General features: G+C 69.1%; 56 protein-coding genes, 1 tRNA gene and 2 pseudogenes (1 of these 59 cut by a window edge). 38 read left to right on the top strand and 21 right to left on the bottom strand.

Annotated elements, in window-relative coordinates; genetic code table 11:
* Both GA0115254_RS13550 and GA0115254_RS45985 read left to right on the top strand, forming a co-directional pair.
* On the top strand, positions 1-846 hold the 3' portion of the coding sequence (locus tag GA0115254_RS13550) for a sensor histidine kinase (RefSeq protein ID WP_370740869.1). Its footprint begins 582 nt before the window's first position; only the last 846 of its 1,428 coding nucleotides appear in the window; the start codon falls outside the window, past its left edge; the stop codon is at positions 844-846.
* 34 nt (positions 847-880) lie between these two features.
* A complete protein-coding gene (locus GA0115254_RS45985; RefSeq protein WP_093895517.1) occupies positions 881-1,567 on the top strand; it encodes a response regulator in 687 nt (228 codons plus the stop codon).
* Between the two features lie 42 nt (positions 1,568-1,609).
* On the opposite strand, the pseudogene GA0115254_RS45980 reads toward GA0115254_RS45985, so the two are convergent.
* Together GA0115254_RS45980 and GA0115254_RS13535 are read right to left on the bottom strand one after the other, a co-directional pair.
* Positions 1,610-2,251 (bottom strand): annotated as a pseudogene (locus GA0115254_RS45980) (phosphatase PAP2 family protein); the annotation flags it as partial.
* Between the two features lie 331 nt (positions 2,252-2,582).
* Positions 2,583-3,029 carry an Lrp/AsnC family transcriptional regulator gene (locus GA0115254_RS13535; RefSeq protein ID WP_218105539.1) on the bottom strand — a complete coding sequence of 149 codons (447 nt, stop codon included), beginning with the start codon at positions 3,027-3,029 and terminating at the stop codon, positions 2,583-2,585.
* A gap of 182 nt (positions 3,030-3,211) precedes the next feature.
* On the opposite strand from GA0115254_RS13535, the gene GA0115254_RS13530 reads away from it, so the two are divergent.
* From GA0115254_RS13530 to GA0115254_RS13480, 11 genes are all read left to right on the top strand, one after another.
* Entirely contained in the window at positions 3,212-3,859 is a 648-nt protein-coding gene (locus GA0115254_RS13530; RefSeq protein ID WP_256102556.1) for an AzlC family ABC transporter permease, read from the top strand.
* Entirely contained in the window at positions 3,852-4,181 is a 330-nt protein-coding gene (locus tag GA0115254_RS13525) for a branched-chain amino acid transporter permease (RefSeq protein ID WP_093895514.1), read from the top strand. The genes GA0115254_RS13530 and GA0115254_RS13525 overlap by 8 nt, the downstream gene beginning before the upstream one ends.
* 586 nt (positions 4,182-4,767) lie before the next feature.
* Positions 4,768-5,610, top strand: coding sequence for a YihY/virulence factor BrkB family protein (locus GA0115254_RS13520; protein ID WP_256102550.1), 843 nt, complete (start codon positions 4,768-4,770; stop codon positions 5,608-5,610).
* 470 nt (positions 5,611-6,080) lie between these two features.
* On the top strand, positions 6,081-6,644 hold the full coding sequence (locus GA0115254_RS13515; RefSeq protein WP_256102549.1) for a flavoprotein: 564 nt from the start codon (positions 6,081-6,083) through the stop codon (positions 6,642-6,644).
* A 410-nt stretch (positions 6,645-7,054) separates the two neighbouring features.
* Positions 7,055-7,252: a hypothetical protein gene (locus tag GA0115254_RS45230; protein ID WP_218105538.1), complete on the top strand. Its 198-nt coding sequence runs from the start codon at positions 7,055-7,057 to the stop codon at positions 7,250-7,252.
* Positions 7,253-7,673: 421 nt separating this feature from the next.
* The gene (locus tag GA0115254_RS13505; RefSeq protein ID WP_093895511.1) at positions 7,674-7,970 is read left to right on the top strand and encodes a GYD domain-containing protein; all 297 of its coding nucleotides are present in this window, start codon (positions 7,674-7,676) and stop codon (positions 7,968-7,970) included.
* Positions 7,971-8,470: 500 nt separating this feature from the next.
* Positions 8,471-9,217, top strand: coding sequence for a class I SAM-dependent methyltransferase (locus GA0115254_RS13500; RefSeq protein ID WP_093895510.1), 747 nt, complete (start codon positions 8,471-8,473; stop codon positions 9,215-9,217).
* 463 nt (positions 9,218-9,680) lie between these two features.
* A complete protein-coding gene (locus tag GA0115254_RS13495; RefSeq protein WP_093895509.1) occupies positions 9,681-10,793 on the top strand; it encodes a serine hydrolase domain-containing protein in 1,113 nt (370 codons plus the stop codon).
* Positions 10,794-11,011: 218 nt separating this feature from the next.
* Entirely contained in the window at positions 11,012-11,164 is a 153-nt protein-coding gene (locus tag GA0115254_RS45975; RefSeq protein WP_176740103.1) for a hypothetical protein, read from the top strand.
* An 886-nt stretch (positions 11,165-12,050) separates the two neighbouring features.
* Entirely contained in the window at positions 12,051-12,680 is a 630-nt protein-coding gene (locus GA0115254_RS13485) for a DUF4360 domain-containing protein (protein WP_370740870.1), read from the top strand.
* Between the two features lie 316 nt (positions 12,681-12,996).
* Positions 12,997-13,716, top strand: a complete 720-nt coding sequence (locus GA0115254_RS13480) for a tyrosine-type recombinase/integrase (protein ID WP_370740868.1) — start codon at positions 12,997-12,999, stop codon at positions 13,714-13,716.
* A 100-nt stretch (positions 13,717-13,816) separates the two neighbouring features.
* On the opposite strand, the gene GA0115254_RS13475 is transcribed toward GA0115254_RS13480, so the two are convergent.
* A tRNA-Val gene (locus GA0115254_RS13475) sits at positions 13,817-13,891 on the bottom strand.
* 236 nt (positions 13,892-14,127) lie between these two features.
* On the opposite strand from GA0115254_RS13475, the gene GA0115254_RS13470 reads away from it, so the two are divergent.
* The 4 genes from GA0115254_RS13470 to GA0115254_RS13455 all read left to right on the top strand — a co-directional run bounded on the left by GA0115254_RS13470 (position 14,128) and on the right by GA0115254_RS13455 (position 17,368).
* Positions 14,128-14,892, top strand: coding sequence for a DUF4097 family beta strand repeat-containing protein (locus GA0115254_RS13470; protein WP_256102547.1), 765 nt, complete (start codon positions 14,128-14,130; stop codon positions 14,890-14,892).
* 71 nt (positions 14,893-14,963) lie between these two features.
* Positions 14,964-16,349: a hypothetical protein gene (locus GA0115254_RS13465; protein ID WP_093895506.1), complete on the top strand. Its 1,386-nt coding sequence runs from the start codon at positions 14,964-14,966 to the stop codon at positions 16,347-16,349.
* A gap of 127 nt (positions 16,350-16,476) precedes the next feature.
* Positions 16,477-17,067: a DUF4383 domain-containing protein gene (locus GA0115254_RS13460; RefSeq protein ID WP_093895505.1), complete on the top strand. Its 591-nt coding sequence runs from the start codon at positions 16,477-16,479 to the stop codon at positions 17,065-17,067.
* Between the two features lie 76 nt (positions 17,068-17,143).
* Positions 17,144-17,368, top strand: a complete 225-nt coding sequence (locus GA0115254_RS13455; RefSeq protein ID WP_093895504.1) for an FmdB family zinc ribbon protein — start codon at positions 17,144-17,146, stop codon at positions 17,366-17,368.
* A gap of 32 nt (positions 17,369-17,400) precedes the next feature.
* On the opposite strand, the gene GA0115254_RS13450 is transcribed toward GA0115254_RS13455, so the two are convergent.
* From GA0115254_RS13450 to GA0115254_RS13435, 4 genes are all read right to left on the bottom strand, one after another.
* A complete protein-coding gene (locus tag GA0115254_RS13450) occupies positions 17,401-18,060 on the bottom strand; it encodes an O-methyltransferase (protein ID WP_093895503.1) in 660 nt (219 codons plus the stop codon).
* Between the two features lie 59 nt (positions 18,061-18,119).
* Positions 18,120-18,986, bottom strand: a complete 867-nt coding sequence (locus GA0115254_RS13445) for an HAD family hydrolase (protein ID WP_093895502.1) — start codon at positions 18,984-18,986, stop codon at positions 18,120-18,122.
* The gene (locus tag GA0115254_RS13440) at positions 18,983-21,541 is read right to left on the bottom strand and encodes a phosphoribosyltransferase (protein WP_093895501.1); all 2,559 of its coding nucleotides are present in this window, start codon (positions 21,539-21,541) and stop codon (positions 18,983-18,985) included. Before GA0115254_RS13440 ends, GA0115254_RS13445 begins: the two co-directional genes overlap by 4 nt.
* A 64-nt stretch (positions 21,542-21,605) precedes the next feature.
* Positions 21,606-22,769 carry an HpcH/HpaI aldolase/citrate lyase family protein gene (locus GA0115254_RS13435; protein ID WP_093895500.1) on the bottom strand — a complete coding sequence of 388 codons (1,164 nt, stop codon included), beginning with the start codon at positions 22,767-22,769 and terminating at the stop codon, positions 21,606-21,608.
* A gap of 220 nt (positions 22,770-22,989) precedes the next feature.
* Between GA0115254_RS13435 and GA0115254_RS13430 the strand changes: the two genes are divergently transcribed.
* Positions 22,990-23,862, top strand: coding sequence for a TerD family protein (locus GA0115254_RS13430; protein ID WP_093895499.1), 873 nt, complete (start codon positions 22,990-22,992; stop codon positions 23,860-23,862).
* Positions 23,863-23,946: 84 nt separating this feature from the next.
* On the opposite strand, the gene GA0115254_RS13425 is transcribed toward GA0115254_RS13430, so the two are convergent.
* The 6 genes from GA0115254_RS13425 to GA0115254_RS13400 all read right to left on the bottom strand — a co-directional run bounded on the left by GA0115254_RS13425 (position 23,947) and on the right by GA0115254_RS13400 (position 28,637).
* Complete coding sequence (locus GA0115254_RS13425) at positions 23,947-24,681, bottom strand: TerD family protein (RefSeq protein WP_093895498.1); 735 nt, start codon at positions 24,679-24,681, stop codon at positions 23,947-23,949.
* A 141-nt stretch (positions 24,682-24,822) separates the two neighbouring features.
* Positions 24,823-25,965 (bottom strand): DUF475 domain-containing protein, encoded by a 1,143-nt coding sequence (locus tag GA0115254_RS13420; protein ID WP_093895497.1) that lies wholly within the window; start codon positions 25,963-25,965, stop codon positions 24,823-24,825.
* A gap of 72 nt (positions 25,966-26,037) precedes the next feature.
* Positions 26,038-26,613, bottom strand: a complete 576-nt coding sequence (locus GA0115254_RS13415) for a TerD family protein (RefSeq protein WP_093895496.1) — start codon at positions 26,611-26,613, stop codon at positions 26,038-26,040.
* Positions 26,614-26,810: 197 nt separating this feature from the next.
* A complete protein-coding gene (locus tag GA0115254_RS13410) occupies positions 26,811-27,386 on the bottom strand; it encodes a TerD family protein (protein ID WP_072483704.1) in 576 nt (191 codons plus the stop codon).
* A 147-nt stretch (positions 27,387-27,533) separates the two neighbouring features.
* Positions 27,534-27,992, bottom strand: a complete 459-nt coding sequence (locus GA0115254_RS13405; RefSeq protein WP_093895495.1) for a peroxiredoxin — start codon at positions 27,990-27,992, stop codon at positions 27,534-27,536.
* Positions 27,993-28,199: 207 nt separating this feature from the next.
* Positions 28,200-28,637, bottom strand: coding sequence for a DUF3052 domain-containing protein (locus GA0115254_RS13400; protein ID WP_093895494.1), 438 nt, complete (start codon positions 28,635-28,637; stop codon positions 28,200-28,202).
* A gap of 470 nt (positions 28,638-29,107) precedes the next feature.
* Between GA0115254_RS13400 and aceE the strand changes: the two genes are divergently transcribed.
* Positions 29,108-31,849: a pyruvate dehydrogenase (acetyl-transferring), homodimeric type gene (gene aceE, locus GA0115254_RS13395; RefSeq protein ID WP_093895493.1), complete on the top strand. Its 2,742-nt coding sequence runs from the start codon at positions 29,108-29,110 to the stop codon at positions 31,847-31,849.
* A gap of 65 nt (positions 31,850-31,914) precedes the next feature.
* On the opposite strand, the gene GA0115254_RS13390 is transcribed toward aceE, so the two are convergent.
* A complete protein-coding gene (locus tag GA0115254_RS13390) occupies positions 31,915-32,277 on the bottom strand; it encodes a peptidase inhibitor family I36 protein (RefSeq protein ID WP_093895492.1) in 363 nt (120 codons plus the stop codon).
* Positions 32,278-32,452: 175 nt separating this feature from the next.
* On the bottom strand, positions 32,453-34,063 hold the full coding sequence (locus tag GA0115254_RS13385; RefSeq protein WP_093895491.1) for an MFS transporter: 1,611 nt from the start codon (positions 34,061-34,063) through the stop codon (positions 32,453-32,455).
* A 117-nt stretch (positions 34,064-34,180) separates the two neighbouring features.
* Here GA0115254_RS13385 and GA0115254_RS13380 point away from each other — a divergent pair, with 117 nt between their 5' ends.
* The 7 genes from GA0115254_RS13380 (at position 34,181) to GA0115254_RS13350 (ending at position 41,903) form a co-directional block, all read left to right on the top strand.
* Positions 34,181-34,852 (top strand): TetR family transcriptional regulator, encoded by a 672-nt coding sequence (locus GA0115254_RS13380; RefSeq protein WP_093895490.1) that lies wholly within the window; start codon positions 34,181-34,183, stop codon positions 34,850-34,852.
* A 232-nt stretch (positions 34,853-35,084) separates the two neighbouring features.
* Positions 35,085-36,296, top strand: a complete 1,212-nt coding sequence (locus GA0115254_RS13375) for an alpha/beta hydrolase (protein ID WP_093895489.1) — start codon at positions 35,085-35,087, stop codon at positions 36,294-36,296.
* Positions 36,297-36,380: 84 nt separating this feature from the next.
* Positions 36,381-37,343: a DUF4429 domain-containing protein gene (locus GA0115254_RS13370; protein WP_093895488.1), complete on the top strand. Its 963-nt coding sequence runs from the start codon at positions 36,381-36,383 to the stop codon at positions 37,341-37,343.
* Positions 37,344-37,466: 123 nt separating this feature from the next.
* A complete protein-coding gene (locus tag GA0115254_RS13365; protein ID WP_093895487.1) occupies positions 37,467-38,798 on the top strand; it encodes a sensor histidine kinase in 1,332 nt (443 codons plus the stop codon).
* Positions 38,795-39,478, top strand: coding sequence for a response regulator (locus tag GA0115254_RS13360; protein ID WP_093895486.1), 684 nt, complete (start codon positions 38,795-38,797; stop codon positions 39,476-39,478). The genes GA0115254_RS13365 and GA0115254_RS13360 overlap by 4 nt, the downstream gene beginning before the upstream one ends.
* Before the next feature lie 173 nt (positions 39,479-39,651).
* A complete protein-coding gene (locus tag GA0115254_RS13355) occupies positions 39,652-40,698 on the top strand; it encodes an alpha/beta hydrolase (RefSeq protein WP_093895485.1) in 1,047 nt (348 codons plus the stop codon).
* A complete protein-coding gene (locus tag GA0115254_RS13350) occupies positions 40,695-41,903 on the top strand; it encodes an acyltransferase family protein (RefSeq protein ID WP_093895484.1) in 1,209 nt (402 codons plus the stop codon). Before GA0115254_RS13355 ends, GA0115254_RS13350 begins: the two co-directional genes overlap by 4 nt.
* 110 nt (positions 41,904-42,013) lie before the next feature.
* Here GA0115254_RS13350 and GA0115254_RS13345 read toward each other — a convergent pair whose 3' ends face one another.
* Both GA0115254_RS13345 and GA0115254_RS13340 read right to left on the bottom strand, forming a co-directional pair.
* Positions 42,014-43,030 (bottom strand): aldo/keto reductase, encoded by a 1,017-nt coding sequence (locus tag GA0115254_RS13345; protein ID WP_093895483.1) that lies wholly within the window; start codon positions 43,028-43,030, stop codon positions 42,014-42,016.
* Complete coding sequence (locus tag GA0115254_RS13340; protein WP_093895482.1) at positions 43,030-43,491, bottom strand: MerR family transcriptional regulator; 462 nt, start codon at positions 43,489-43,491, stop codon at positions 43,030-43,032. Before GA0115254_RS13340 ends, GA0115254_RS13345 begins: the two co-directional genes overlap by 1 nt.
* Positions 43,492-43,608: 117 nt before the next feature.
* Here GA0115254_RS13340 and GA0115254_RS13335 point away from each other — a divergent pair, with 117 nt between their 5' ends.
* A complete protein-coding gene (locus tag GA0115254_RS13335; protein ID WP_093895481.1) occupies positions 43,609-44,430 on the top strand; it encodes a serine hydrolase domain-containing protein in 822 nt (273 codons plus the stop codon).
* A gap of 6 nt (positions 44,431-44,436) precedes the next feature.
* On the opposite strand, the pseudogene GA0115254_RS13330 reads toward GA0115254_RS13335, so the two are convergent.
* Positions 44,437-44,875, bottom strand: a pseudogene (locus GA0115254_RS13330) (ATP-binding protein).
* Positions 44,876-44,962: 87 nt separating this feature from the next.
* Here GA0115254_RS13330 and GA0115254_RS13325 point away from each other — a divergent pair.
* The 5 genes from GA0115254_RS13325 to lgt all read left to right on the top strand — a co-directional run bounded on the left by GA0115254_RS13325 (position 44,963) and on the right by lgt (position 48,598).
* Complete coding sequence (locus GA0115254_RS13325; RefSeq protein WP_093895542.1) at positions 44,963-45,787, top strand: helix-turn-helix domain-containing protein; 825 nt, start codon at positions 44,963-44,965, stop codon at positions 45,785-45,787.
* The gene (locus tag GA0115254_RS13320; protein WP_093895480.1) at positions 45,771-46,037 is read left to right on the top strand and encodes a DUF397 domain-containing protein; all 267 of its coding nucleotides are present in this window, start codon (positions 45,771-45,773) and stop codon (positions 46,035-46,037) included. Before GA0115254_RS13325 ends, GA0115254_RS13320 begins: the two co-directional genes overlap by 17 nt.
* A gap of 430 nt (positions 46,038-46,467) precedes the next feature.
* Positions 46,468-47,004: a TetR/AcrR family transcriptional regulator gene (locus tag GA0115254_RS13315; protein ID WP_093895479.1), complete on the top strand. Its 537-nt coding sequence runs from the start codon at positions 46,468-46,470 to the stop codon at positions 47,002-47,004.
* 8 nt (positions 47,005-47,012) lie between these two features.
* Positions 47,013-47,690, top strand: coding sequence for a hypothetical protein (locus GA0115254_RS13310; protein WP_093895478.1), 678 nt, complete (start codon positions 47,013-47,015; stop codon positions 47,688-47,690).
* Between the two features lie 2 nt (positions 47,691-47,692).
* A complete protein-coding gene (gene lgt / locus GA0115254_RS13305) occupies positions 47,693-48,598 on the top strand; it encodes a prolipoprotein diacylglyceryl transferase (protein WP_093895477.1) in 906 nt (301 codons plus the stop codon).
* A gap of 153 nt (positions 48,599-48,751) precedes the next feature.
* On the opposite strand, the gene GA0115254_RS13300 is transcribed toward lgt, so the two are convergent.
* The gene (locus GA0115254_RS13300) at positions 48,752-49,261 is read right to left on the bottom strand and encodes a signal peptidase II (RefSeq protein ID WP_093895476.1); all 510 of its coding nucleotides are present in this window, start codon (positions 49,259-49,261) and stop codon (positions 48,752-48,754) included.
* Positions 49,262-49,549: 288 nt separating this feature from the next.
* Between GA0115254_RS13300 and GA0115254_RS13295 the strand changes: the two genes are divergently transcribed.
* Positions 49,550-50,140 carry a GNAT family N-acetyltransferase gene (locus GA0115254_RS13295; protein ID WP_093895475.1) on the top strand — a complete coding sequence of 197 codons (591 nt, stop codon included), beginning with the start codon at positions 49,550-49,552 and terminating at the stop codon, positions 50,138-50,140.
* Positions 50,141-50,299: 159 nt separating this feature from the next.
* Here the strand turns inward: GA0115254_RS13295 and GA0115254_RS13290 are convergent, their stop codons facing one another.
* Positions 50,300-50,944 (bottom strand): dihydrofolate reductase family protein, encoded by a 645-nt coding sequence (locus GA0115254_RS13290; protein ID WP_093895474.1) that lies wholly within the window; start codon positions 50,942-50,944, stop codon positions 50,300-50,302.
* 107 nt (positions 50,945-51,051) lie between these two features.
* Positions 51,052-51,708 carry a pirin family protein gene (locus tag GA0115254_RS13285; RefSeq protein WP_093895473.1) on the bottom strand — a complete coding sequence of 219 codons (657 nt, stop codon included), beginning with the start codon at positions 51,706-51,708 and terminating at the stop codon, positions 51,052-51,054.
* Positions 51,709-51,833: 125 nt separating this feature from the next.
* Between GA0115254_RS13285 and GA0115254_RS13280 the strand changes: the two genes are divergently transcribed.
* The 5 genes from GA0115254_RS13280 to fabF all read left to right on the top strand — a co-directional run bounded on the left by GA0115254_RS13280 (position 51,834) and on the right by fabF (position 56,704).
* The gene (locus GA0115254_RS13280; protein ID WP_093895541.1) at positions 51,834-53,033 is read left to right on the top strand and encodes a PucR family transcriptional regulator; all 1,200 of its coding nucleotides are present in this window, start codon (positions 51,834-51,836) and stop codon (positions 53,031-53,033) included.
* Positions 53,034-53,122: 89 nt separating this feature from the next.
* Positions 53,123-54,037 carry an ACP S-malonyltransferase gene (locus GA0115254_RS13275; protein WP_093895472.1) on the top strand — a complete coding sequence of 305 codons (915 nt, stop codon included), beginning with the start codon at positions 53,123-53,125 and terminating at the stop codon, positions 54,035-54,037.
* Positions 54,038-54,050: 13 nt separating this feature from the next.
* Positions 54,051-55,052, top strand: coding sequence for a ketoacyl-ACP synthase III (locus tag GA0115254_RS13270; protein ID WP_093895471.1), 1,002 nt, complete (start codon positions 54,051-54,053; stop codon positions 55,050-55,052).
* A gap of 63 nt (positions 55,053-55,115) precedes the next feature.
* Positions 55,116-55,364, top strand: a complete 249-nt coding sequence (locus GA0115254_RS13265) for an acyl carrier protein (RefSeq protein WP_030925892.1) — start codon at positions 55,116-55,118, stop codon at positions 55,362-55,364.
* A gap of 77 nt (positions 55,365-55,441) precedes the next feature.
* On the top strand, positions 55,442-56,704 hold the full coding sequence (gene fabF, locus GA0115254_RS13260) for a beta-ketoacyl-ACP synthase II (protein ID WP_093895470.1): 1,263 nt from the start codon (positions 55,442-55,444) through the stop codon (positions 56,702-56,704).
* The last annotated feature ends 108 nt before the right edge of the window (positions 56,705-56,812 follow it).

Genomic DNA, 56,812 nt, shown 5'->3' with positions numbered 1-56,812 from the left:
GGCATCCTGCGCGAGGAGGCGGACGACGAGCCGCCGCGGCCGCCCGGCACCGGCATTCCCCGGCTGGTCGAGGAGGCCGCAGCCGCCGGCCTCGCGATCGGCCTGCGGATCGACGGGGACGCCGACGGGGTACCGCCACCGGCCGCGCGAGCCGCCCACCGCGTCGTCCAGGAGTCCCTGACCAATGCGGCCAAGCACGCGCCGCACGCATGGGTGAGCGTGGAGGTGACGCACACGGCCGAGGAGACGACGGTCCGGGTAAAGAACGGGCCCTCGCCCGCGCGGAGCGGTCCGGAGGGCGTGCCGGGCACAAGGCGAGGCCTGATCGGCCTCGACGAACGGGTGCGGCTGGCGGGCGGCACGTTCGAACACGGTCCGTACGCGGGCGGCTTCGAGGTCACCGCGCGGATACCGCACACCCCGCCGGCCCGCCGACCTGCCGCGGCACCCCGGCCGTCGGCCCCGGCACTGCCCCCGGAACACCGGCACGCTCGCAGCCGTGCCCGCCGTGCTCTGGCCACCGCGGTCGTGCTGCCCCTGGTGGCGTGGGCGGTGCTGGGTGCCGCCCTCATGGGCTGGGACATCCGCTCGGCCCGGCAGTCCGTGCTGGACCCGGGCGACTACGCCCGGCTGCGGGTGGGACAGGATCGGGACACGGTGAAACGGCTGCTGCCCGAGCGCCAGACCACCCAGCGGCCGGTGGTGGCCGGGGAACCGAAGGGAGAAGGCACCACGTGCGAGTACTACGCGATGACGGCGGACCGCTTCGACGACCGGTCCGGGGACACCTACCGGCTCTGTTTCCGGAACGGCAGGCTGATGTCCAAGGAGGCCCTGACCCCATGAGTGCACCATGCAGGGAAGGAACGGTGCGCGGCCGATGATCCGGGTGCTGATCGCCGACGACGAGCCGATGATCCGCAGGGGCGTGGGCTCCGTGCTGTCCACCGATCCGGAAATCGACGTCGTCGCCGAGGCCGCCGACGGGCACGACGCCGTGGAGCTGGTCCGCCGCCATCGCCCGGCCGTCGCCGTGCTCGACATCCGGATGCCCGGGATGAACGGCATCGAGGCGGCGGCCGAGATCCGGCGCACCGTGCCGGAGACGGGGATCGTGATGCTCACGACCTTCGGCGAGGACGACTACATCCTCCAGGCGCTCGGAGGCGGCGCCGCGGGCTTCCTGATCAAGTCGGGCGAGCCCGAGGAGCTCATCGCGGGAGTCCGCGCGGTGGCCGACGGCGCCGCCTATCTGTCACCGAAGGTCGCGGCGCGGGTCGTCGCCCATCTCTCGGCGACGGGCGCGGGCGCTCTGGCCGGCCGCCGCACCGCCGCCCGGGAACAGGTCCGTGCGCTGACCGGCCGGGAACGCGACGTGCTGGCCTTCCTCGGCAGCGGGCTGTCCAACGGACAGATCGCCCGGCGGCTCCATGTGGTGGAAGGGACGGTCAAGGCCCATGTGAGCTCCGTCCTGGCCAGGTTGGGTGTGAACAACCGCGCCGCCGCGGCGGTCGTCGCCCACGAGGCCGGGATCGTCACGCCTGCCGAGCCGCCTCCCGAGCGCTGACGCCGCGGTCCGGGCCAGCGGCAGGAAGGCGAGCAGCGCAGCCGCCGTCACCGAACCCCCGAGGACCGCACCGGCCAGCACGTCGTGCGGGTAGTGCACCCCCACCAGGACCCGCAGCAGCGCCGCCGCGCCGGCCAGCGGCAGGGTGACGGCGGCGAGGCGCGGCCGCAGCACGGCCAGGCCCACCGCGAGGCCGGCGGCCAGGGTGGCGTGGTTGCTCGGGAAGGACCAGTCGCCAGGAGCCGGACACTCGGCGACGGCCTCCGCGCCGCTGTGCAGGGCCCGGCAGGGGCGCGCCTCGTCCACCACCTGCTTCACGGCCTCGCTGACCGCGTAGGCCAGTACGGTCCCGACGCCGGTGAGCACGGTACCGGCGGACAGCCGGGTGTCCCCACGCCGTACGGCACTCCACCAGGTCCACACCAACAGCAGCCCGAGAGCCACCAGGGTGCCCTCGGTCGCCACCTCCAGCAGCGGCCCCGTCCATGAGGGACCGTCAGCCACCGCCCCGGTCACCGACCGGTACGCGGACGCGGACGCGCCGCCCGTCACCTCCACGGCTCCGGCCCTGCCCGATCCGCCCGGGGCAAGCCCCACGACGACGGCCGCGCCCGCCCCCAGCACGACACAGGCGGCCAACGGCCGTCCGTTCCGGGTCCTGTTTCTTCCGGTTTCTCGCTTCATGGGAAGTGAACCTAGAAGCCGGGAAGGCGGGAAACCCGGGCCGAAGGGCAAGGGCCTCCCTCTGACGATCGTCAGGGGTGCCCGTGCCTGCGGGGCGGGTTCAGCGGCCCTGATGCATTCGATCGAGGTCGCGGGTGTGGATGCGACCGGAGGACGGAAAGCCGTCGCTCCGGGGGAGCACGAACGTCGGCACGGAGGCCGCCAGCTGGGCGGAGGCCGTCCATGGCAGCGCCGCGCCCGCCCTCGGTCTCCCGCCGGACCACCGACGCTCCGAGAAGATTTCAGGAAGGTTCGCGAAAAGGGGACTGCGGCGGCACCCTTCGCGTGCCGGTCAGGACTCGGTCTTGATCTTCTTCATGGTCAGGTGCGATTCCGTGCGCAGGACTCCGGGCAGTCCGGTGAGCTTGCCGGTCAGGAAGGCTTCATAAGCGGCGTGGTCGGCGACAGCGACACGGAGGAAGTAGTCGGGGCGCCCGAAGAACCGCCGGAGCTCGACGACTTCCTCGTAGGAGGACACGGTGTCCTCGAACTCCTGGACCGTCCTGCGGTCGGTGGCGTACACCTCGACGTCGACCAGGACCTCCAGTTCCCGGCCTACGGCCGCGGGGTCGATGACTGCCCGGTAGCCGGAGATGACGCCGGACTCCTCCAGTCGCTTGACTCGACGCAGGCACGGCGGCGGGGTCAGACCGACGCGCTTGGCCAGCTCGACGTTGGTCAGCCGCCCGTCCTGCCGGAGGTGAAACAGAATTTCACGATCGATCGCATCGAGGTCCATTTCATTGCTCACAGAGCCATCCTAGAGCCACAAACAGCAACCATATAAGGCCCGATTTGACCTAAAATTTCTCTATGGGAATACCTCCTGCCACTGTCGGCGGCCCTGCTCGGCCCGCCCCTCCTGCCCCCTCACCGCAGACAGCCTCCGAGGCCCGGGCCGCATTCAAGGACTCCGCCTCCGTGGGCCTGGGGCTCGTCCCGCTCGGCCTCGCCTTCGGCGCACTCATCACCCAGTCCGGCCTCGACTGGTGGTGGGCAAGCCTGTTCACCACATTCGTCTACGCCGGATCGTTCGAGTTCTTGCTCATCGGCCTGGTCACTGCCGTCGCCCCGCTCGCGACGGTCGCTCTGACCGCCCTCCTGGTGAACATCCGGCACGTCTTCTACGCGCTGTCATTCCCGCTTCCCGGCGTGCACGGCCGCCTGGCCAAGGCATACAGCACCTTCGCCCTCACCGACGAGGCGTACGCGCTGACCAGCGGCGTGGAAGCCCGGTCCTGGTCCGGTCGCCGGATCCTGTGGCTCCAGGTGTTCATGCACCTGTACTGGGCGGGCAGCGCCACCATCGGCGCCCTGCTCGGCTCGCTCATCCCTGACAGCGTCACCGGTCTGGACTTCGCCCTGACGGCCCTGTTCACCGTCCTCGCACTCGACGCCGTCCGGGACCGGCGCAACGACCTGCCCACCCCCGTCCTCGCTCTCCTGAGCGCCCTGGCCGCCCGGCTCGTGTTCCCCGGCCAGATGCTTCTGGCCGCCTTCACCCTGTTCACCGCCGGGCTCCTGGTCCGCCGCCACCTCACCGCCCCCGAAGGGCCCGCCCGTGCCTGACACCGCCTACCTCATCGCCGCGGTCGCCGTCTCCGCCGCCGTCACCTGGGCCCTGCGCGCCCTGCCCTTCGCCGCCCTCACACCACTGCGTGCGAGCAAGACCGTCCAGTACCTCAGCACCCGCATGCCCGTGGGCGTCATGGTGATCCTGCTCGTCTACTGCCTGCGCGACCTGCCCGTGACCGAGGCTCGGGCCCTTGCTCCCCTGGCGGCCCTGGCTGTCACCGTCGGCCTGCACCTGTGGCGCCGCAACGCCCTGCTCAGCATCCTCTGCGGCACCACCACCTACGTCGTCCTCGCCAGCACGCTCCTCGCGCACTGACGCCCGACCCCCGGCACCTCGCCCCGCCAACTACCCCCGGCCATAGGCCCATTGCCGGGACATCGCCGTTGTCAGCGACTGCCCCCGGCACCATCGCGCTCAACGCGATCACGTACAACGGCGATTCCCCGCTTCTTCCGGCAGGGCGCCGGCCCAGGTCGGCCCCCTCGATGAACCACCGGCATGACGGTCACTGAGGTCTGCCCACCTGGCAACACGGGCTGCTCGATGGCCGGCTGCGCCAAGAAGGCTCCTTGGTGCCCCACCCGCAGCAGTACATCCTCCACAGGATCGATGGCTTGATCCACGTCAAGGCTCGTTCACAGCCCTTCAGCCCCGATCTCCCGTAGTACAGCGGGCTACATGATGATGTGAGGCATCGGGATGTCGTGCGGCCGGCGTGCCGCTTCTCGTGTCGTCCTTCATCGGTCGGGCGACCGGCCGTTAGGCTCGCTTCGCCACAAAAGTCCCGATCTTCACGGAGGGCAGGACGACGAGAATCAATCGAGAGCGCCTCGTCAGAACGCTGACGTTCTGGCTGCGGCCGGCCTTCGCGTTGCGAGTCATCAACCGGTTTCAGAAGATCGTGGGTTTCGACCGCTCGATGGCCCTGGCGTCCAGCGCCCTGACGGCATTGGTCCCGCTCTCCATCCTCCTCGGCGCTGTCTTGAGCAACTTCGTGCACTACGACGCCGCAGAGCGGATCATCAGGCGCTACAACCTCACCGGAGCAGGGGCCACAGCAGTCAGCTCGCTGTTCTCTCCTGCCGAAGCGGCCAGCGCGAGTGTGGGCATCTTCGGGGTCGTGTTTCTGACGATCTCGGTGCTGAGTTTCGCGCGAGCCGCACAGCGACTCTTCGAACAGGCGTGGGAGCTCAAGCCCCTCAGTGTGCGCAACACGCGCAACGGCTTGTGGTGGATTCTCACTCTCGGCGGCTACGTAGTGGTCACCACATTGCTCTCCGCGCTCCGTGGCGGGGGCGCGCTGGATCTGGCCGCCTCGCTGTGTGGGGTACTGGTGACCGCCGCATTCCTCGTCTGGAGCGGCCGGATCCTGTCGGCGAAGCGGATCAGCCGGCCGGACCTGCTTCCCTTCGGCGTCACCGGCGCCGTCCTGACGGCGGCCTACTCAGTGGGCGCAACCATCTACATGCCGCATCTCTTCAATTCCTCCGCAGCACGCTACGGAGTGGTCGGTGCTGTCTTCGCGATGCTCTCTGCGCTCTTCGCCGCCATGCTCGCCCTGGTTGCATCGGCGGCACTGGGACGAGAAGTACGAGACGAGCTCAGCCGGATCCGTCAGGGACACCGCCCTTCCGACCACGAGGTCCGCCTGCAGTGGGACAGGGTGGTCGAGCAGACTCGGTCGCGGTGGCGCACGGCACGGGAACAGGTCTCTCATCATCGGATCAAGGGCTCGAACCACTGACGGGCACGGCCGGCCACCGCCCGACGCGGTCGAATGCGACGAGGAAGCGGATCCGGAAGAGTTGCGGCTCCTGGCGACAGACCTCGCCGGTCGCCGACAACCGCCTCGGTACCCAGCTCGAAATTCACAGAAACCAGATCCTGCTGCGCGGTCCTCGCAGAAGGAACGCCTGCGGGGGCGAAGAAGCTGCCGGCCCTGATCCTGTCGGCCGGTCGTCCTGATGTCTCGGTGCAGGTCGGCAACGGGGGCGACGGGAGGGGGCTCAACTGTGACCCCCTCGGCCCGAACCATCGGCACAACGGTCACCGCGGTCTGTCGGCCCGGCCACACGGGCTGTAGGGATCAGCCACGGTGGCTGGTGGTCGGTGTGGTTGCTGCACTTCTTTGCTGTACTGCTCGTCTGCTGTACTGCTCGCCTTGGGGACGGACCGATACGGGGCGGTGGAACGGTGAGCGTAGGCAGTCGCGGAGTGCTGGCAGTCGTAGGTACGGCAGCCGATGGAATCGAGACGCTGCGCGCTGGACTGGTGGAGCCGGCCATCGCCCTCGGCTGGCAGGTAGCCGTGACCCTGACGCCGAATGCCGCCCGATGGTTGAGGGCCAACGGCGAGCTGGACCGGCTGGAGACACTGACCGGCCTGCCGGTGCGGGACACACCTCGTCTGCCGACTGAGCCCCGCCCCCACCCGGTCGCCGACTGCTACGTCGTCGCCCCCGCGAGTGCGAACTACATCGCCAAGCTCGCGACGGGCATCGCCGACAACCAAGCCCTGACGCAGGTGAGCGAGGCGCTCGGCACGATCGGCGTCCCCGTCGTGGTGTTCCCCCGGGTCAACGCAGCTCATGCAAGACATCCGGCATGGCAGGGGCACATCGAGTCACTGAGGAAGGCCGACGTGGATCTCGTCTACGGCCCTGACGTCTGGCCATTGCATGAACCCCGCGAGGGCCCAGAAGTTCGAGAGCTGCCATGGTCCACGATCATGGAGTCCGTCCAGGAGGCGGCAACCGATGTTTCTCGCCGGTCGAACTGAGCCCCATCAATGATGACCCGTGGCTGAAGCCCTGGTCACCGGGCCACTCACGTATGCTCTTCGCTCCCCAACCACCCCACACGCTTCACGTTCCGACGAACCAACAGTTCAGAAGCCGAAGAAGCGACACGCCGGGTTCCCGACCTGCGGTCACGTCATCGATCAACACCGTGACCTGCTGCTGAGCTGTCGGCAGTTGACAGAGTTGGTCATCGTTGAGCGCCCTACCACGGCCCCGAGACGGCCCCGGGATGGCGCCCCTGGGATGCGATGACAGAAGAGTCAAGGGACCCTGGCCGCCGGGCTCGGCGGACTCATAGTCTCCGGGCCATGGAATGGACAGCGTTGGTCGCCACGGCGGTGGGTGCGGTGATCGGGGTGGGCAGCACGCTCGTCACAGACCGAGTACGTTGGCGACGGGACAACAACGAGGCCGCTCGCTACCACGCCGGGGCGACCCATCAATCAGCATCGATGTCGCCACCACAGGCCTCCACGACCACATCCGGCTCGCCCTCTTCGACGACGGCGAGATGGAGGCGCTGCTGTCGCCCAAGGCTGCACGCACACTACGCGACAGACTCGACGAGGCTTTGCGCAGCCGCTGACCGCACCCCGTTGCCAGTCCCGAACCGAACCGTGGGCTACGTCCCCATTCGCACTTCATGGCTGCGGCGCTGCTGGACCGAGGCCCCTCCTGACGCGAGTGATTGCGAGAACGGGTAACGCCGAGCTGATCCGAAGAGTCGCCGAGTGGCGTTCAGAAACGCCCTCGATGCGTTCGTGAGGGAGAACAGCGGCCCTGGATCGCTACGGCTGTATGACTGCATCTACTCCGCAGAGAACCGCGGCGACCATTGATGTCCGCTGTCGTTGATGTCAGGCGTGGATGTCAGGCATGGCTGTCGGCCTGCCCCTCGGTGCCTGTGGTCGCTCGTGTTGCTCGTTCGGGTGCGTATCTCGTGCGGGTTCTGGCTCAGATGTCCAGGCTTGGCCTCACGATGTGTCTCCTCGTGAAGGTGAAAGAACATGCCGACGTACGTCACCTTGCTGAGCTGGACCGATCAAGGGGTCCAAAACTACAAGGACACCGCACAGCGCGCCGAGGCCTTCGGGTCAGCGGTACAGAAGCTCGGGGCGAAGCTCCTGAGCATCTACTGGACCGTCGGTCCGTATGACCTCGTGGCCATCGTCGAGGCACCCGACGACGAAACTGCCACGGCAGCACTCCTGCAGCTCGGTGGGGTGGGCAACGTCCGGTCCACGACTCTGCGGGCCTTCGGCCCAGAAGCGATGGAGCGCATCATCGCCAAGGCGGCTGGCTGACGACTCACGTCGTTCAGGACACCCAGCGCGAGGCAGTGAGTCGCCTGGACCGCATGCTCAAGCAGCGTGCCGGCCGTGAGTGACCACACCCATGACTCAGAAATGGATGCCAAAGGCCCCCAACCGTGATCGGTTGGAGGTGAGAGATCAACGACCTCACCAAGCGGATAACCGAAGCAATTAAAGCGACTGCTCCTGATCTGCTCGCGTCCACGGCGTCGGCCCGGACAGCGCCGCCGTCCTGCTCATCTCGGCCGGTGACAACTCCGAACACCTCGGCAACGAGGCGTCCGGAGCCTTGAACCCGTAGAGAAGGTTTCTACTCACTCCGCCCCCACGGGCGCTTTATCGAGCAGTGGTGGTGACGTCGCTTGTCGACGGGCTTGGGAGGCGCGCCGTCACGCTGGTGCACCCGCCGACGTACCCGGTGACTGCCTACCGTCGAAGGAAAGGCACAAAAGTACGAGGCCAAGCACCTGTGCCCCGTCAAGAATGTTCGTATGACGATCACTTCGCAGGCTCGCTCATTCGACTTGGCTGCCGCCAGTTACGCTGCGAACCGCCCTTCATACCCGCCCGCCTTGCTCGACGCGGTCGAGGAACTCACCGGCTGCCCCCTGAAGGACGCCCGTGTCGCGGACGTCGGGGCCGGCACCGGACTGGCGACGACGCTCCTCCGCGCCCGCGGTGCGAACGTCATCGCGGTCGAGCCCGGCCCCGGAATGGCCTCGCAGTTCCGCCTCAGCCTGCCCGGAGTCCCGCTCGTGATCGGTGACGGCAACAATCTGCCGCTGGCCTCCGGCTCCATCGACATCCTCACGTATGCCCAAGCCTGGCACTGGACCGATCAGCGCAAGTCCGTACCGGAAGCTCTCCGAGTCCTTCGCACCGGTGGTGCACTCGCCCTCTGGTGGAACGACTCAGACAGCGCTGTTCCGTGGATTGCCGACCAGGACGCCCGCCTGCGGCGCCTCTTCGGAGCCGCCGACAGCGCCCCCGATCCCATGGCTCGATTCCGCGGACTGCCGCCCCAGCTCGGCTTCGTCAACCGGCACGTGCCGTGGACCCGGAGCGTTCCTCTCGACAAGCATCTCGCCAACCTCTCCAGCTACTCCGACTTCCTCGTTCTCGGCAAGGAGGCGACCAACACGTTCCTTGCCCAGGAACGCGACCTCCTCGCCAAGGTCTTCCCGAACGGGACGGTCGAGGAGCACTACGTGGTCAGCTTGGCCGTTGCTACCCGTTGACGCAGCACTGCGGCAGGCTGACGACCTTCCCCGGGCGGCGAATCCCGGTGATCCGTTTTACCGAACCGCCGCTGGCGGACAGCGGTGCCGTCATTGCCCGTGAACACTCACTGCGAGGCTGGGCACGAACTGCTGCTCGAACAGATCGACAAACGCTGTCGCTGGCTAGGTGAACGAAGCCGGCGGGTTGGCGCGTGATCACCACCTGTTGATGGTCAGTCCTAACGGCTGAGTGGTCGGCTCCGAAGTCCTTCGGGGGTTGACTCCGGAGCCGATGTCGTGGGTGGTGCCTTCTCAGATGTCGGGGGCGGTCGTTCGGGTTCTCGTCCCAGATCACCGAGCTTCGCCAGCCTGATGGTCGGGCAGCGCCGAGTAGTGCTGTGCAGATGTCAAGATCTCACCGTTGGTGCCGACTCTCGGGTGAACGGTGCCCACAAGCGCCGCAGCCAAAGACCGAGAGGGCATGAACATCATGCAGAAGCTTGTGCAACAGGCCATTGACCAGCTGGTGGAGTCGGGCGCCGAGCTGGGGATCCAGGTCGCGGTGTATCAGCACGGTGAGTTGGTGGTGGACGCGGTGGCGGGCGTCGCCGATCCGGACAGCGGCCGTCCGGTCACCTCGGACATCCCGTTCTACAGCGCCTCCACCGGTAAGGGTGTGACCGCGACGGTGGTGCACGTCCTCGCAGACCGCGGCACCCTTGACTATGACACGCCGATCGTGGAGCTCTGGCCCGAGTTCGGCGCCCACGGCAAGAACAAGGCGACCATCCGCCACGCGCTGACCCACTCCATCGGCGTCCCGGCAGTGCCGTCCGACCTCACGGTGCAGGACCTGGCTGATTGGGACAGGATGTGTGCCCTGATCGCCGACTCCGAGCCCTGGTGGGAGCCCGGGACCAAGACCGGCTACCACGCGATGACCTGGGGCTTCGTGATGGGCGAAATCGTTCGCCGGGCCACCGACAAACCGATCTCGCACGTACTCAGGCAGGAGGTGGCGGCTCCGCTGGGCATCGCCGACGAGCTGTTCTTCGGCGTCCCGGAGTCCGAGCTCGGCCGACTCGCCCGACTCGAGGACGCGCCCGGTACCGCCGCGATGATGGCAGCGATGCCCGCCGACATGCCAATGCTCAAGGCCACGCCGCCCGCCGTGACCCCCAGCGCCAAGTACGGAAACAGCCCCGTAGTGCTCACTTCGGACATTCCCTCAGGCGGCACGATGTCCGCCCGCGCGGTGGCCAGGATGTACGCCGCGCTGCTTGGCGAGGTGGACGGTGTCCGGCTGGTCTCGGACGAGCGGCTGCGCGAGGCCACGGCCCTGGCCACGGCCGACGTCGACCAGATGGTCGGTTTCCCGACACCGCGCGCGCTGGGCTACAACCTCGGCAGGCCCGGGGCCAACCCGCAGGAGACGCTGAGCGCTTTCGGCATGCCCGGCATGGGAGGCAGCGCGGCGTATGCCGACACAGCGACCGGCATTTCCTTCGCGCTGACCAAGAACCGGTTCTTCCCCGGTCCTTCCGCCGCGGTCAATCAGATCAGCGAGCTCGTCGCGAAGGCCGCCACCAGCTGAGACTCTCCGGTCGAGCGCAGCTGAGGCCAGGCGGTGCGGGCACGGCCGGTCAGCCTCCGGGTCAGTGAGGTCTCGGTGGACTCGGCGGGTGTGGGCGGGGCGGCCATCCTGCCCGTTCTGGATGCCGTGTCCGATGGATGGACGGCTTCGCTGCAGCCGTCGTGGACACGGCAGCCTGCCGCTGTCTTGACCCACTTATCACGATCGGCCTGTCTGCCATGTCCGTTGCCGCTCCATCCAGGCCCTTCTACTTCTCCGCCGTGCATCGCAAGGTCGTCACGCCCAACGACTTCACCGACCTTGCCCAGGTCGGGGACCGGCTCCGAGCCTTCGAAGACCGCTACAACGCCACAGCACAGCCATTCCAGTGAGGGTTCACCACCTCCGGCCTGGACGAACTGCTGGACAGGCTCGACCGGCACACAGCCGATCACCAGGAAGAATCCTCGTTCCGCCTCGCCGCGCGATCAACCCCCGAAAGACTTCCGGAGCGGACCACTTGGCGCGAACGCAGAAGCGACCCGACCCCTTGGGGGCCGGGCCGCTTCTGTAAGTCCGGGAACTTAGTCCTGACCTGCACCTATCCAAGATCGTTTAGGAGATCTTCAGGGGACGGGGTGCGGTACTGAGGGTGTAGTCAGAGTGCGCATGGCCGTAGTCAGGGTGCCCCAAAACGCAAAGAGCCCAGACCGGATGTGCTCCGACCTGGGCCTTCTTTCCTGCTGTGCTGGTCAATCTGGTGGGCGCGGACGGTTTCGAACCGCCGACATCTGCTTTGTAAGCCTGGCGCCGATCACGGGACGGTCTTGGCTGGTCAACAGCCGTACAACGGCACCAAGCCTGGCAGCGCGTACCCGCGCCCTCTCACACCCCAATTGACCGTGGCTGACCGCTCGTTCTGGCACGGATCTGGCACGTGCGGCGTAGGCGACACCTGCCTTGTAAGTTCAATCCGGTCTCCGCGGACTCGGCGTCTTACTACTGCGCGCCGTACGCCGGTTAGCCAGGAGGTACGCCGCTGTCCGTGTTCGCTGATGTCAACGATGGATGTCAGACAGTGGTTTGAGACTTCGCGTCGCTCTGTCCCCGTGCGTGGGTGAACGAGGTCTCCACCCTGAAGGCCGTTTGAGTGACTGGAGCGTCACCTTCTGTGCGCGGACACGCAGCGTGTGGTGCGATGTCCACGGGAAAACCGAAGGTCGGGCTCAGAAAGCGACGCCCGCCCTGGATCCGTGGACGACTGAAGGGAAGCCCATGGTGCTCCGCGCGCTGGCCGCGACTGGTGTCGCTACATCCTTGTTCGGCTCGGCGGCCTTCGGCGGCCACCCGCCCCCGCCGCCGGCCCGGATCGTCATCGACAGCGTGACGGCCAATGGTTCCGGTTGCCCGCCGGGGACGGCCGCCGTGGCCATCTCCCCCGACCAAACCACCTTCACCGTCACCTACAGTAACTACCTCGCCCAGGTGGGGCCCAGCTCGCCGTCGACCGACCGGAAGAACTGTCAGCTCAACCTGCTTCTGCACGTCCCCGGTCGCCGCTCCATGTACGCGATCGTGTCCGCCACCTACATGGGCTTCGCGTCACTGGCGCCGGGCGCGTCAGGGACCCAACGGGCCAGCTACCACTTCCAGGGAGATGCCCACACCACCAACTTCACCCATCACTTCCCAGGCGGGTTCAACAACAACTGGCAGACGACCGACACCGTGCACATCGCCGCCCGGGACGTCGCCCGCTGCGGAGAGGGGCGCAACCTCACCATCAACACTGAACTGGGGGTCGATCGCGGCACCTCGAGCCCGAGCGCCACCAGCTTCATGGAGATGGACTCGACGGACGGCAACATCCAAACCGTGTACCACCTGGCCTGGAGGCAGTGTCGGTGATCTCCTGGTGCTCTTCGCCTGCGTCCACAACGCCGGGCGCTCCCAGATGGCCGCCACACACCGTGGAGCGGGCGTGGTTCAGGGCGTCAAGGTGGAGCGCGCCACTGTACGAACGACCTTGACGCCCTGGGCCGCGACTGCTCGGCTCTGCCTGGGTCGAAGGTGGTCGGGATGGGAGCCCACGACGCTCGCCACGCTCCGGCCGGCGCTCGCGAACGGCGCCCCGTCCATCCCGGAATCTGAGCGCCCCCGCCGGAGGCATGTCTTGAAGCCGCGGGCTTGGTTCTCGTCTCATGCCCTCCGGGCCTAGCCAGTTGTGGGCTCGCGTCGGCGGCGGCAGCGCCGAGCGGGCCGAAGGCAGGAGCGCGGGCGCAGCCAGAGCCGGGAAGCGCGCCCGGCGGAGCGGAGCGCAGCCGGGTGCCTTGACGTCACCGAGGTCTTCCAGCTCGCCGATGCCGTGCCGGCGCGCATCCGGGTGTTCATCCTCCTGGCGGCCTTCACCGGCCTCCGCCTCGGGGAGCTGGCCGCGCTCCAGCGCCATGACGTCGACCTCGAACGGCGAACCGTCGCCGTGCGGCGTGCCCTGGCCGAGACCCGCACGGACGGCATCCTGGCCAAGGCACCCAAGAGCGCGGCCGGCGTGCGCACCGTCGCCTTCCCGGCCTCGCTGTCGGAAAGTCTGGCCGCTCATCTCGACACGTACGCCGAGCCAGGCCGCACCGGACTCGAGTTCACCGGAGCACGCGGCGGGCAACTTCGCCGGAACAACTTCCGCCGCCTGTGGCTGCGGGCCCTGGAAACGACCGGCCTCGGAGACGTCCACTTCCACGATCTGCGCCACACCGGGAACACCCTCGCCGCGACCGGCGGTGCAACCACGCGCGAGCTGATGCAGCGCATGGGCCACTCCTCGGTGCGAGCCGCGCTGATCTATCAGCACCTGGTGAACGGCCGCGACCATGCGATCGCCGCCCATGTCGACGAGCAGATCAGGAAGGTCCGGCCGGCAGAGCCTGGCAACGCATCTGGCACGTAACTGGCACGACGCCTCTCCCCCGCCTCCGCGGCTGAGGAACGAACAAGGCCCAGGCTCCCGGTTCAGTACCGGTGACCTGGGCCTTTGTCGTGCTTCCTACTGGTGGGCGCGGACGGTTTCGAACCGCCGACATCTGCTTTGTAAGAGCAGCGCTCTACCCCTGAGCTACGCACCCGTGGATGAGGCAACAGCGTACATGGACTACGGCCCACGGTCACAAACGGTGCCGGGAACGGCAGGGAAGGAGGCGGCGGCGTCCGGGGTGCGGCCCGGGTGGCTGTGGCGGTGTCCGGGGGATATCCCCACCCCTCATACGGTAGCCGTCCGGATTCTGCCGGGTGGGCGGGTGTACGTACGGTGAGGTGTACACGGTCGGGACCGCCCGCCGTACGACCTGGGGGAAAGATCATCGTGGCACTCCGTATCCGCACTCTCATCGCATCCGGAGGGGCCCTGCTGCTCGGTCTTGCCCTCACCGGCTGCGGCAGTACCGATCCGGGCGACGCGCCTGCCGAGCACAAGTCGTTCGCGCTCAGTGGGAAGACGCTGACCATCGACTCCGGTCACACGTCCCTGGAGCTCGTACCGGCCGATGTACGGAAGGTCGAGGTGACCCGTCATGTCGACGGGTGGGTGGTTCTCGGGAACGGACCCGACCCCAAGTGGAAGATGCAGGACGACACGCTCACGCTCCAGGTGAAATGCCGGGCATTGATCAGCGACTGCGCCTCGCAGCACCAGGTGAAGGTGCCGCGCGGGGTGGCGGTGGTCGTCAAGGGGGACAACGGAAAGATCGTCGCGTCCGGCTTCGACACTCCCCTTACGCTCCACGCCGACAACGGGATGGTGACCGTCCGGGACTCCAGCGGGCCGCTCGAACTGGGGAGCGACAACGGTGGCATCCTCACCGAAGGGATCTCGGCCAAGTCCGTATCGGCTCGGTCCGACAACGGCAGGATCCAGCTGGGGTTCGACTCCGTGCCCGATCTCGTGGACACCGAGAGCGACAACGGAGGGATCACCATTGATCTGCCGGGCGGCTCCGTGAGGTATGCGGTGGACGCCGTCGCCCACAACGGACGTGTCTCGGTGGACGCGCCGCGGAGCGACAACAGCGGCCACGTGGTGAAGGCCCGGAGCGACAACGGCCAAGTCACGGTCCGAAGCGTGAACTAACCGACCCGTGTGTTCGTCCTTACCTGGTGGGAGAATGTACCGGGCAGGGCGAAACGGCACGGGAGAGGGATGTGACGGCGACACACGCGCGGCCGCAGGCGGGAGCGGGTGAGAATTCCGCCGTCAAGGGTTTCCGGGGTGTCGGGGACGTCCTCGCGCTGATGTTGCTGCCGGTGCCGCTGCTCGCCGCCGCGTTGCCGGCCGCGTTCGCCGGTGGCGGGACGAGACGCTGGTTCGGTGGGCGCGGGGAGAGTCAGCGCGCCGATGCGCAGGCCGCGAAGGACGCAGCCGCTGCCGCCTTCTACGAGCTGGACACGGCCCAGCGCGATCTGCGGATCTCGATCGAGACGATCACCGCGGTGGACAGCTCGCCCGGTGCGCGCAAGGCCGTGGATGACTTCGCTGCTCTCGGGCGGCGGATCGACGAGGCCAGTCATACGTACATCACCGCGGTCGACGCACACGACCTGGACCGGGACGATCTGGAGCCGGCCGTCGCGGCCCGTGCCAGGACGGAGCTGACCGCGGCCAAGGACGAGCTGGTGCGGGTCAAGGGCGAGCTGGACCGGTTCGCACAGGGGCTCGGGCCGCTGCTCGGCAACGCGGAGACGCAGCTCGCCCGGCTCGCGCCCGCCGTGGAGCGGGCCCGGCAGGCGCTTCTCGGTGCGAGCAATGCTCTCGATGCGGTGCGGGCGTCCGGACTGCGGGCGGACGACCTCGCCGCGCGGCTGGCGGCCCTCGCTCCCGAACTGACCAAGCTCAACCAGGGCGCCGGCCGGCACGGCGTTCCGGAGACCCTGCAGCGTGCCGATCGGGTGCTGCGCGATGCCGAGGCGGTACGGGCAGAGGCGGCCCAGTTGCCCGAACGGGCCGCCGAGATCGACCACCGGCTGGTGTCGCTGCGTACCCGCGCCCAGGCGTTGACGACCCGAGCGGGCTCCGTGGAGCCGGTGCTGAGCGAGCTGCGGCGGCGGTTCTCCGCGGCGTGCTGGCAGGACCTCCAGCCGGTGCCGGAGCAGGCGGCGACCAATGTGCGGCAGGCCGAGGAGAAGCTGAAGGAAGCCGCCAAGGCGCGGGACGAGCAGCGGTGGGCCGATGCGACCTCCCGGCTGAGCACGGTGCGCGCCCTGCTGAACGCCACGGACGAGGCGGTGTCCGCGGCCGGCGACCGGCTGCACCGGCTGAACGATGTGGCCAAGGACCCGCAGCAGGAGATCCAGCGAACCCGGTTCGCGATCCGGGACGCCCAGCGCCTGGCCATGGCCGGACGCAACACTCCCGATCCGCGTCATGCCCGTCCGCTGGACGATGCCGTGGCCCGGCTGGAGCGCGCCGTCACCGGTCTGGAGGGGCGCCACCCCGACTACTGGCACTTTCTGACCGAGACCGAAGCGGTACGGCAGACAGTGGCGCGGGTGGTCTCCGAGATCCGTGAGGAGCGCGGGGCCGGCGGGTGACGTGCGGCGGCGACAGCCCTCCTGATACGTCGGGTTCCGATACGCCGGGTTCGGGTCCTTCGGCCCTTCTGATGTGCGGCAGCATCCCCGTGGACGGATCCTGGTAGTACGCGCGAAGGAGGCCGAAATGGCCACCCATGTACTGCACACCACCGGACGACAGACCCCGCGGCGCCCCCGTAGGGTCACCCAACTCGACAAGCACCTTCCGGTCGATCACCGGCTGAACCGCGTCTACCGGGTCGGGGCGGGACTGATGGGGCTGGTGCTTCTCGCCTTCGGAATCCTGGGGCTGATCGACGAGATCGGCTTCTTCAGCACCGGCGGTGCCACCGTCGCCGGTCTCAACACGAACGGTGCCCTCAGCGTCCTGTCCATCTGCGTCGGCCTGTTGTTGTTCATCGGGATGGTGATCGGCGGCAACTTCGCCTCGACGCTCAACATGATTCTGGGCATCGCCTTCATCCTCAGCGGATTCATCAATCTCGCGCTGCTCGACACCGACTACAACTTCCTCGCCTTCCACATGCAGAATGTGCTGTTCAGCTTTGTGGTCGGCCTGATGCTGATGATGTTCGGGATGTACGGGCGGGTCAGCGGCGGTCTTCCGCACGACAACCCGTACTGGCGGGCCCGCCATCCCGACGAGGCCGCGCGGGAGGTGCGGATGGGCCGGAAGGCAACGCCGCCGACGATGCCTGTTGTCCGCCGTCCGTGACCCGTACCACGTCCCCGTACCACCGGTCGGCCGTCGTGCCTGTCTGCCCCGGGCCGGCGCCGGATAGCCTGGGGCCATGCCTCGTTACGAGTACCGCTGCCGCTCCTGCGGAGACACGTTCGAACTCAGCCGCCCGATGGCCCAGTCCTCGGACCCGGCCTCCTGCCCCGCCGGACACGCCGACACCGTGAAGCTTCTGTCCACCGTGGCCGTGGGCGGCTCGTCGGCCAAGTCCGCGCCCGCCGCGCCGTCCGCCGGCGGCGGCGGGGGCGGCTGCTGCGGCGGAGGTTGCTGCGGCTGAGAGCGGGCAACCGGAGTCGCGGCCTGCGGCTCCTACCGCTTACGGGAGAGCGTCAGCCCGTCCGACACGGTGAGCAGCACACTGTCCATCCGCGGATCGGCGGCCACATGGTTGTTGAATTCCTTGATCGCCGCCGCTCCTCCGGTCGCCTGCGGGTCGGTCACCCTGCCGTGGAAGAGCACGTTGTCCGTGACGACGAGACCGCCCTGCCGCATCCTGGGCACCAGTTCCTCCCAGTAAGGGATGTAGTTGCCCTTGTCCGCGTCCAGATAGGCGAGGTCGATGTGCGGCTCGGCCGGCATCGCCCGCAGTGTGTCGAGCGCGGGGGCGATACGGAGTTCGATCCGGTCGGCGACGCCCGCCTTCTCCCACGCCTCCCGGCCGTATGCGGTCCACTCCTCCGAGACGTCACAGGCGATCAGCCGTCCGTCGGCGGGCAGTGCCTGCGCCATCGACAGGGCGGAGAAGCCGGTGAACGTCCCGACCTCCACGATGTGCCGGGCCCCGGTCAGCCGGACGAGGAAGGCGAGCAGCGGTCCCTGTTCCTCGGCGGACTGCATGCCGGCCTGGTCGGGGAGGCGTGCGTACGTGGTCTCGACGAGCTCGCGCTGCACCGTGTCGAGCGGTGGGTTGTGCGCCAGCATGTACGCGTAAAGCTCGTCCGTGATCTTGGTTTCGTTGCCCTTGGTCATCGCATGCTCCTCGTCGGTCCCATCGGGCCGGTCCCGCGCCGCCCTGTCCTCACATACTGCTACTGCTGGACGGGGGCGCCCTGCGCCGGGCCCGACGCCCGGAGGAAGTGGCGCAGGATCTCCTCGCCCGCCGCCACGCCGTGCTCCGCCGTCACATCGACGTGCGGGGCGCTCCAGCCGGTGTCGGCGAGTTCGCCGTGGGCCGGGCGCCAGGCGCGGTCGGCGGACAGGAGCAGGTCGGCGTCGAGGAGGCTGTCACCTGCGGCGAGGGTGAGCGTGGCACCGGTGCGCCGGGCGACTTCACTCATGGCGGCGCTCTTGGTGAGCGGGCCCGGCACGGCGTAGATCTTGCGGCCCTGGAGGGAGACCGTCCAGCCGCGGGTCTCCGCCCACTCCCCCAGTTCCTTGACCCAGCCCTCGGGCAGCAGCGCGCGTTCGACGACGAGATAGGCGAAAAGGTCCTCGGCGACCCGTTCCTTGAGCAGCCAGGCGGGGTCGGCCGCGGCCAGGAGATGGGCGCGGACCTCGGCGAGCGAGGCGCATTCGTCGGCGAGCCTGCGGGAGACCTGCGTCTGCCAGTCGGGGTCGGATTCGCCGTCGACGAGGAGATGTCCCCCGTTGGCGCAGATCGCGAACCGCGGTGCGGGACCGGGGAGATGGATGCGCCCGTACTGCTCGCGGGTACGGGTGGTCGTCGGGACGAAGACCGTGGTGCGGGCGAGTTCGTCGAGCAGCGTCGCGGCCGTCTCGGTCATGTAGGAGAGCGGCTTGTGTTCGTACACCTCTACGCAGAGCAGCCGGGGGGCCTCGGCGTCCGGCATGGGGAGCTGGAGCGCTGCCGTCGAGTAGATCAAGGTGCGGTCGAGGTCGCTGGCGACCAGTGCCACGGGGGCGGCCGGGGTGGCCGCGGTGGCCGGGGTGGTCACTTCGACTCCACCGCCTTGCCGTCCGCGCCCGTCGCGCCCCTGGTGTACTTCGGGTGGATCAACCCGACGCAGGTGTAGGGGAGTTCGTCGACCTCCTCGACCGGTACGCCTCGCTGCCCGGCCAGCAGGCGGATGTGCTCGAGGTCGGCGCCCGCGCCGCGCTTGGCGAGGATCTTCCACGGGACGCGGCGCAGCAGTACGCGGGTCGTCTCGCCGACGCCCGGCTTGACCAGGTTCACATCGTGGATGCCGTACTCCTCACTGATGCGTTCCACTGCGGCCCAGCCCTCCCAGGTGGGTGCGCGGTCGGCCGCGAGCATCTCCTTGGCCTCGGCGTCCACGGCGTCGGCGACCTCGTCGAAGTGGTCGGCGACGGTGTCGAGGAAGTGGCCGGACACATCGGTGTCCGCAAGCTCCCGGTAGAACTTCGCGCCGTGGAAATCGTCGGGTCCGACCAGGTCGGAGCGGAGGACGGTCCGCGAAATCAGCCCGGACACAGTGGAGTTGAGGCAGGCGGACGGGATGAGGAAGTCCTCGCGGGTGCCGTAGGTGCGGACGCAGCCGCCCGGGTCGGCCAGGACCGCGATCTCGGGGTTGAATCCGTCGAACCCGTCGAGCGCTGCGGACAGTTCACGCGTGATCGCCCCCTTGCCGGTCCAGCCGTCGACGAAGACGACATCCGCCGGATCGTGATGGGCGGCCAGCCAGCGCAGGGCGTTGGCGTCGATGCCGCGGCCCCGCACGATGGAGACGGCGTAGTGCGGCAGATCGAGTCCGTGCCGGTGCCGGGCCCAGCGTCGCATGAGCACGCCGACGGGGGTGCCGGCCCTGGCGAGCGAGACCAGGACGGGGCGAGCGGAGGGGGTCCCCCCACGCTTTCGGCTGTGGGGGAGCTCGGCGAGGACCGTCTCGGTGACGGTGCCGACGGCGCGCGCGACGCGTGCGGCCGACAGGTCCAGCGCCGCCTTGAACAGACTCTGGTACTGGGCGGACGGCTGGTACTCGACAGGGAGCGACTCGGCGTAGTGCGCGCCACCGCTCTGTATCGCCTCCTCGCGCTCCTCGGTGGGCGCCTCCAGTTCGGTGTCCGAGAGGTCCTGGAGCAGCCAGCCGACTTCGTCCGGCGCATAGGAGGAGAAGGCGGGGCCGCGGAGGGGCTCGGGCAGCATGGGGGTTTCCTGCCGTTCGGAGACGTACGAGGGGAGGCCCGACGGGACGTACGAGGGGACGACCGCGAGCAGGACGTGGTCGGTGTGCGCGGCGAGCTGTGCCAACAGGCCGTCGGGGGCGTGGAGTTCGGGGGTGTCGGCGGTGGAGTCGACGGTCACGACCACGGCGTCGAAACCGGCGCCCGCGACGTTGTACGCGTACCGGTCACCGGGGCCGTCGGCCGGATTGTCGTGGGCCGGGAAGACCAGCCGGCTGCGTATCGCATAGCCGGGATCGTCCACGGCGAGGACGGGGGAACGCGTGGTCGTCGAGTAGCGCACCTCGGCGTCGGTGTGGTCCTCCAGGGCCGCGCCCAGGCGGAGGGGGGCGTACATCAGCTCCTCGAAGCCGAGGATCAGTACGCGGCGGGCATCACCCAGTGACGCGGCGATACGGGCGGCCATGGCCGGGAGGACCGGTTCGAGGGCGGCCCGGTGGGCGGGGGTGAAGCCGTGCCGTCCGCCGTCGGGCACACCGGCGGGCCACTGGAGGTCGACCCTGGTGCACGGTCGGCGCCCCTGCTCGACGGCCGCTCGGGGACCGGCGGAACCTGCCCCCTCATGCGCGGCGACCAGTGCCCGGCCCTTCTCCAGGACGCCCTCCGGGAGGGTGACCGTGCCCGAGCTCCTCGCCACCAGGTCGACGCGCGCGCCGATCTCGGCGGCGAACTCGGTCAGCCGTCCCTGGTCGGCCGGCGACCGCATGTCCACCAGGGCGACGACGACGTACCGGCTGCGCGGGTATCGCTCGTGCAGCGCGCGGATGGTGTTGAGCACGGTGTTGCCCGTGGAGAATTCGTCGTCCACCAGCACCAGCGGTGCGTCCGCGTATGCATCCGTGTCCGCTTCCGTCGGGCCGCGCTCGCCCGCCAGGAGGTTCGGGTCCTCCGGAAGCAGCAGGTGCGAGGTGGCGTGCGAGTGCGACTCCTCGAAGCCGCCCGCCCGCTGCACGCCCTCGACGGGGCGGCGCGTCGAATGCAGGTACGGCGCCACGCCGAGCCCGTCGGCGACCGCGTGGCCGAGACCGGTGGCCGTCTCCGCGTAACCGAGCACGACCGCCCGGCGCGCCTCGGCGTCACCGAGGAGTTCGCGCACCCGGCAGCCGAGCTCGAATCCGACGCCGTACACCACGGAGGGCTTCTGCGGCACGTGCTTGCCGAGCACGTTCGACACGAGCAGATGGGCCCGCTTGGGGTTGCGGCGCAGGGCGAGGCCCAGCAGGTCCCTCAGCTCCCTGTCGCCGTCGGGCTTCCCGTCGCCGACGAGCTCGACGCCCAGTCGCTGTGCCACCCAGCTGCCCGACCACACCACGTTCGCCGTCTCTTTCCTTGCCACGCGCTCGCTCATCGAGACACGTTCGTTCCACGAGGCCCGCTCATTCCGCGAGGCCCGCTCGTTCCACGAGGCCCGCTCATTCCGCGAGGCCCGCGGCCAGCAGTTCCACGAAGCCGACGTCTTCCCTCGCCACGCCGAAGACCTCGGCCCTCTGCAGGGTCCGCTCGGCCCAGGCACGGTGCGGCTTCACTTCATTCATCTTGTTCGTGTACGCGGAGCGCATGACGCCGCCGCCGCCGCGTTCCGGCCGCAGGATGTCCTGTGCGTCGCTGAACTCCTCGTGACTGACCACGGACAGTGCATGCACGGGCGCGACGTGCGACGGGTGAATGCAGGTCTTGCCGAGCAGGCCGTTGGCCCGGTCGAGCTCGATCTCGCGCAGCAGACCGTCCAGGTCGTGCTCGATCAGTGCCGTGCGCAGTTCCTCGGCTCGGCCCTCCAGGAAGGGGCTGCGGCGCAGCTGCGGTTTGAACATGCGCTCCTGGAGCCGGAAGTATTCCCACACCGGGCCGGTGATCGTGAAGCCCGTGCCGTCCGCCCGGCCCAGCACGTTGACCACGTCGGCTATGACGGCGCTGACGATCTGTACGTCGTACGCAGTCATGTCGGGCGCTCTGCGGAGCCCGTAGGCCGAGCAGAAGTCGGTCACGCCGAGCCGCAGTGCGAGTATCCGCTCGCGGTATTTGTTGACGGTGCGACTGATGCCCCGGAGTGCTTCCCTGCGGGTTTCCAGATGCAGCAGCTCGGGCGATTCGAGAACGGGCATCGCGAACAGGCGCTGCCCACACGTCTTTTCAGCGTTGGCGAGTGCTTCCATGAAGGGCACGCCACGCTCTTCGGTGAACTTCGGAAGTACAAAACCAGACAACAATCGGACGCTGGGGCCGAGCCGACTCACCAGGTCCACCATCTGGCCCGGTTCCCGGACCCGGATGAAGAGCAGGGGCACCTCGGAGCCGCGCGCATCGAGGTCCGCGAACTGCCTGACCAGGTTCTCCTCGGCGCCGACCACCTCGGAGTCATCGATCGAGTCCTCCAGGCACAGCACCATCGAGACGACACCGCGCCCGGCCTGCTTGATGACATCGTCAGCAAGTCGCGGCCTGGTGGCAGGGCTGTACAGGGTCGCTCCCAGGGCGGCCGAAAGCATGCCGGCCGGCGAGTCCGCACCGAATTCGCACGGCTCCTGGAAGAACAGACCCTCTCTCGCAGCGGGCGCTATATGCCCGAAATGACGCATGTGATTCCCCCGAACTGCCTGACAGACCGGACAACGTATGGCCGGTAATAGTACGTACGGACGGGTGTCAACAGTTCCCTACGTGCATGAATTCCGGGTAACTCGTCCATTTCCCGACGGGTCCACGTACTGCGGACGACGTCGTTCCGATGCACCGCCGAGACATCCGGTGCGCCCCCCGCGTTGTCCGCACAGGCAGCCAGCAGGCAGGATGACGGGCATGACGCACGCGATGGTGAAAGGCTCGAACGTCCCTCTGGACACCATGGCCGTACGGGCCGTGCTGTGCTGGACCCCGGGGGCCGGGGTTCCGGATGTGGACGCCTCGGCACTGCTGCTCGGAACCGGTGGCCGCGTGCGCTCGGACGAGGACTTCGTCTTCTACAACCAGCCCCGCCACCCCTCCGGCCTGGTGCGACGGCTGCCGAAGCGCAGTGTCCCCGAGGGACTCACGGACAGCATCGAGGCCGACCTGGGCGCGCTCGACTCCTCGGTCGATCAGGTGGTGATCGCCGCATCCTCCGACGGAGCCGCATTCGCTCAGGTGCGCGATCTGCGCATCCTGCTGTACGACGCGGCATCGGTGGGCGGGGACCCGCTCGCCGTCTTCGATGTGCGGCCGGAGACCGGCGAGGAGACGGCGATCATCTGCGGCGAGCTCTACCGGCGCGGCGATGGCTGGAAATTCCGGGCCGTGGGACAGGGCTATCCGACCGGCCTGGTCGGTCTGGCGACCGCCTTCGGTATCTCGGTCGACGAGGCGGAGGCCGCGGCGGAGCCCGACCCGGCCCCCTCACCGGTGACGGTTCCCTCACCCGTATCAGCGCCCGCTTTTCCGCCGCCCGTGCCCGCGTTCCCGCCCACGCCGGCCCCCGGCCCGGACTCGCAGGTCACCGTCCAGCACCAGCAGCCCGCCTACGGCTACCCGCAGCCCGCGGTGGCCCAGCCGGCTCCGCAGCCCGCGTACGGGTATCCGCAGCCTTCCGTCGCCCCGCCCGCCTACGGCTACCCGCAGCCTGCCGCGGCTGCGGCGCCGGCCCCTGACCCGAATTTCGTGCTGCCCCCGCAGGGGCCGCAGTTCGTACGGACCTGAGACGGCCAGGAGACGGCCGTGGAACGCGGCCCCGGAACGGCCCTGAGGTGCCCCTGAACCGCGTGCGGGCCGTCCGGTGTCGGCTCAGGTCCGGGACTTGTAGCCCCGCCCCCACTGCATGCCCCAGCCGTACAGCCGGTCCAGCTCCGACTGGAATCCGTACACGAACTTCACCTCGCGCCGCACGATCAGCTCGTCCTTGATGTTCTCCACCGTGAACACTGCGCAGGAGCGGGCCTGCGGTGCTCGCTCGTCGAGTTCGATCTCGATCCGCGGGCCGTTGCCCGGGTAGAGCGTCACCATGGCGTGCGTACGGTCGAAGGCAGGCGTCTGGTCGTAGATGTAGACGAAGAACAGCAGCCGCTTGATCTTCTCGCGCTGGTCGAGATTGACGTAGACGGTCTCGCCCGACGGTGCCCCGAAGCGGTCGTCCCCGCTGAGCCGGATGTACGGCGGCCCGTTCAGGTCGCCGATGAGATTGCCCAGGGGCTGGACCACGCCCTTGGTGCCGTCCTTCAGCTCGTACATGCAGCCCAGGTCCAGGTCGACATTGACCATGCCCTGGGTGTGCGCCTGGACCACATCGGGCTGGAAGAGCTTCATGGGGCGCAGCAGCCGGCCGCTCTGCCGCGACCTGCCCTCGATGTCGGACGTACGCATCCGCCAGGAGAGGTTGACCCGCAGATTGCCGGTCAGCGCACCCTGCTTGGTCAACGAGACCGTGGCGTGCCGCCTGGAGAGCACGATGGAGCTGGTCGACGCGTTGCCCGACTCGAACTGCGCCTCCCGCCTCGGCCACAGGCTGTCCCAGAACGCCATCCCCAACCCCCACACGTATCGGTAGTGCACCGGCCCCGCACACATCACTGCGGGGCGGCCGCCGGGCCGGGCCCGGGTGTTCCCGGAGAACCGTCGCCGTACGGACCGCCCCGCTGAGAGCGTTCCTCAATCCCTACCGGGTCACACCCCGGACGGGACTTCTGCCTTGGAACCTGCGTCGTCCCCGCCTGCGGCCTCCAGCGCCTTGTTGCGCCGGACGGAGGACCAGAAGGACCAGCCGATCAGCACGACGCCGATGCCACCGGTGATGAGCTCGTTGATCTGGTACTGGATGGTGACGAGGAGGAGGACGGCCAGCGCGCCGATGGCGTAGTGGGCGCCGTGCTCCAGGTAGACGTAGTCGTCGAGGGTGCCCTGACGGACCAGGTAGACCGTGAGCGACCGGACGTACATGGCGCCGATACCCAGGCCGAGGGCCATCAGCACGATGTTGTTGGTGATGGCGAAGGCGCCGATGACACCGTCGAACGAGAAGGACGCGTCGAGCACTTCCAGGTAGAGGAACATGAAGAACGCGGCCTTGCCGGCGAGTACGACCGCGGAGACCTTCTTACCCGTCTTCCTGGCCTCCTCCTCGACCTCGTGCTCCCGTTCCTCCTCTTCCTCCAGCTTGTTCTCGAAGAAGCCGGAGAGACCGCCGACGATCAGGTACGTGATCAGACCCGCGACTCCGGCGAGCAGGACGGTCTCCGCCTTGTCCGCGTGGCCGCCGCCGTGCTGGTGCGCGTGCGTCGCGAAGGTCATGGACGTGATCAGCAGCACGATCAGCGCGATGCAGACCGACAGCATGTCGACCTTGCCGAGCTTGGCGAGCGGCCGCTCGATCCAGCGCAGCCACTGGATGTCACGCTCCTCGAAAATGAAGTCGAGGAAGATCATCAGCAGGAACATGCCACCGAAGGCGGCAATCGCCGGGTGGGCGTCCGTGACCAGTTCCTGGTAGCGCTCGGGCTGGTTGAACGAAAGATCGATCGCTTCGATCGGACCCAGCTTGGCGGTGATGGCCACGATCACGACGGGGAACACCAGCCGCATACCGAAGACCGCGATGAGCACACCGACCGTGAGGAAGATCTTCTGCCAGAAGGCATTCATCTTCTTCAGGATTCCGGCGTTGACCACCGCATTGTCGAAGGACAGCGAGATCTCCAGGACGGAAAGAATCGCAACCACTCCGAAGGCTTCCCACCCCCCGTAGATCACCGCTGCGACCAGGCCGAGCGCGGTAACCGCGAACGACCAGCCGAAGGTTTTCAGAAGCACTGGCTACCCCATCGTGTTATGTAACGGGTCTCCCCCGGGTGTGTACGGGGCTCCCCCGCGCCGTGCGCGGCTTTACGAAACGTTGACCCCGAAGTCTAGAGCGATGCCGCGCAGCCCCGACGCGTACCCCTGTCCCACTGCACGGAACTTCCACTCGCCGTTGTACCGGTAGAGCTCACCGAAGATCATCGCGGTTTCCGTCGAGGCGTCCTCGCTGAGGTCGTAACGCGCGAGTTCCTGACCGTCCGCCTGGTTCACCACACGGATGAACGCATTGCCGACCTGCCCGAAGGTCTGCCCTCGATTGTCCGCCTCATGGATCGAGACCGGAAAAATGATCTTGTCGCAGTGCGCAGGCACCTGAGTGAGATTCACGATGACCGACTCGTCGTCGCCCTCGCCCTCACCCGTGAGGTTGTCACCGGTGTGCTCCACGGAGCCGTCGGGGCTCGTGAGGTTGTTGTAGAACACGAACCATTCGTCGCCGAGCACCCGGCCCGACTGGCACAGCAGCGCGCTGGCGTCGAGGTCGAAGTCGGCGCCCGTGGTGGATCGTGCGTCCCAGCCGAGCCCGACCAGCACCTGGGTGAGGTTGGGTGCGGCCTTGGAGAGGGAGACATTGCCTCCCTTGGCGAGCGTGACGCCCATGGTGTGTCCTCCCCGAGTCGATGAACCGTCTGTTGAGCTGTCGAACCGTTCAGCCGTCCAGCCGTTCAGCAGCCGGAGCTTGAGCTGCCGAACCGGCTGTTCAGCGCATCCGGCGCCGCACGGGGTGCGGCGCCGGACGGGGTACATGCTGACGCGGACCGGGCCGCGCCTCGGCGGCTCGGCCCGGTCGCGTCCGGTCAGACGTTGACGCCGAAGTCCTGCGCGATACCGCGCAGCCCCGAGGCGTAACCCTGACCGATGGCGCGGAACTTCCACTCCGCCCCGTTGCGGTACAGCTCGCCGAAGACCATGGCGGTCTCCGTCGAGGCGTCCTCGCTCAGGTCGTAACGCGCCAGCTCGCTGTTGTCGGCCTGGTTGACCACGCGGATGTACGCGTTGCGCACCTGGCCGAAGCTCTGCTGGCGGGTCTCGGCCTCGTAGATCGAGACCGGGAAGACGATCTTGTCGACATCGGCCGGAACTCCGGCCAGGTTCACCTTGATGACCTCGTCGTCGCCCTCGCCCTCACCGGTGAGGTTGTCACCGGTGTGCTCGACGGAGCCGTCGGGGCTCTTGAGGTTGTTGAAGAAGACGAAGTTGCCGTCGCTGCCGACCTTGCCCTCGGCGTTCGTCAGCAGGGCGCTGGCGTCGAGGTCGAAGTCACCACCGGTGGTGGTACGAGCATCCCAGCCCAGACCGACGATGACCGCCGTCAGGTTGGGCGCGGCCTTGGTCAGCGAGACGTTGCCGCCCTTGCTGAGGCTGACTCCCACGAGTCCTCCCATTGGTTTCCTTGGGGGCCGGCGGCTGCCGGCGCCTCCACGTTGCGTTGGCATCCGATCAACGAGTGGATCCTAGTGACCGGTTCCCGGCCAAAGCAGGCTTTTGGCCGGGACGCCCGCGGATCCTCCGGTCCCGGATCAGAGCGTGTCGAGCGCCTTGATGTAGTCGTTGAGGTCCCGCGCGTCGGGCAGACCGTTGACGACGGTCCAGCGCACCACGCCCTCCTTGTCGATGATGAAGGTGCCGCGCACCGCGCAGCCCTTCTCCTCGTCGAAGACGCCGTAGGCCCGCGAGGTCTCGCCGTGCGGCCAGAAGTCCGAGACCAGCGGGTACTCGAGACCTTCCTGCTCGGCGAAGACGCGCAGGGTGTGGATGGAGTCGTTGGAGACGGCGAGCAGCTGCGTGTCGTCGTTCTCGAACTTCGGCAGCTCGTCGCGGAGCGCGCAGAGCTCACCCGTGCAGACGCCGGTGAAGGCGAACGGGTAGAACAGCAGCACGACATTCTTCTCGCCGCGGAAGTCGGAGAGCTTCACGGTCCGGCCGTGGTTGTCCTTCAGCTCGAAATCCGGGGCCTGGGTACCGACCTCGATCGCCATGAAACGCGTCCCTTCGCTACGTCCACCGGGCTGGGCTGTCCGGGTGGCTCCCACCCTACGCAGAGCCCGCAGCAGGCCACGCAGCGCCCGCGCGGGGGCACCCTGCGCCCCAGCCGTACGCAAGAGGGCGCATGGAGCCGTACGAAGAAGGCCTCCGGCGGCTCATGCCGTCGGAGGCCTTCAGGGCGAGTGCGTGGCGAATGCGGTTCAGCGCTTGGCTTTGGCCGCCTTCGGTGTGACCAGACGGCTTCCCGTCCAGTCCTTGCCTGCATTGATGCTCTTGGTCTGGGAGAGACCGGCGGTCTGTGCAGCCTCGTTGATGTCGCTCGGTTCGACGTATCCATCACGGCCGGTCTTCGGCGTCATCAGCCAGACCGCGCCGCCGTCCTCGATCAGACCAATGGCATCCACCAGCGCGTCCGTAAGGTCGCCGTCCTCGTCGCGGAACCACAGCAGGACGACGTCTGCGACGTCGTCGTAGTCCTCATCGACGAGATCCTGGCCGATAGTGGCCTCAATGCCCTCACGGAGCTCCTGCTCGACGTCGTCGTCGTAGCCGATCTCCTGGACCACCTGTCCGGGCTCGAACCCCAGGCGTGCTGCCGGGTTGGTCCGCTCCTCCGCGTGGTCCGCGGTCGCGCTCACGGGTTGCCTCCTGATCATGTTTCGGAAAATGCTTCAGCCACGCGCGTGCGCGGGGCGTTGGCCGTAGTCCACACGGGAGCGGCGGATCGCGCAAGTACCCAGCGTGCGAGACCGCCTAAACGGTGACGTTCCCTGCCACGTCGCCGCACTGTCGGCAGGTCCCCTGCGGGGGCCGAGCGCTACCGTCACACCCTTTACGTCCTTCCACAGCTTATGCCGTTTCGGTCCGCCATTCGGAGTCGAACATCCTTTGGGAACGCTTGGACGGGTTGGGCGTATGGTTGCGGTTTGGACCAGCCCATCCCCGCGCCACGGACGCGATGTCTCGCAACACGGCGGTTACCCCTCGGTAGAGATGACGTTTGCGCCCCTGCGGTACACGATGGTGATGGCGTACATGCATACATCCCGGGGGCATGTTCTCCCGTAACCAGGCCCCGTAGAGCAGCACCTAATAGCGAAGGAACAGCGTGGCTTCCGGATCCGATCGCAACCCGATCATCATTGGCGGCCTGCCGAGCCAGGTCCCGGACTTCGATCCCGAAGAGACCCAGGAATGGCTCGACTCGCTCGACGCCGCGGTCGACGAGCGAGGCCGTGAGCGGGCCCGTTATCTGATGCTCCGGCTCATCGAGCGTGCGCGCGAGAAGCGCGTCGCCGTGCCGGAGATGCGCAGCACGGACTACGTGAACACGATCGCCACGAAGGACGAGCCGTTCTTCCCCGGCGACGAGGAGATCGAGCGCAAGGTCCTCAACGCGACCCGCTGGAACGCGGCCGTGATGGTGTCGCGCGCCCAGCGTCCGGGGATCGGCGTCGGCGGCCACATCGCCACCTTCGCCTCCTCGGCCTCGCTGTACGACGTGGGCTTCAACCACTTCTTCCGGGGCAAGGACGACGGTCTGGGCGGCGACCAGATCTTCTTCCAGGGGCACGCGTCCCCGGGCATCTACGCCCGCGCCTTCCTGCTCGACCGGCTGAGCGAGGCGCAGCTCGACGCCTTCCGCCAGGAGAAGTCGAAGGCGCCGAACGGCCTGTCCAGCTACCCGCACCCGCGACTGATGCCGGACTTCTGGGAGTTCCCGACCGTCTCGATGGGCCTCGGCCCGCTCGGCGCGATCTACCAGGCCCGGATGAACCGCTACATGCAGGCGCGCGGCATCGCCGACACCTCCCAGTCGCACGTGTGGGCGTATCTGGGCGACGGCGAGATGGACGAGCCCGAGTCGCTCGGCCAGCTCTCCATCGCCGCCCGTGAGGGCCTGGACAACCTGACCTTCGTGGTCAACTGCAACCTGCAGCGCCTCGACGGTCCGGTGCGCGGCAACGGCAAGATCATCCAGGAGCTGGAGTCGCAGTTCCGCGGCGCCGGATGGAATGTCATCAAGCTGGTCTGGGACCGTTCCTGGGACCCGCTGCTCGCGCAGGACCGCACGGGCATCCTGGTCAACAAGCTGAACACCACGCCGGACGGTCAGTTCCAGACGTACGCCACCGAGTCCGGCGCGTACATCCGTCAGCACTTCTTCGGGGACGACCCGCGGCTGCGCGACATGGTCAAGGACATGACCGACGACCAGATCCTGCACCTGGGCCGTGGCGGTCACGACCACAGGAAGGTCTACGCGGCCTATGCGGCGGCCAAGGCCCACAAGGGCCAGCCGACGGTGATCCTGGCGCAGACGGTCAAGGGCTGGACGCTGGGGCCGAACTTCGAGGGCCGCAACGCGACCCACCAGATGAAGAAGCTCACGGTCGAGGACCTCAAGCGGTTCCGCGACCGGCTGCACATCCCGATCACGGACAAGCAGTTGGACGAGGGCTACCCGCCGTACTACCACCCGGGCCGCAACTCGGAAGAGATCCAGTACATGCACGACCGCCGCAAGGGTCTGGGCGGCTATGTCCCGACCCGTGTGGTGCGTGCGAAGCCGCTGGCTCTCCCCGAAGACAAGACGTACGCGACCGCGAAGAAGGGTTCGGGCCAGCAGTCGATCGCCACGACCATGGCGTTCGTCCGCATCCTGAAGGACCTCATGCGGGACAAGGAGATCGGCAAGCGCTTCGTGCTGATCGCGCCCGACGAGTACCGCACCTTCGGCATGGACGCGTTCTTCCCGAGCGCGAAGATCTACAACCCGCTGGGTCAGCAGTACGAGGCGGTGGACCGCGATCTGCTGCTCGCGTACAAGGAGTCGCCGACCGGTCAGATGCTGCACGACGGCATCTCCGAGGCCGGCTGCACGGCCTCGCTGATCGCCGCCGGCTCGGCGTACGCCACGCACGGCGAGCCGCTGATCCCGGTGTACGTCTTCTACTCGATGTTCGGTTTCCAGCGCACCGGCGACCAGTTCTGGCAGATGGCCGACCAGCTCGCGCGCGGCTTCGTGCTGGGTGCGACCGCCGGTCGTACGACTCTGACCGGTGAGGGTCTCCAGCACGCGGACGGCCACTCGCAGCTGCTCGCCTCGACCAACCCCGGCTGTGTCGCGTACGACCCGGCCTTCAGTTACGAGATCGCGCACATCGTCAAGGACGGTCTGCGCCGGATGTACGGCGGGACCCCCGAAGAGAACGAGGACGTCTTCTACTACCTCACCGTCTACAACGAGCCGATCCAGCACCCGGCCGAGCCCGAGAACGTGGATGTCGAAGGCATCCTCAAGGGCGTGTACCGCTACAAGAGCGCCGATCGGGGCGAGATCCCGGCCCAGATCATGGCGTCCGGTGTGGCGGTCCCGTGGGCGGTGGAGGCGCAGCGGATCCTCGCCGACGAGTGGAACGTCAGGGCGGACGTCTGGTCGGCGACCTCCTGGAACGAGCTGCGCCGCGAGGCCGTGGACGTGGAGCGGTACAACCTGCTGCACCCCGAGGAGGAGCAGCGCGTCCCGTACGTCACGCGGAAGCTCTCCGGCTCCGAGGGCCCGTTCGTGGCGGTCTCGGACTGGATGCGTTCCGTACCGGACCAGATCGCGCGCTGGGTGCCCGGTGCGTACCAGTCGCTGGGTGCGGACGGCTTCGGCTTCGCCGACACCCGTGGTGCGGCCCGCCGGTTCTTCCACATCGACGCGCAGTCGATCGTCCTCGCGGTGCTCACCGAGCTCGCGAAGGAGGGCCGGATCGACCGTTCGCTGCTGAAGACGGCGATCGACCGGTACGAGCTGCTGGATGTGACCGCGGCCGACCCGGGCGCGGCCGGCGGCGACGCGTAGGCACGACGAACCACGGTCGAAGGGCGGCGGGACCTCCTGGTCCCGCCGCCCTTCGGCGTGTCCGGTCAGTTCTCCCAGACCTTGAAGGCCCTGACCTGGTACGGGGACTGGGGCACCCAGGTGCCGCCGCCCGGATAGGTCTCGAACTCACCCGTCTCGGCGCACTCCGCCGACTGGTACGTGGCGACGGGCCGGCCCGTGCGGTTGGCGAGCGACTGGACCTTGCTGCCCGCCGGCAGCGGGACACAGCTCTCGATGTCGATCGTGGACAGCTCGTGGACCTGCCGGGCTCCGGTGAAGCCCGGCTTCTCCCAGAGGCAGAGCTGACCGCTTCCGCAGGCCCCGGGCCGGGCGGGTGCGGAGTGGGCCGCGGCCTGCGGAATCAGGGCGGTGACGGCCAGGGCGGCGGCAAGAACGGTCATACGCATGGAAATCGACCCCCGTGGTGGTGCGAATCAGTTGCACGCACCCTGACCCGCGGGGCGACACCCGGGGAAGGGGCTGCGGGTCACACCACCCTGATAGGCGACAGCCCCGCCGGAACGGTCCGACGGGGCTGTTGTACGCACGGTGTTGACGCCCCGGGGGCATCGTGACGAGCGATCAGATGTGACCCGCGCCCGCGCCCGCCTCGGCATTCGCACCGCGCTTGGTGAGCGTGGCGACCAGCGCGGCGGCCACCGCGACGATGCCGGCCACCATGAACGCCGTGCTCATGCCCGACACGAACGTGTCATGGGCGACACCCGCGATCTGCGCCGCGACCTCCGGCGGAGTGTTGCCGTCCACCGGCGGTACGCCGACCTCGACGGCCGAGGACGCAGCGTCCAGCTGCTCCGGCGTAAGGGGCGGAAGCTTCGCGGCCGTCCAGTTGTCGGCCAGCTTCGAATCGACCTGGGAGGCCATGACCGCGCCCAGCACCGCGGTGCCGAGGCTGCCGCCGACCTGCATGGCGGACTGCTGCAGACCACCCGCGACGCCGGAGAGCTCCATCGGGGCGTTGCCGACGATGACCTCGGTCGCGCCGACCATCACCGGGGCGAGGCCGAGGCCGAGCAGACCGAACCAGATCGACATGGTGAGGGTGCCGGTGCCGACGGTCAGCTGGGACATGCCGAACATGGCGACCGCCGTGCAGACCATGCCGCCGACCAGCGGGACCCGCGGGCCGAACTTGGTGATCATGGCGCCCGCGAGCGGCGAGGCGACGATCATCATCCCGGTCAGCGGCAGCAGGTGCAGACCGCTGTCGACGGGGCTCAGACCGTGCACGTTCTGGAGGTAGAAGGTGACGAAGAAGAGCCCGCCCAAGAAGGCGAAGGCCATCAGCGCCATCAGGACCACGCCCGCGGACAGCGGCACGGACCGGAACATCGCCAGCGGGATCAGCGGCTCCCTGACGTTCTTCTGGGAGAAGGCGAAGACCACGAACAGGGCCACGGCCGCGCCCAGGAAGCCGAGCGTCTTGTAGTCGCCCCAGCCCCACTCGGCGCCCTTGATGAGCGCCCAGATCAGGCAGAACATCGCCTGCGACAGCAGCACGATGCCGCCGATGTCGAAGGAGCGCGGCGCGTTCTCGGCGCGGTGGTCCTTGAGGATCAGCAGGCCCAGCAGAAGCGCGATCACACCGACCGGCACATTGATGAAGAAGACCGACTGCCAGCTGACGTGCTCGACGAGCACGCCGCCGAGGATCGGGCCGCCCGCGGTGGACGCGCCGATCACCATGCCCCAGATGCCGATCGCCATGTTCAGCTTCTCGGCCGGGAAGGTGGCGCGCAGCAGGCCGAGCGCGGCGGGCATCAGCAGGGCGCCGAAGAGGCCCTGGAGCACCCGGAACACGATCACCAGTGCGACGCTGTCGGAGAGGCCGATGGCCCCCGATGCCGCGGCGAAGCCGACGACACCTATGAGGAAGGTCTGGCGGTGGCCGAACCGGTCACCGAGCTTGCCCGCGGTGATCAGGGAGACCGCGAGGGCGAGCATGTAGCCGTTGGTGATCCACTGGACGTCGGCGAGCGAGGCGCCCAGGTCCTGCTGGATGGCGGGGTTGGCGATCGCGACGATCGTGCCGTCGAGCGCGACCATCATCACGCCGATGGCCACGGAGAAGAGCGTCAGCCAGGGGTGGCCGCGCAGCCCCTTGGCAGGTGCGGGCACGGCGGTGTCCTGCGGCTCCCGCGACGCCTTTTCGACGGTGGTCTGACTAGTCATGCCCGGGAGATTAGTGTCAGTCGCTGACAGTTGACAAACCATTTCACAAGCCGGTAACTGTCACGTAGCTCACAGGTACGCTGAGCTGGACAAAGCAGGGGAAAGAGGGCCACTTAAGTGACCGATGGGCAGCGGGCCGTGCATCCGACCGGACTGCGCGAACGGAAGAAGCGACGCACCCGGGACGCCCTGCTGCACGCCGCCCTCGATCTTTTCACCGGCCAGGGGTACGAGGAGACCACCGTCGACGAGATCGTCGACGCCGTCGAGGTCTCCCAGCGCACCTTCTTCCGCTACTTCGCCGGCAAGGAGGAGGCCGCCTTCGCCATCCAGGAGATGGAGGAGTCGCACTTCCTCTCGGAGCTGCGCCGGCGCCCCGCCGCGGAAGCCCCGTTCGAGGCGATGCGCAGCGCGGTCCTCTGCACCTGGAACAGTATCGGTGAGGCGATCGAGGCGATCGTCACGGTCGAACTCCATATGCGTACGTACCGGATGATCGAGTCGACGCCGTCGCTGCTCGCCACCCACCTGCGGCGCAGCGTGGATCTGGAGAACCAGGTCGCGCGGCTGATCGCCGAGCGTGAGGGGCTCGACGTGGAGACGGACCCCCGGCCGAGGGTCGCCGTGGCCGCGTTCTCCGGGGTGATGCGGGTGACCGGGCAGCTCTGGGGGCAGGGGCAGGACACCAGCGTGGACTCGCTGCGCGAGCTGACCGAGATGTACCTGGACCAGCTCGGACCGGCACTGGCCGGGAACTGGCGGGCGGGGGCCGACGCCGGGCCGGGGTAGCAACATGGAAACTCCGTCCGATGTGCCGCACGCCTCACCGCCGCGGCATGACCGACTTCACAACCGCCCTGCCCCGATGGTCATATGCGACGCTCCGGGGGCATTCCGCGCGCCCGAGCGTGCGCGCCGCACCAACACAGCGTGAAATGAACCGTCTTGAATTCCCGACAGGCGGGTGATGTGTGTCACCCTCGTCACGGCTGCCGTCGCGCGTCTCCTAATGTGGGCCGGAGTGACTTCCTTCGACTCCTCCCCCACGCTCACCGCATGGCGCGCGCTGCTCGCCGTCGCGGTTGTGTTCGTGATGCTGGCGACCACTGGCTGGACCGCCGTACGTCACCCACACTCCGACGAGCCACGCACCGTCGCGCTCGCCTCCTGGGCGCGGGGCCACGTGGCGGGTCGTACGCTGCCGGACGCCGACGCACCGCCAAACCGGCTGGCGCAGTTCTTCGCCACGCTCACGGCCGCTCAGCGCACCGGTCTGGCCGACAAGTACCCCTTGGTCGTGGGCAATCTGAACGGCGCCCCGGTCACCCTGCGCTACCACGCCAACCGGCTGGCTCTGGTGCAGGCGCGGAAGGTCGAGCGGCAGCGCATGCACGACGCCAGGCTCTCCCCCGACGGCCGCGCCGAGGCGCTCCGCCGGATGAACCGCTTCCAGTCGATGCTCGCCGAGGGACGGCACATCCTCGCCTTCGACCCGTCCGGGAAGGGCCGAGCCGCAGAGGTGTTCGGTGATCTCGACCGGGCCGACCGGGTCTCCGTGATCGTGCCCGGCGTCGATACCAACCTGCTGACGCTGGAGCGGTCCGCCCCCAGGGTGAATGCCGCGCCGGTCGGTATGGCGAAGTCGCTGTACGCGGCGGAGCGCGCCGCGCGCCCCGGCACCCGTACCGCCGTCATCGCCTGGGCCGACTACACCACGCCCGCCGGAATCGGTATGGACGCGGCCCTGGGGAACCTCGCCGAGCGCGGGGCGGTGCGGCTGAACGCGCTGGTGGGCGCGCTGCCCGGGGACGCCCCCGTCTCGCTGTTCTGCCACAGCTACGGCTCGGTGCTGTGCGGTGTCGCCGCACATGAACTGCCCTCCAGGGTCGCCGACATCGCGGTCGCGGGCAGCCCCGGCATGCGGGTGGAGAACGCGGGGCAGCTGCACACCCGGGCCAGGGTGTGGGCGATGCGGGACCACGACGACTGGATCGAGGACGTACCGAACCTGGAGCTGGGAGGTCTCGGGCACGGTGCCGATCCGGTCGACCCGGGCTTCGGCGCACGGATCGTCTCGGCGGCCGACGCGGTCGGGCACAGTGGCTATTTCGAGCCGGGCACCAAGAGCCTCAGCAACTTCGCTTCGATCGGTGTGGGGGCCTACAGCTCGATCAGGTGTGCGAACTCCGACAGCGCTTGCCGCGACGGAGTCACCGGCGGCCAGGGGATCTGACCGGCACAGCGAGCCATGGTCGGCCACACATCGGGACCTACGCCGAGGGGGACGTGCGGGCAAGTGCCGCATACGATGAGGCACATGGGTGATGTGCTGGCCGGAATTCATGCCACCTGGGAGTTCGACACCGACTGCGTGCTCATCCGCTTCGAACGGGGGATACGCACGCCGAAGCTCTTCCAGAGCCTGCGTGAGCGCCGTGTCCCGCACGCGGCGCTGTCATCGGTGACGCTGACCCCGGGCAAGCGGGGCACGGTGGTCCTGCACGCGGTACCGAGGCCCGGTGCCGACCCGTTGCTGGAGGCCGCGGCCGGGCAGTTGAAGGACGGCTGCGATCCGTACCGGCTGGTGCTCCCCGCCGAGCGCGAGACGCTCGCCGAGTACTACGCGGACGAACTGCGCGCGCTGCTCGGTCCCGACGCCGCGGAGCCCGCCGGCCGGTTCCTGGTCGCGGCCCCCGAGGCGCCGATGCAGTTCAAGGCGTACGACGGCCGGGCCGGCTTCGACGGGGACCGGGTCTCCTTCCGGTGGTTCTGGACGGGTGCCTCCACGGCGAAGTGGAAGGCCGGCGACCAGACATTCCCGGTGACGGAGCTGAGCGGCGTCGAGTGGCGCTCGCCGGATGCCTTCGACGGCTATCTGCGGCTGGTGCCGAGAGGCCAGGAAGGTGCGGCTCCGGGACCGGGTACCGACCTCGGCATGGGTACGGAGCCGGGCACGAGGCTCGGTTCGGGCACGGTGCAGAGCGCTCAGCCGATGGCCCACCGTCCCGCCCGGGCCGACCAGGACCCGGCCGCCGTGGTCTTCGGCCTCGGCTACGGCCCGGTGCACGAGTCACTGCCGTTCGCCGCGGCCGTACTGGAATCCGTACGCAGGAAGCAGCCGGCTCCCGCCGCGCCGGCCGCCGTACCGGCAGGCGTGGGGCGGCGCGATCCCGCGGACATCGCGGAGCGGATCCGGCACCTCGGGGAACTGCACCGGGCGGGCCTGGTGACGGATGACGAGTTCAGTGCGAAGAAGGCCCAGTTGCTCGCCGAGCTGTAGGTGTGGGGTGTCGGATGTCCGGCGTCCGGCTCGCCGGTAGTACTCCCGTACGAGAAGTGCGGCGGTGGACGGGAACCCCGGTATGACGCCATCGGGCCGCTCCATGCCTACGCTGATCAAGCCATGTCCACTTCCCCGCCGCACGGGCCGCCCCCACCGCCCGTCACCGACGGCCTGGTGAGCGCTGCCCGACGCAATCTGCGCGAGCTCGCCCACGGGCTCGCCCGCCCGTCCCATCCCGCGACGCCGCTCCTGGCGGACGCGCCGAAACGGTGGCAGCGGCTGCTGCCGTACGTCGTCGTCCTCGCTCTCGTCGCTACCTTCATCCCGGTCACGATCAATATCCTGACCGAGGCGTACGGCGTGAACGGAGGACTGGCGGGAGCCCTGGCCGTCGCGCAGGCGGCGCCGCTCCTGATGCTGGCGCACCGGCCGCTGCAGGCCTGGTGGATCATCTTCCCCGCCGACATCCTGGGTGCGGCCGCGCTGCTCGGGTATCCGGTCCACAAGTTCGACATCTGGCCGTGGCCCCCGCCCACCCTGGTCGGCTATCTCTTCGTGCTGCTCGCGCTGGCCCTGCGCGAGACCCGGCGGACGCTGATCTCGGTCTGGGTGGCGACGGGTGCGGCGAGCCTGGTCCTGCACCTGATCTCGCCGGAGCGCAGCAACGGCAGCGCGCTGCTGCTCGTGATCCTCGGCGCGGTGGTCCTGGTGATCGGCGCGGCACTGCGGGAACGGGGCGACGCGCAGCGTCGGCTCGCCGAGCAGGAGACCATCAGCGAGGCCGAGCGGGCGCAGCGGACACTGCTGGAGGAGCGCACCAGGATCGCCCGCGAGCTGCACGATGTGGTCGCGCACCACATGTCCGTGATCACGGTCCAGGCCGATTCCGCGCCCTACCGGATCAGCGGGCTGCCCGAGGAGGCGCGCGAGGAATTCGGTGCGATCGCGGCGAGCGCGCGGGAGTCCCTCGCGGAGATGCGGCGGCTGCTGACGGTGCTGCGCAGCGAGGGCACGGAGGGCGAGCGGGCGCCGCAACCGGGGCTCGACCGGGTGCAGCAGCTGGTGGAGGCGACAGTACGGGCGGGGCTGCCGGCCGAGCTGTCGCTGTCCGCCGATCTGCCGGACGTACCGCAGGCGGTGGATCTGTCGGCGTACCGGATCGTGCAGGAGGCCCTGGCGAACGTGGTCCGGCACGCGCCCGGAGCGCGGACCCGGGTGTCGATCACGTCCGACGGCGAGCACCTGACCGTGCTGGTGGTCAACGACCGGCCGGAGCAGCCCGGTTCGCCGCTGGAGACGACCGGGACCGGGCACGGCCTGGTCGGCATGCGGGAACGCGTACGGTTGACGGGCGGCACGCTGGACACCGGACCTCTGCCCGACGGCGGCTTCCGGGTGGCGGCGCGGCTGCCTCTCGCCCCCGCTCCGCCCCCGACCTCGGAGGACTCTTGACCATCCGCGTGATCATCGTCGACGACCAGGCCATGGTGCGGGCGGGGTTCGCGGCACTGCTCTCGGCACAGAGCGACATCGACGTGGTCGGTGAGGCGCCGGACGGGCGCCAGGGCGTCGACGTCAGCCGGAGGGTCCACCCGGACGTGGTCCTGTTGGATGTCCGGATGCCCGAGATGGACGGCCTGGCGGCGGCCCGCGAGCTGCTGAACCCGCCGATGGGGGTGACGCACCTGCCCAAGGTGCTGATGCTCACCACGTTCGACGTGGACGATTACGTGTACGAGGCGCTGCGCGCCGGGGCGTCCGGCTTCCTGCTGAAGGACGCGCCGCCGGCGGATCTGATCTCGGCGGTACGGGTGGTCGCGGCGGGCGAGGCGCTGCTGGCGCCGTCCGTGACCCGGCGCCTGATCGCGGACTTCGCCCGGCAGGGGCCGTCCGGAGCCGCCCGGAGCGGGCAGGCGCTGCGGCTGAACGCGCTGACTCCGCGCGAGACGGAGGTGCTGGAGCTGATCGCGCGGGGGCTGTCCAACCAGGAGATCGCGGGGCGGCTGGTGCTGGCCGAGCAGACGGTGAAGACGCACATCGGGCGGGTGCTCGCCAAGCTGGACCTGCGGGATCGCGCGCAGGCGGTGATCTTCGCGTACGAGGCGGGAGTGGTGGTACCGGGAGAGCAGTAGGGGGTCTCCCCCCGCCCGCCTCTCCGGCAGTCCCCCCGTACACCCCCTACCCGGGTATCAACCCGCACTTGGCTCCTGGGTGCGACGCCCCCGCACCCACCTCCTTCCTACCTTCCTCCCCGTCGCGCCGAACGGCGTGCGGGAGCCGGGTCAGCCGGAGAGGGAGGGACGGGATGCGCCGTTACGCAAGGACTCTGGTCGCAGTCGCCCTGGCGACCACCGTGGTGGCGGGTACGGCCGGCTGGGCGTCCGGGAGCGCACAGCAGGCCCTGACCGGGCCACCCCCCGGCACCGCGGCCTGGCGCGCGGATCACGTACTGGGGCGGGAGCTGCCCGACCCCGAGCAGGCCGCACCCGCTGAAGTGAGCCGGTTCTTCCGGGGGTTGACCGCCGCACAGCAACAGACCCTGGTCGTACGGCACCCACGCGTCGTCGGGAATCTGGACGGCGTACCCGTCGCACTGCGCTACCGGGCCAACGCCCGTTCACTGCGGGCCGGTCACGACCCCCGATACACGCATCTCACCGGATCGGGACACCGGCAGATCCTCGCCTTCGACCCGCGCGGACGCGGTCAGGTCGCCGAGGTCTTCGGGGACTTGAGCACCGCGCGCCATGTGGCGGTCGTGGTGCCGGGTTCGGACATCGACGCCGGGACCTTCGACCGCACGAACGATGTGTACGGCACCCCGGCGGGCATGGCGAAATCCCTGTACGCGGAGACCGGACGCGGCAGCGCGGTCGTCGCCTGGGCCGGCTACACCACTCCCGTCGGCATCGGCATCGATGCCGCGACGGGCTCGCTCGCCGAGGCGGGCGCCGACCGGCTGACCCGGTTCACGGACGGGCTGGCCGCCGACGGCGTGCCCGCGGCCGCCGTGTTCTGCCACAGCTACGGCTCCGTCGTGTGCGGACTCGCCGCGTCCCGGCTGCACGCCACGGACCTGGTCGCCCTCGGCTCGCCCGGGATGCGCGCCGACGACGTCGAGGATCTGCACACCACCGCCCGGGTCTGGGCGGCCAAGGACGCCACGGACTGGATCGATGACGTACCGAACGTCGAGGTGGCGGGCCTGGGACACGGCCCCGATCCGACCGGCCCGGAGTTCGGCGCACGCCGCGTGCCGACCCATGACGCCCACGGGCACACCGGCTACTTCGCCCCCGGCACGGACTCGCTCCGCGCCTTCGCCTCGATCACGGAGGGGGAAGCCCGATGAGTCTCACTGCTCTCGCTGAGCGCATCGACGCTCGTACCCCCGCCCATCGCGACCGCGCGATCGACGGCCTGCGCGCCCTCGCCCTGCTGGCCGTCCCGACCGGCCACTGGCTGCTCGGCGGCTTCCGCCTCGACGGCGACGGCGCGCTGCACAACGCCAGCCCGCTCTCCACGTTCGGCGGCCTCGCCCCAGTGAGCTGGGTGCTTCAGATGCTGGGCATCTTCTTCCTGGTCGGCGGGTACGCCTCCGTGCTCTCGTACCACCGGAGGAAGTCCACCACCGGGGCCTGGCTGCGCGGACGCGTCGCCCGCCTCGGCAGGCCGGTGCTCGGGGTGACCGCAGTCTGGGCGGCGATGATCCCGGTGCTGAGCACGCTCGGCGTGCCCGGAGACACCCTGCGGACCGGGTCGACGCTGGTGATCCAGCCGTTGTGGTTCGTCGGTGTGTACACGGTGGTCACGGCGCTCACCCCGTACTGCGTCGAGGCCGCACGGAAGATGGGCGGCTGGGCCGCCGTGCCGCTGCTCGGTTCGGTCGCCGTCGTCGACTTCCTGCGGTATGGGCCGTTCGCCGACGCCATGCCGTCCTGGCTGAGCGTGCTGAACATCCTTCCGGGCTGGCTCTTCGCGTACCAGCTCGGCGTCTCCTGGGGCGAGGGCCGGATCGGCAGGCGGGGCGCCCGGCTGTTGCTGATCGGCGGGACGGTGTTGTTCGCCGCGCTGCTGCTCGCCTTCCACTACCCGGCGTCGATGGTCGGCGTACTGGGCGAGGCGCGGACGAACTCGCACCCTCCGTCGCTGCTCGTTCTGGCGCTGGCCGCCGCGCAGAGCGGCGCGGCGATCCTGCTGCGGGACCGGATCGGCCGGCTGCTGCGCAAGCCGCTGCTGTGGGCGCCGGTCGTCGTCATCAATCTGTCCGCGATGACGATCCTGTGCTGGCACCAGACGGCGATGCTGGCCGCGGCGGTCCCGGCGTCGTTCGCCGGTGCGGTGCCGGGGCTGACGACCGGGCCCGACACCGTCGGCTGGGTCCTGGCCCGGATGGCGTGGATGCCGGTGTTCGCGGGGCTGCTGGTGCTGATCGCCCGGTATGCGCGCCGGTTCGAGGCCCCGTGGCAGACCGGTACGCGTGCGGCGAACGCCCGCCGGGCGGTGGCGGGCCTACTGGCGACGGGATTCGCGGTGTACGCGCTGGGGCTGGCGTAGGGGTGCGGGGCCGGGAGACCCGGCCCGCCCGGCGATTGAGGGCATCCTTCAAGCCCGTCCGGCGCTTGAGGACACCATGATCGCCGGGCGCCCCGGCCCGCCGGAAACGACTACTCGCGCGCGGCGGACGTCGAGCTCATGTCCGGGTACCGGTCCCCCGCCACCTGCCCCGCGATCGGCTCCAGCAGTGCCAGCTCCTCCGCGGTCAGCGTGAGCCGGGTAGCGGCCACGTTCTCCAGCAGCCGGCTGCTCCTGCGGGTACCCGGGATCGGCACCACGGTCAGACCGTGCACCTGGGCACGCTGCTGCACCCAGGCGAGCGCCACCTGTGCGGCCGACGCCCCGTGCGCCGCCGCGATCTTGTGGACGGGCTCCAGCAGGGCGGCGTTCGTCTTCGCGTTGTCGCCCGTGAAGCGGGGCTGGTACTGGCGGAAGTCGCCCTTGGACAGGTCCTTGGCGGCATCGGCGAACGCCCCGGTCAAAAAGCCCCGGCCGAGCGGCGAGTAGGGCACGAAGGTCACCCCGAGCTCGACGGCGGCGGGCACGGCGCTGCGCTCGACGTCCCGGCTGAAGAGCGACCACTCGGACTGCAGGGCGGCGATCGGGTGCACGGCGTACGCCTCGCGCAGCTCCGCGCCGGTCACCTCGCTCAGCCCGAGCTGCTTGACCTTGCCCTGCTGGACCAGCTCGGCCATCGCGCCGACGGACTCGGCCAGCGGGACGGCCGGGTCACGCCGGTGCATGTAGTACAGGTCGATGACGTCGGTGTTCAGTCGCCGCAGGCTGTCCTCGACGGCCTGCCGGATGTACGCGGGGTCGTTGCGCACGCCTCGGTAGTGCGGGTCGTCGCCCTTGCGCTCTATGGCGAACTTCGTGGCGAGCGTGATCTCGTCCCGGTGTGCCCCGACGAACGGGGCGAGGAACTCCTCGTTGGCGCCGCTCCCGTAGACATCGGCGGTGTCGAAGAGGGTGACGCCCGCCGCCAGGGCCGTCTCCAGCGTCTCGCGGGCGGCGGACTCATCGGTGTCCCCGTAGAACTCGCTCATGCCCATGCAGCCGAGTCCTTGCACGCCGACCTGCGGGCCGCCGTTTCCGAGCTCCACGGTGGTGATCTTGTTGTCAGTCATCAGGCACAAGGCCTTTCCGGCGCCCGGCGGGCACTCGCATAGAAGTCGATCTTGTGGTCGAGGACGGCGAGGGTGTCCTGGAGCTCCGCGATCCGCGTCTTCACGTCGCGGCGGGTCGCCTCCAGCAGCTCCTGCCGTTCCTCGAAGGTGTGCTCGCCCTCGCGCAGCAGCTCCGCGTACCGGACCATGTCGGCGACCGGCATCCCGGTCAGCCGCAGCTTGCCGACGAAGGCCAGCCAGTCCAGGTCACGGTTGGTGAAGCGGCGCTGACCGGTGTGCGAACGGTCGACGTGCGGCATCAGCCCGATCCGCTCGTACCAGCGCAGGGTGTGCGCGGTGAGCCCGGTGAAGGCGACGACCTCACTGATGGTGTAGCGGTCCTGACCCTCGGGGCGCGGATGCGCCCGCGGGGCCGAGGCGCAGACGTCCACCTTCACGGAAGTGCTCTCCATCACCGTCATGGCCTCCACGCTAGAACCTTGGAGTGCACTCTAAGCAAGCACGAACGGTGACGGGTTTCGGCGACGGCCGGGCCACCCCCTCCGAGCCGTGCAGGACGGCCCTTTAGGCTCATATGTATGCAGAGCCTGGCGATGATCGAGAACTGGCCCGTCCCCACCGCGGCAGCCGCTGTCGTACGAGCGGACGGCACCGTCGTCGGTACGCACGGCCCGACCGCGCACCGTTTCCCGCTCGCCTCCGTCACCAAGCCGATCGCGGCCTACGCGGCGCTCGTGGCGTACGAGGAGGGCGCGGTCGAGCTCGACGAGCCGGCCGGACCCGAGGGCTCCACCGTCCGGCATCTGCTCGCGCACACCAGCGGGCTCGCCTTCGACGAGCACCGGACGACGGCCGCACCCGGCACCCGGCGGCTCTACTCCAACGCGGGCTTCGAGGTACTCGGCGACCACATCGCCAAGGCCACCGACATCCCGTTCCCGGAGTACGTGCGCCAGGCGGTGCTGGAGCCACTGGGGATGACGGCGACGACGGTGGACGGCTCGCCCGCCAAGGACGGCGTCTCCACCGTCGACGATCTCGTGCGGTTCGCGGCGGAGATACAGGCGCCGCGGCTGCTCGACCCGCGTACGGTGCTCGCCGCGCAGACCGTCGTCCACCCCGGCCTGAAGGGTGTGCTGCCGGGCTACGGCCACCAGAACCCCAACGACTGGGGGCTCGGCTTCGAGATCCGGGACCACAAGTCGCCGCACTGGACGGGCAGTTCCTCGTCCCCGGCGACCTTCGGGCACTTCGGGCAGTCCGGAACCTTCCTGTGGATCGACCCGGTCGCGGGCGCGGCCTGCGTCGCGCTCACCGACCGCGCCTTCGGCCCGTGGGCGGTCGAGGTGTGGCCGGCGTTCACGGACGCCGTGCTCGCGGAGCTCCGCTCCGGCCACTGAAAGGCGTCACCCGTCGGCCGCTTTCGTGGCCAGACACTCGAACCAGACCGTCTTGCCACGGCCGTCGCGGCGCGGTTTCCGCGCCCCAGCGGTCGGTGACGGCATCGACGAGGACCAGCCCTCTCCCGCCCTCGTCAAGCGCATCGCCCATGACCGGGCGGGGCAGTTCCGGGCAGCCGTCCGCGACCTCGACGCGCACGCCCCCGGCCGGGAGCAGGAAGATGAGCGTCTGGCAACGGCGGCCGGGGACGTGCCGTACGACATTGGCGATCAGTTCGGTGAGCGCCAACTCGGCCGCATCGGCCACGTCGAGGAGGCCCCAGACGGTGAGGTAAAGGCGCAGGATGCGGCGCAGATGCCGGGCCGAGTGCTCGCCCATCGCAAAGTCGGCGCGGTAGGTCGCCTCCACCGCATCTCCTGCGCTCGGATCAATTACATGATTCATGTCACCAGCGTGCAGTGGGTTGATTACGCTCGGCTACGTACGGAAACGAACGCCGCGAGGCGTTGAACGCCGGAGGTGCCCCCCGCCGTGGCCAACATCCACACGCTCGACCCCCACGCCTCCCCGCTGGACTACTACGGCTGGGAGCTCCGGCGCCAGAGAGAGGCCCACAACCTCAAACAGGGTCAGCTCGGCGACATCATCTTCTGCACGGGCTCCCTGATCGGCCAGATCGAGACCACGAAGAAGATCCCCACCCGCGACTTCTCCGAGCGGGTGGACGCGGCACTCGGCACGGGCGGCGTGTTCTCGCGCCTCGTCGGCCTGGTCCTGCGCAGCCAGTTGCCGACCTGGTTCCAGGCGTACGCGGACATGGAGGCCCGTGCGGCGTACATCTCCACGTACCAGGCGCAGTTGGTGTACGGGCTGTTGCAGACGGAGGGGTACGCGCGGGCCCTCCTCGGTGTCGATCACCCGAGCAGGGTCGACGAGATGGCGGCGGCCCGGCTGGAACGCCAGCGGATCTTGAGGGGCGAGAATCCGCCCGCTCTGTGGGTCATCCTGAGCGAGGCGGCGCTGCTCCAGGAGGTTGGGGGACGCAACGTCATGCGTGCCCAACTGGCACAGCTGTTGGGCTTCCGCGAAGATCCCTGGGTACAGATCCAGGTGCTTCCGTTCTCCGTCGGCCAGCACACGGGAATGATGGGCTCGTTCACCCTGCTCAGGTTCGAGGACGACCCCGACCTCTTCTACGTGGAGAGCTACGACCAGGGGCACATGACCGCCAATCCGCAGGTGATCAAGGAACGTTCGGTCGGCTACGCTCGCTTGCAAGCCACAGCCCTCTCCCCCGAGGACTCGGCGACACTGATCGCTCGTGTGATGGAGGAACGCTATGGGGACCAGTCATGACCTGACCGGAGCACAGTGGCGGAAGTCGACCTACAGCGGCACCAACGGCGGCGAATGCGTCGAGTGCACCGTCACCGGCGGCGCGGTCTGGCGCAAGTCCAGCTACAGCGGGAACACCGGCGGCGACTGCGTCGAGGTGGCCGACGGCCTCCCCTGCGCCGTCCCCGTCCGCGACAGCAAAAACCCCGACGGGCCCGTGCTGACCGTCGGGGCGGATGCCTGGCAGAGCTTCGTGGACGGGCTCCGCTGAATTCGCTGCAAGCCCGTACAGCAAAGGGGGTTCGGGATGACCGATGGTCGTCCCGGGCCCCCTTCCGCTCCCCCGTGACGCGTGCCGCCACGGGCGGCATGCGTCATGTCACTGCATGTTCTGCACATGCGGGTGGTCGTAGGACCACCGAGGCGACGAAGACCAGAACCACCAGCATGGACGTTGAGGCTCGGCAGGTCGGAATTCGGCACCCTCCAGACTTGACGGCTAACGCCGTTAGCCGTAGCTTGGCGCCACGCGGCTAACATCGTTAGCCATGTCGGTCAGTCGCAACGTGAGAGGGCTGCAGTGAACACCGCCACAGCCAGCAGCACCCCGTGCAGCAGTGTCCCGACCCGGCCCTTCCGGGATGCATGGAAGGCGCCGGCGCTCCTCTCCGGGGCGATGACGGTTCCAGGAGAAGAGCGCCGTGGCTGACCGCGCGCAGCAGATCCTGGCCGCCGCCCGGGAACTGCTCGACGCCGAAGGTCCGGATGCGTTGTCGATGCGGCGCATCGCCGAGCGCGTCGGCATCCGGGCACCTTCCTTGTACAAGCACTTTCCTGACAAGGCCGCTGTCGAGGCCGGACTCCAGGTGCAGGGGATGACCCAGCTGGCTGAGGAACTGGAGGCCGCCGAAGCCGAGATCGGCGACGAACCGCCCCTGCTCGTGCTCGCCCGCGCCTACCGACGTCACGCTCTCGCCAGCCCGCACCTCTACCGCATCACTCATAGTCGGCCGCTCGCCCGCGCCGCGCTTCCCGAAGGACTCGAAGATCGCGCGGCGACGCCGTTGGCCAACGCGGTGCACGGCGACATTCACATCGCGCGCTCGCTCTGGGCATTCGCGCACGGCATGGTCGTGCTCGAACTCGACGGTCGCTTCCCGCCCGGCGCAGACCTGGACGCCGCGTGGCGCACCGGCTGCGATGCGTTCGCCCAGGCAATCCGAGACGAGACCCGGTAGGACATCGCATGACCACAGTCGCCGAAGAGCCCGCTACCGGCATCACCGCCCGCGCCGCCGGATACGTACACGCCGCGGCGTGGATTCTCGGGCTCGCCGCCGCATGGGGAGCCGCACCCGAAGTCGGTGACACACGCGCCGGGATCACGACCGCGTACGCCGACCGGCCGGTCCAGGTTGTCGCCCAGGCGCTGCTCGTCCACGGTGTGGCAGCTGCCGCCTTGCTCGTCGTCGGATCCGGACTGCTCGACCGGGCCCGCTCAACCAACAACACTGCGGCTCGCTCGGCCGGATGGGCCGGGAGAGTCGCGGGGGCGCTCGCATGCGTGCAACTCGTCATGGAACTGATCGCGGTGTCCGGAGCTGATCCGGCGTCACCGGGCAGGACCGGCACACTGTTCGAGGCGGTTCAGCGTGTGGACGGTGTCAAGATGTTCGCGTTCGCCGTGCTCGCCGCGGCTGCCTGTGCGGCCTCCCGGCACGGCGCGCTGTTGCGGCGTTGGGAGGTCGTCGTCGGCTGGGCCCTCGCCGCCACGATTACCGCGTCCGGCATCGGATACCTGCTCCTGTCCACCGCCCTGACCCCGACGGCATTCATCTCCCTGCCCTTGCTGCTGATCTGGATCGCCGCACTGGGCACAGCCCTCGGACGCCGGCCTCGTCGGGCAGTGAGTGAAACGGAGTGACCATGAATCTCGCCTACCTTCCCAGTCCCTCGACCGGGGTTCTTCACCTTGGCCCGGTTCCGTTGAGGGCGTACGCCTTCTGCATCATCCTGGGCGTGTTCGTGGCCGTCTGGCTCGGCAACCGGCGCTGGGTTGCGCGCGGCGGGGATCAGGGCGTGATCGCGGACGTCACCATCTGGGCAGTGCCGTTCGGTCTCGCCGGTGGACGGCTGTACCACGTGATCACCAGCCCCGACGCGTACTTCGGCGAACACGGCGAGCCGATCCGAGCCCTGTACGTGTGGGAGGGCGGGCTCGGTATCTGGGGTGCCATCGCCCTGGGCGGGGTCGGCGCGTGGATCGGCTGCCGTCGCCACCGCATCCCCTTCCCCGCCTTCGCGGACGCGGTCGCCCCCGGCACAGCCCTGGCGCAGGCGATCGGCCGCTGGGGCAACTGGTTCAACCAGGAACTCTACGGCCGCCCCACCACGCTCCCCTGGGGCCTGGAGATCGACCGCGCGCACCGTCCGTCCGGCACGCTCGACATCGCCACGTACCACCCCACCTTCCTCTACGAGTCCCTCTGGGACATCGGCGTCGCCGCACTGGTCCTCTGGGCGGGCCACCGGTTCGCGCTCGGTCACGGCAGGACCTTCGCCCTGTACGTCGCCGCCTACACGGCCGGCCGGTTCTGGACCGAGTACCTGCGCATCGACGAGTCCCACACGTTCCTCGGCCTGCGCCTGAACAACTGGACCTCCGTCGTGGTCTTCCTCGGCGCCGTCGCCTGCCTCGTCGTATCGGCCCGCCGCCATCCAGGCATCGAGGACGTGTCGCGACCGAAGGACGAGGGCCGCAACGAGAGGGCCGGCGAGCCGCGCCTGGACGTCGCGGTCAAAACAGGAGGAGCGACGCACGATGACAAGTGAGACCGTCAGCGCCACCACGGGCCCGGGCCACACCCGGCTCGCCTGGGGCCCCGTGCTGAGTGCAAGCCGGTGCCGAACTCTTCTGCCGGATGGACGAGTCCGCGCCGCGGAACGTGGTTGGAGATGCCGAGATCACGTGGGGCTAGTACCGGGTCAGGCGGATTCTTCGCCCGGCACCTTGGCGAGCTCCACACCACGCAGGCTGAGCAGCACCAACGCGACGCACCCGCAGGCGAGCACGATGTCGGCGACGTTACCCACGAACGGGCCGTAGTCGATGAAGTCCACAACATGCCCGCGGGCCACCCCGGGCTCGCGGAAGAGTCGGTCGCCCAGGTGGGACACCGCACCGCCGAGCAGCGCGCCCAGCACGAGCGCCCAGCCCGCAGAGGCCAGTCGGCGTGCGGTGTAGAGGATGCCGACCACTGCCGCTGCCGCCGCCAAGGTGAACACCCATGTCGCCCCCGTGCCGATGGAGAACGCGGCGCCAGGGTTGTACAGCAGTCGGAAGTGGATCAGAGGGGGGATCACGGCGACGCGCTCGCTGTCGGACAGCGCGGAGACCGCCCACATTTTGGTGAGCTGGTCCACGAGCAGGACCACCGCCGCCAGCATGAGCATCATGCCGTACAGCCGGCCTGAACCCCGCTCCAACCGCATCATCAGGGCCTCCGTGCGTAGCGATGTCCGAACCAGGATTCCCTGAGACTATCGGCCCCTCTTGAGGCGTCTTCCAGCTTTCCCGAAACGAAGCCCCGTCGGACTGTCAGTGGTGCCGCCCACGATCGTTCCCGTAGCTGTTCGGGCTGTTCGAGTCCGGCGATCAGGGGGTGAACGATGGGGACGTCACCGGTGTCACGGGCACAGGTACGCACGCCTGAGCCGACGATTGCGCCGATCACTCGAGTGGGATGGAGTTCGGCACCCAGGGAACCGCTATCCTCCTCGGCCATGGCCGACATAGTCCGCGCCGCCGCCTCCGACGTCCCGGCGCTCGCCTCCGTACTCGCCAGTGCCTACGCCGAGGACCCCGTCTGGTCCTGGCTGATGCCGCACGACCGGGACCGGCGGCTGCGGCTGCTGTTCACCGCGCATCTGGCGCAGCAGATTCCGGCGGGCCGGGTGTGGACCGATCCGGACCGCACGGTGGCGGCGGTGTGGGCGGAGCCCGGGAAGTGGAAGCTGCCGCTGAGCTATCTGCTGCGCAACGCGGGCACGCTCCTGTGGGCGGGCCGGTCCCAACTGCCCCGGACCGGAATGCGGTTGCTCGCGCTGGAGCACCGCCACCCGGCCGAGCCCGCGCACTGGTACGTCGAGTACATCGGCACCCACGCGGACGCGCGCGGCACAGGGCGCGGATCGCAGGTGCTGGGCGGGCTGCTGGAGCAGGCGGACGCGGACGGGCGGCCGGTGTTCCTGGAGTCGAGCAACCGCCGCAACCTGACCTTCTACCAGCGGCACGGCTTCACCGTGCAGGAGGAGATGACGTTCCGGGCCGGGCCGCCCATGTGGTCGATGTGGCGCTGGGACGCGGACCGGTAGCGCTTCACCGACGCGCGGGCCCGCCGCCCACGGCCGTGCGGTGGTTGCGGACGAGCACGGCGACCCGTCCCGGTGTCCCGCCCGCAACCACGCAGTCATTCAGTGTCATTCACCGGAAGGCACTCGTGGGTGGCTCCGGCGTCCCTGAGCGGGCTCTCGTCACTTCCGCCAGAACAGGTGGTGCGTCACACCGCTCGGGCTGGGCACCACCTCCAGGTGGTACCGGTCGAGCAGCTCGTCGGGTGACTCCCAGAGCCGTACTCCGGATCCGAGCTTCACCGGCGAGACCGCCACATGCATGGTGTCGACGAGGCCGGCGTCGAGGAACTGCCGGATGGTGGTCACCCCGCCGCCGAGTCGGACGTCCTTGCCCTGTGCCGCTTCCCGCGCCTGCTCAAGGACCGCGGCAGGATCGCCGTCGACGAAGTGGAACGTGGTGTCGGAGAGCGTGAACGAAGGACGCCCGTGGTGAGTCATGACGAACACCGGCGTGCGGAACGGCGGCTCGTCTCCCCACCAGCCGCGCCACTCGTAGTCCTGCCAGGGCCCGCGCTGGGGCCCGAACTTGTTGCGGCCCATGATCTCGGCACCGATGTTGCGGTCGTAGTCCCGAGTGAAGTGGTCGTCGAGACCCCGGCTCCCCCCGGGGTCGGTACGCATGGGCCAGCTCGCCGTGGCACCGGCCCAGGAGAACAGCCTCTCGGGATCGGCGTGACCGAACGGGCTCTCGAAGCTCTGGTCCTCGCCGGCACCGATTCCGTCGCTTGAGACATTGAAGTTCTGGACTCTCAGTAGCTGAGCCACGTGTTCCTCCTGTGTTGTCGTGAACGGTGGTGAGACTCTCCGGGCCGACAAAACTCATCGCCGCGCCGCGACCGATCTGAATTCGGGCTGCCCGTGGTCCTGCCGGCTCAGGCCGACAGTTCCCAGATCAGCACCTCGGCCGCGTCGGCCGCCACCATTTCCAGGCCCTGTTCCCCCGTGATCCACGCCGCGTCGCCGGGTGCCAGGTCCTCGTCGCCGATCCGCACACACCCCGCCACCACGTGGACGTACGCCCGCGCCGCGTCCGGCACCGCCGCGCGTTCCCCCGCGGCCAGTCTGCGTACGTGCAGCATCGCACCGGCCGCCGGGAGGGCGTACGGGGTGGAGTCGGCGATGCCGGGAACGATCGTGTACGAGGGGTCGCCGCCCGGTTCGTGCGGCGCCAGCCACATTTGAATGAACGTCAGTGGACGTTCGCCGTCGTTGCGCTCGACGTGACGGACGCCTGCGGCGGCGCTGAGGTGCTGAAGGTCCCCGGCCCGTACGACCGTGGCGTGACCGGTCGAATCGCGGTGGGTCAGCTCGCCCTCGACCACCCAGGTGACGATCTCCGTGTGGCTGTGCGGGTGTTCGTCGAAGCCCGCGCCGGGGGCGAGCCGCTCCTCGTTGCAGGCCAGAATCGCGCCGAAGCGGAGGTTGTCCGGGTCGTAGAAGGCGCCGAACGAGAAGGCGTGCAGAGACGCGATGCCGGCGGCCTCGTCCCCGCCCGTGAAGCGGTCGTCGGAGCGCTGAACGGATATCACCCGTCCACGATAGCCCGGCGCGGGCCGTCCGTGACCCTCCGCGAGCCCCGTCCACTACCCGGCAGTACGACCCGCCACCGCCCCGGCCCTCCGTGCACGTGCTCCGATAAGGCAGTCTTGTGTTCGTGCCCCGACCCGATCCTGAGCAGCCCGCTGCGAACGCCGCCCACCTGCATGCCGCGACCCTGAAACGGCTGGAGCAGTCCTCCGGCCGGCTGGCCGCCAATGCGATCGCCCGCATGGACGAGTCACTGCCGTGGTACCGGGCGATGCCACCGGAGAACCGGTCCTGGATCGGCCTGGTGGCCCAGGCCGGGATCGCGGCGTTCACCGAGTGGTTCCGGCATCCGGAGACCCCGCAGGCCATCTCCACCGATGTGTTCGGCACGGCTCCGCGCGAGCTCACCCGGGCGATCACCCTGCGGCAGACCGTCGAGATGGTGCGCACGACGATCGAGGTCATGGAGGCCGCGATCGAGGAGGTCGCCGCGCCCGGCGACGAGTCCGTGCTGCGGGAGGCCCTGCTCGTCTACGCGCGGGAGATCGCCTTCGCGACCGCCCAGGTGTACGCGCAGGCCGCCGAGGCCCGCGGGGCCTGGGACGCCCGGCTGGAATCGCTCGTGGTGAACGCGGTGCTGTCCGGCGAGGCCGACGAGGGCGCCGTGTCACGCGCCGCGGCGCTCGGCTGGAACTCCCCCGAGCACGTGTGCGTGCTGCTCGGTACGGCCCCGGACGGCGACAGCGAACTGACGGTGGAGGCGATCCGGCGGGCCGCCCGGCACGCGAAGCTCCAGGTCCTGACCGGGGTGCTCGGCAACCGGCTGGTCGTCATCGCAGGTGGCAGCGACAACCCGCTCCAGGTCGCGAAGGCGCTGATCGGCCCGTACGCCGCAGGTCCGGTCGTCGCCGGGCCCGTGGTGCCCGACCTGCTGGCGGCCACCCGGTCCGCGCAGGCGGCGGCCGCCGGGCTCAGGGCGTGCAGTGCCTGGCAGGACGCCCCGCGACCGGTGCTGGCCGACGATCTGCTGCCGGAGCGCGCGATGGCGGGCGACCCCGCCGCACGGGATCAATTGGTGGAGGAGATCTACAGACCGCTGGAAGAAGCGGGTTCTGCGCTCCTGGAGACACTGAGTGTGTATCTGGAGCAGGCGAGCAGCCTGGAGGGTGCGGCCAGGATGCTCTTCGTCCACCCCAACACCGTGCGCTACCGGCTCCGACGTGTGACTGACGTCACCGGATGGTCACCTTCCGATGTCCGCTCGGCGTTCACTCTGCGAATCGCCCTGATTTTGGGACGCTTGGCCGCCAGAGATCCACAGTCCTAGACTTTTGTCGGACATCAACAATTCCCCATACGGTTCTTCGTCCCTGTCCCCACGGGTGTTCCGGACCGTTCACAAGAGAGAGTGTGAGGGTGCTCGTACTCGTCGCTCCCGGCCAAGGCGCTCAGACGCCCGGCTTCCTGACTCCCTGGCTCGAACTCCCCGGTGCCGCCGACCGCATCGCGGCCTGGTCCGACGCCATCGGGCTCGACCTCGCCCACTACGGCACCGAGGCCGACGCCGAGGCGATCCGTGACACCGCGGTGGCACAGCCGCTGCTGGTCGCCGCCGGCCTGCTGTCCGCCGCCGCGCTCAACGCGTCGCCCGACGTCGTCGCAGGTCACAGCGTGGGCGAGATCACCGCAGCCGCCCTCGCCGGAGTCATCGGCGACGAGGCCGCACTCCGTCTCGTACGTACCCGTGGGCTCGCCATGGCCGACGCCGCGGCGGTCACCGAGACCGGCATGGCGGCGCTGCTCGGCGGCGATCCCGATGTGACGGTTCCTCACCTGGAGAAGCTCGGGCTGACCCCGGCGAACGTCAACGGTGGCGGCCAGATCGTCGCCGCCGGCACCGCCGCGCAGATCGCCGCGCTGACCGAGGACAAGCCCGAGGGCGTACGCCGCGTGGTGCCCCTCAAGGTCGCCGGTGCCTTCCACACGCACCACATGGCGCCCGCCGTCGACCGGCTGCGCGAGGCCGCCCTGAAGCTGAAGATCGCCGATCCGGCCGTGACATATGTCTCGAACGCCGACGGGAAGCCCGTGGCCATCGGCGACGAGGTCATCTCGCGACTGGTCGGCCAGGTGGCCAACCCGGTCCGCTGGGACCTGTGCATGGAGACCTTCAAGGAGATGGGCGTCACGGCTCTCATCGAGGCGTGCCCCGGCGGCACCCTCACGGGTCTCGCCAAGCGCGCGATGCCCGGTGTGCAGACCCTCGCGCTCAAGACCCCCGACGACCTCGACGCGGCCCGCGCGCTCATCTCCGAGCACGCGGGCGCCTAAGGAGCCCGAGAGCATGTCGAAGATCAAGCCCAGTCAGGGCGCCCCGTATGCACGCATCATGGGTGTCGGCGGCTACCGTCCGACCCGTGTCGTGCCCAACGAGGTGATCCTCGAGACGATCGACTCGTCCGACGAGTGGATCCGCTCGCGCTCCGGCATCGCCACCCGCCACTGGGCCTCCGAGGAGGAGACCGTGGCCGCGATGTCCGTGGAGGCGTCCGGGAAGGCCATCGCCGACGCCGGGATCACGCCCGAGCAGATCGGCGCCGTGATCGTTTCCACCGTCTCGCACTTCAAGCAGACCCCGGCCATCGCGACCGAGATCGCCCACAAGGTCGGCGCGGGCAAGCCCGCCGCCTTCGACATCTCGGCCGGCTGCGCGGGCTTCGGCTACGGACTGACCCTCGCCAAGGGCATGATCGTCGAGGGTTCGGCGGAGTACGTTCTCGTCATCGGCGTGGAGCGGCTCAGCGACCTCACCGACAAGGAGGACCGCACGACGGCCTTCCTCTTCGGCGACGGCGCCGGCGCGGTCGTCGTCGGCCCCTCCAAGGTGCCGGCCATAGGCCCGACCGTCTGGGGCTCCGAGGGCGACAAGTCCGAGACGATCAAGCAGACCGTGGCGTGGGACGAGTTCCACGCCGAGCGCCCGGAGAAGTTCCCGGCCATCACGCAGGAGGGCCAGGCGGTCTTCCGCTGGGCCGTCTTCGAGATGGCGAAGGTCGCCCAGCAAGCGCTGGACGCGGCCGGGATCGCCCCGAAAGACCTGGACGTCTTCATTCCGCACCAGGCCAACATGCGGATCATCGACTCGATGGTGAAGACCCTGAAGCTGCCGGAGAACGTCACGGTCGCCCGTGACGTGGAGACCACCGGCAACACCTCGGCCGCCTCGATTCCGCTCGCTATGGAGCGGCTTCTGGCGACCGGTCAGGCGAAGAGCGGCGACACCGCGCTCGTCATCGGCTTCGGGGCGGGTCTCGTCTACGCCGCGACGGTCGTTACTCTCCCCTAGGCACACCGGACCTTCCGGTCCGGACGTCCGAACCCTGCTGAAACACATCGAAGGAGCGCCAACATGGCCGCCACCCAGGAAGAGATCGTCAACGGTCTCGCCGAGATCGTCAACGAGATCGCCGGTATCCCGGTCGAGGACGTCCAGCTGGACAAGTCCTTCACCGACGACCTGGACGTCGACTCGCTGTCCATGGTCGAGGTCGTCGTCGCCGCCGAGGAGCGCTTCGACGTCAAGATCCCCGACGAGGACGTCAAGAACCTCAAGACGGTCGGCGACGCTGCCGACTACATCCTCAAGCACCAGGCCTGATCAGGCCGGCTCCTGTGTCGCCACCCGGCGGTGGCGCCGCTGATTCACGACCCTCTACACGTGGAGAAGATTTTCCAGTGAACTCGACCAATCGCACCGTGGTCGTCACCGGTATCGGCGCAACCACTCCGCTGGGTGGCGACTCGGCGTCGACCTGGGAAGGTCTGATGGCCGGTCGTTCCGGCGTCAAGCCTCTCGAGGGCGAACGTTTCGCCGAACTGCCCGTCCGGATCGCCGCCCTCGCGGCCGTCGACCCGGGCGACGTACTGCCCCGCCCGCTCGCCCGCAAGCTGGACCGCTCGGCGCAGTTCGCGCTGATCGCGGCCCGCGAGGCGTGGGCGGACGCCGGCTTCACCGGCAAGGCCGGTGAGGACGACACGATCCAGCCCGAGCGGCTGGGCTCGGTCATCGCCTCCGGTATCGGCGGCGTGATCACCCTGCTCGACCAGTACGACGTGCTCAAGGAGAAGGGCGTACGCCGCGTCTCCCCGCACACTGTGCCCATGCTCATGCCCAACGGCCCGGCCGCCAACGTCGGCCTGGAGGTCAACGCCCAGGCCGGTGTGCACACTCCGGTCTCCGCCTGCGCCTCGGGCGCGGAGGCGATCGGGTACGCCGTCGAGATGATCCGCACCGGCCGTGCCGATGTGGTTCTCGCCGGTGGCACCGAGGCGGCGATCCACCCGCTGCCGATCGCCGCGTTCGCCAACATGATGGCGATGTCCAAGAACAACGACGATCCCCAGAAGGCGTCGCGTCCGTACGACACGGGCCGTGACGGCTTCGTCCTCGGCGAGGGTGCCGGGGTCGTCGTCCTGGAGTCCGCGGAGCACGCCGCCGCGCGTGGCGCCAAGGTCTACTGCGAGGTGCTGGGCCAGGGTCTGTCCGCTGACGCCCATCACATCGCGCAGCCCGAGCCGACCGGCCGTGGCATCGCCGCCGCGATGCAGAACCTGCTGGACCAGACGGACCTCAAGCCGTCCGAGGTCGTGCACCTCAACGCGCACGCCACGTCGACGCCGCAGGGCGATGTCGCGGAGCTGAAGGCTCTGCGCAAGGTTCTGGGCGACGATCTCGACCACGTCGCGATCTCCGCGACGAAGTCGATGACCGGTCACCTCCTCGGTGGCGCGGGCGGCATCGAGACCGTCGCGACGGTCCTGGCGCTGCACCACCGGATGGCTCCGCCGACGATCAACGTGGAGCACCTCGACGAGGCGGTGGAGGCGGACATCGTGCGCGATGAGCCCCGGCCGCTGCCGGAGGGGTCGATCGCCGCGATCAACAACTCGTTCGGGTTCGGCGGTCACAACGTGGTCCTGGCGTTCCGCAGCGTCTGACCTGCGGTCCGCGGCCCGGTATCCACGCCGAAGCCTGCCTCCCCCGAGTCGGGGGAGGCAGGCTTCGGCCGTGAAATCCGGCGCTTGAGGAGCGGGGGCGTTTTCGGG

The organism is Streptomyces sp. Ncost-T10-10d (genome assembly GCF_900091955.1).
Taxonomy (GTDB): domain Bacteria; phylum Actinomycetota; class Actinomycetes; order Streptomycetales; family Streptomycetaceae; genus Streptomyces.
The sequence above is the reverse complement of the archived record's forward strand: the minus strand, read 5'-3'. Positions and strand labels throughout refer to the sequence as shown.

Bases quoted from the DNA above. Each gene is read 5' to 3' on its own strand.
- GA0115254_RS13265 (WP_030925892.1), top strand. From the start codon at position 55,116: ATGGCCGCCACCCAGGAAGAGATCGTCAACGGTCTCGCCGAGATCGTC.
- lgt (WP_093895477.1), top strand. From the start codon at position 47,693: ATGAATCTCGCCTACCTTCCCAGTCCCTCGACCGGGGTTCTTCACCTT.
- GA0115254_RS13370 (WP_093895488.1), top strand. From the start codon at position 36,381: ATGGGTGATGTGCTGGCCGGAATTCATGCCACCTGGGAGTTCGACACC.
- GA0115254_RS13495 (WP_093895509.1), top strand. From the start codon at position 9,681: ATGAACATCATGCAGAAGCTTGTGCAACAGGCCATTGACCAGCTGGTG.
- GA0115254_RS13390 (WP_093895492.1), bottom strand. From the start codon at position 32,277: ATGCGTATGACCGTTCTTGCCGCCGCCCTGGCCGTCACCGCCCTGATT.
- GA0115254_RS45975 (WP_176740103.1), top strand. From the start codon at position 11,012: ATGTCCGTTGCCGCTCCATCCAGGCCCTTCTACTTCTCCGCCGTGCAT.
- GA0115254_RS13340 (WP_093895482.1), bottom strand. From the start codon at position 43,491: ATGACGGTGATGGAGAGCACTTCCGTGAAGGTGGACGTCTGCGCCTCG.
- GA0115254_RS13505 (WP_093895511.1), top strand. From the start codon at position 7,674: ATGCCGACGTACGTCACCTTGCTGAGCTGGACCGATCAAGGGGTCCAA.
- GA0115254_RS13440 (WP_093895501.1), bottom strand. From the start codon at position 21,541: ATGAGCGAGCGCGTGGCAAGGAAAGAGACGGCGAACGTGGTGTGGTCG.
- GA0115254_RS13450 (WP_093895503.1), bottom strand. From the start codon at position 18,060: ATGACCAAGGGCAACGAAACCAAGATCACGGACGAGCTTTACGCGTAC.
- GA0115254_RS13310 (WP_093895478.1), top strand. From the start codon at position 47,013: ATGACCACAGTCGCCGAAGAGCCCGCTACCGGCATCACCGCCCGCGCC.
- GA0115254_RS13500 (WP_093895510.1), top strand. From the start codon at position 8,471: ATGACGATCACTTCGCAGGCTCGCTCATTCGACTTGGCTGCCGCCAGT.
- GA0115254_RS13365 (WP_093895487.1), top strand. From the start codon at position 37,467: ATGTCCACTTCCCCGCCGCACGGGCCGCCCCCACCGCCCGTCACCGAC.
- GA0115254_RS13460 (WP_093895505.1), top strand. From the start codon at position 16,477: ATGGCCACCCATGTACTGCACACCACCGGACGACAGACCCCGCGGCGC.
- GA0115254_RS13320 (WP_093895480.1), top strand. From the start codon at position 45,771: ATGGGGACCAGTCATGACCTGACCGGAGCACAGTGGCGGAAGTCGACC.
- GA0115254_RS13350 (WP_093895484.1), top strand. From the start codon at position 40,695: ATGAGTCTCACTGCTCTCGCTGAGCGCATCGACGCTCGTACCCCCGCC.
- GA0115254_RS13295 (WP_093895475.1), top strand. From the start codon at position 49,550: ATGGCCGACATAGTCCGCGCCGCCGCCTCCGACGTCCCGGCGCTCGCC.
- GA0115254_RS13425 (WP_093895498.1), bottom strand. From the start codon at position 24,681: ATGGCGTTCTGGGACAGCCTGTGGCCGAGGCGGGAGGCGCAGTTCGAG.
- GA0115254_RS13415 (WP_093895496.1), bottom strand. From the start codon at position 26,613: ATGGGCGTCACGCTCGCCAAGGGAGGCAATGTCTCCCTCTCCAAGGCC.
- GA0115254_RS13270 (WP_093895471.1), top strand. From the start codon at position 54,051: ATGTCGAAGATCAAGCCCAGTCAGGGCGCCCCGTATGCACGCATCATG.
- GA0115254_RS13435 (WP_093895500.1), bottom strand. From the start codon at position 22,769: ATGCGTCATTTCGGGCATATAGCGCCCGCTGCGAGAGAGGGTCTGTTC.
- GA0115254_RS13535 (WP_218105539.1), bottom strand. From the start codon at position 3,029: ATGGACCTCGATGCGATCGATCGTGAAATTCTGTTTCACCTCCGGCAG.
- GA0115254_RS13405 (WP_093895495.1), bottom strand. From the start codon at position 27,992: ATGGCGATCGAGGTCGGTACCCAGGCCCCGGATTTCGAGCTGAAGGAC.
- GA0115254_RS13455 (WP_093895504.1), top strand. From the start codon at position 17,144: ATGCCTCGTTACGAGTACCGCTGCCGCTCCTGCGGAGACACGTTCGAA.
- GA0115254_RS13430 (WP_093895499.1), top strand. From the start codon at position 22,990: ATGACGCACGCGATGGTGAAAGGCTCGAACGTCCCTCTGGACACCATG.
- GA0115254_RS13335 (WP_093895481.1), top strand. From the start codon at position 43,609: ATGCAGAGCCTGGCGATGATCGAGAACTGGCCCGTCCCCACCGCGGCA.
- GA0115254_RS13300 (WP_093895476.1), bottom strand. From the start codon at position 49,261: ATGATGCGGTTGGAGCGGGGTTCAGGCCGGCTGTACGGCATGATGCTC.
- GA0115254_RS13345 (WP_093895483.1), bottom strand. From the start codon at position 43,030: ATGACTGACAACAAGATCACCACCGTGGAGCTCGGAAACGGCGGCCCG.
- GA0115254_RS13385 (WP_093895491.1), bottom strand. From the start codon at position 34,063: ATGACTAGTCAGACCACCGTCGAAAAGGCGTCGCGGGAGCCGCAGGAC.
- GA0115254_RS13355 (WP_093895485.1), top strand. From the start codon at position 39,652: ATGCGCCGTTACGCAAGGACTCTGGTCGCAGTCGCCCTGGCGACCACC.
- GA0115254_RS45985 (WP_093895517.1), top strand. From the start codon at position 881: ATGATCCGGGTGCTGATCGCCGACGACGAGCCGATGATCCGCAGGGGC.